This window comes from Agathobaculum sp. Marseille-P7918 (genome assembly GCF_964248325.1).
GTDB lineage: Bacteria > Bacillota > Clostridia > Oscillospirales > Butyricicoccaceae > Agathobaculum.
The window spans coordinates 114678-171490 of sequence record NZ_CAXTXI010000005.1; the positions used below are offsets into that span (position 1 = coordinate 114678).

At 52.5% G+C, this 56813-nt stretch carries 57 protein-coding genes, 1 tRNA gene, 1 other RNA gene and 1 pseudogene (2 of these 60 cut by a window edge); 35 read left to right on the forward strand and 25 right to left on the reverse strand.

Going from position 1 to position 56813, the window contains the following annotated elements; translation table 11 throughout:
* The 18 genes from ACESSO_RS09040 to ACESSO_RS09125 form a co-directional block, all read left to right on the forward strand.
* A protein-coding gene (locus ACESSO_RS09040; RefSeq protein ID WP_373164731.1) for an endonuclease MutS2 crosses the window boundary here: on the forward strand, positions 1-1125 show its end. 1269 nt of this gene lie to the left of the window's left edge; only the last 1125 of its 2394 coding nucleotides appear in the window; the start codon falls outside the window, past its left edge; the stop codon is at positions 1123-1125.
* Between the two features lie 205 nt (positions 1126-1330).
* Complete coding sequence (locus tag ACESSO_RS09045; RefSeq protein WP_107632189.1) at positions 1331-1594, forward strand: HPr family phosphocarrier protein; 264 nt, start codon at positions 1331-1333, stop codon at positions 1592-1594.
* An 86-nt stretch (positions 1595-1680) separates the two neighbouring features.
* Complete coding sequence (gene uvrC, locus ACESSO_RS09050; RefSeq protein WP_373164732.1) at positions 1681-3504, forward strand: excinuclease ABC subunit UvrC; 1824 nt, start codon at positions 1681-1683, stop codon at positions 3502-3504.
* Between the two features lie 3 nt (positions 3505-3507).
* On the forward strand, positions 3508-4062 hold the full coding sequence (gene rsmD, locus ACESSO_RS09055; protein ID WP_373164733.1) for a 16S rRNA (guanine(966)-N(2))-methyltransferase RsmD: 555 nt from the start codon (positions 3508-3510) through the stop codon (positions 4060-4062).
* Position 4063: 1 nt separating this feature from the next.
* Entirely contained in the window at positions 4064-4549 is a 486-nt protein-coding gene (coaD, locus tag ACESSO_RS09060; protein WP_373164734.1) for a pantetheine-phosphate adenylyltransferase, read from the forward strand.
* Between the two features lie 3 nt (positions 4550-4552).
* On the forward strand, positions 4553-5008 hold the full coding sequence (locus ACESSO_RS09065; RefSeq protein WP_297274869.1) for a hypothetical protein: 456 nt from the start codon (positions 4553-4555) through the stop codon (positions 5006-5008).
* Between the two features lie 398 nt (positions 5009-5406).
* Positions 5407-5835 carry a division/cell wall cluster transcriptional repressor MraZ gene (mraZ, locus tag ACESSO_RS09070; protein ID WP_297274871.1) on the forward strand — a complete coding sequence of 143 codons (429 nt, stop codon included), beginning with the start codon at positions 5407-5409 and terminating at the stop codon, positions 5833-5835.
* Between the two features lie 21 nt (positions 5836-5856).
* Positions 5857-6792 carry a 16S rRNA (cytosine(1402)-N(4))-methyltransferase RsmH gene (rsmH, locus tag ACESSO_RS09075; protein WP_373164736.1) on the forward strand — a complete coding sequence of 312 codons (936 nt, stop codon included), beginning with the start codon at positions 5857-5859 and terminating at the stop codon, positions 6790-6792.
* A 28-nt stretch (positions 6793-6820) separates the two neighbouring features.
* Positions 6821-7306 carry a hypothetical protein gene (locus tag ACESSO_RS09080; RefSeq protein ID WP_373164737.1) on the forward strand — a complete coding sequence of 162 codons (486 nt, stop codon included), beginning with the start codon at positions 6821-6823 and terminating at the stop codon, positions 7304-7306.
* A 93-nt stretch (positions 7307-7399) separates the two neighbouring features.
* Positions 7400-9805, forward strand: a complete 2406-nt coding sequence (locus tag ACESSO_RS09085) for a penicillin-binding transpeptidase domain-containing protein (protein WP_373164739.1) — start codon at positions 7400-7402, stop codon at positions 9803-9805.
* Between the two features lie 10 nt (positions 9806-9815).
* The gene (locus tag ACESSO_RS09090) at positions 9816-11258 is read left to right on the forward strand and encodes a UDP-N-acetylmuramoyl-L-alanyl-D-glutamate--2,6-diaminopimelate ligase (RefSeq protein WP_373164741.1); all 1443 of its coding nucleotides are present in this window, start codon (positions 9816-9818) and stop codon (positions 11256-11258) included.
* A 50-nt stretch (positions 11259-11308) separates the two neighbouring features.
* Positions 11309-12691, forward strand: a complete 1383-nt coding sequence (murF, locus tag ACESSO_RS09095) for a UDP-N-acetylmuramoyl-tripeptide--D-alanyl-D-alanine ligase (RefSeq protein ID WP_373164743.1) — start codon at positions 11309-11311, stop codon at positions 12689-12691.
* A complete protein-coding gene (gene mraY / locus ACESSO_RS09100) occupies positions 12688-13689 on the forward strand; it encodes a phospho-N-acetylmuramoyl-pentapeptide-transferase (RefSeq protein WP_373164744.1) in 1002 nt (333 codons plus the stop codon). The genes murF and mraY overlap by 4 nt, the downstream gene beginning before the upstream one ends.
* A 36-nt stretch (positions 13690-13725) precedes the next feature.
* Positions 13726-14991 (forward strand): FtsW/RodA/SpoVE family cell cycle protein, encoded by a 1266-nt coding sequence (locus ACESSO_RS09105; protein ID WP_373164745.1) that lies wholly within the window; start codon positions 13726-13728, stop codon positions 14989-14991.
* Between the two features lie 55 nt (positions 14992-15046).
* The gene (gene murG / locus ACESSO_RS09110; protein WP_373164747.1) at positions 15047-16183 is read left to right on the forward strand and encodes an undecaprenyldiphospho-muramoylpentapeptide beta-N-acetylglucosaminyltransferase; all 1137 of its coding nucleotides are present in this window, start codon (positions 15047-15049) and stop codon (positions 16181-16183) included.
* 113 nt (positions 16184-16296) lie between these two features.
* Positions 16297-17193 carry a cell division protein FtsQ/DivIB gene (locus ACESSO_RS09115; protein WP_373164748.1) on the forward strand — a complete coding sequence of 299 codons (897 nt, stop codon included), beginning with the start codon at positions 16297-16299 and terminating at the stop codon, positions 17191-17193.
* A 269-nt stretch (positions 17194-17462) separates the two neighbouring features.
* Positions 17463-18611 (forward strand): cell division protein FtsZ, encoded by a 1149-nt coding sequence (gene ftsZ / locus ACESSO_RS09120; RefSeq protein WP_373164749.1) that lies wholly within the window; start codon positions 17463-17465, stop codon positions 18609-18611.
* Between the two features lie 179 nt (positions 18612-18790).
* The gene (locus ACESSO_RS09125; protein WP_373164750.1) at positions 18791-19732 is read left to right on the forward strand and encodes a magnesium transporter CorA family protein; all 942 of its coding nucleotides are present in this window, start codon (positions 18791-18793) and stop codon (positions 19730-19732) included.
* Positions 19733-19812: 80 nt separating this feature from the next.
* Here the strand turns inward: ACESSO_RS09125 and ACESSO_RS09130 are convergent, their stop codons facing one another.
* Both ACESSO_RS09130 and ACESSO_RS09135 read right to left on the reverse strand, forming a co-directional pair.
* Positions 19813-20865 (reverse strand): DUF4179 domain-containing protein, encoded by a 1053-nt coding sequence (locus tag ACESSO_RS09130; protein WP_373164752.1) that lies wholly within the window; start codon positions 20863-20865, stop codon positions 19813-19815.
* Complete coding sequence (locus tag ACESSO_RS09135) at positions 20852-21352, reverse strand: RNA polymerase sigma factor (RefSeq protein WP_373164754.1); 501 nt, start codon at positions 21350-21352, stop codon at positions 20852-20854. Before ACESSO_RS09135 ends, ACESSO_RS09130 begins: the two co-directional genes overlap by 14 nt.
* 328 nt (positions 21353-21680) lie before the next feature.
* On the opposite strand from ACESSO_RS09135, the gene ACESSO_RS09140 reads away from it, so the two are divergent.
* Entirely contained in the window at positions 21681-22964 is a 1284-nt protein-coding gene (locus ACESSO_RS09140; RefSeq protein WP_373164756.1) for a glycosyltransferase family 2 protein, read from the forward strand.
* 57 nt (positions 22965-23021) lie between these two features.
* Here the strand turns inward: ACESSO_RS09140 and ACESSO_RS09145 are convergent, their stop codons facing one another.
* From ACESSO_RS09145 to ACESSO_RS09160, 4 genes are read right to left on the reverse strand one after another with little or no spacing between them, the layout of a single operon-like run.
* On the reverse strand, positions 23022-23459 hold the full coding sequence (locus ACESSO_RS09145; protein ID WP_373164758.1) for a HEPN domain-containing protein: 438 nt from the start codon (positions 23457-23459) through the stop codon (positions 23022-23024).
* Positions 23443-23754, reverse strand: coding sequence for a hypothetical protein (locus ACESSO_RS09150; RefSeq protein ID WP_373164760.1), 312 nt, complete (start codon positions 23752-23754; stop codon positions 23443-23445). Before ACESSO_RS09150 ends, ACESSO_RS09145 begins: the two co-directional genes overlap by 17 nt.
* Positions 23755-23758: 4 nt before the next feature.
* Positions 23759-24490, reverse strand: coding sequence for an acyl-[acyl-carrier-protein] thioesterase (locus ACESSO_RS09155; RefSeq protein ID WP_373164762.1), 732 nt, complete (start codon positions 24488-24490; stop codon positions 23759-23761).
* The gene (locus ACESSO_RS09160; protein WP_373164764.1) at positions 24462-25778 is read right to left on the reverse strand and encodes a glycoside hydrolase family 10 protein; all 1317 of its coding nucleotides are present in this window, start codon (positions 25776-25778) and stop codon (positions 24462-24464) included. Before ACESSO_RS09160 ends, ACESSO_RS09155 begins: the two co-directional genes overlap by 29 nt.
* A 136-nt stretch (positions 25779-25914) precedes the next feature.
* On the opposite strand from ACESSO_RS09160, the gene ACESSO_RS09165 reads away from it, so the two are divergent.
* Complete coding sequence (locus tag ACESSO_RS09165) at positions 25915-26781, forward strand: pyridoxamine kinase (protein WP_373164766.1); 867 nt, start codon at positions 25915-25917, stop codon at positions 26779-26781.
* 75 nt (positions 26782-26856) lie between these two features.
* Here ACESSO_RS09165 and ACESSO_RS09170 read toward each other — a convergent pair.
* The 4 genes from ACESSO_RS09170 to malQ all read right to left on the reverse strand — a co-directional run bounded on the left by ACESSO_RS09170 (position 26857) and on the right by malQ (position 30590).
* Positions 26857-26932 (reverse strand) — tRNA-Gly (locus tag ACESSO_RS09170).
* A gap of 92 nt (positions 26933-27024) precedes the next feature.
* Complete coding sequence (locus ACESSO_RS09175; RefSeq protein ID WP_373164768.1) at positions 27025-27666, reverse strand: helix-turn-helix domain-containing protein; 642 nt, start codon at positions 27664-27666, stop codon at positions 27025-27027.
* A 160-nt stretch (positions 27667-27826) separates the two neighbouring features.
* Positions 27827-29065: an HAD-IA family hydrolase gene (locus ACESSO_RS09180; RefSeq protein ID WP_373164770.1), complete on the reverse strand. Its 1239-nt coding sequence runs from the start codon at positions 29063-29065 to the stop codon at positions 27827-27829.
* Positions 29066-29096: 31 nt separating this feature from the next.
* Complete coding sequence (gene malQ / locus ACESSO_RS09185) at positions 29097-30590, reverse strand: 4-alpha-glucanotransferase (protein ID WP_373164772.1); 1494 nt, start codon at positions 30588-30590, stop codon at positions 29097-29099.
* Positions 30591-30726: 136 nt separating this feature from the next.
* Here malQ and trmB point away from each other — a divergent pair, with 136 nt between their 5' ends.
* From trmB to ACESSO_RS09200, 3 genes and pseudogenes are all read left to right on the forward strand, one after another.
* Positions 30727-31386, forward strand: a complete 660-nt coding sequence (trmB, locus tag ACESSO_RS09190; protein WP_373164774.1) for a tRNA (guanosine(46)-N7)-methyltransferase TrmB — start codon at positions 30727-30729, stop codon at positions 31384-31386.
* Positions 31387-31500: 114 nt separating this feature from the next.
* Positions 31501-31905, forward strand: a pseudogene (locus ACESSO_RS09195) (NifB/NifX family molybdenum-iron cluster-binding protein); the annotation flags it as partial.
* 3 nt (positions 31906-31908) lie between these two features.
* Positions 31909-32271 carry a DUF134 domain-containing protein gene (locus tag ACESSO_RS09200; RefSeq protein ID WP_373164776.1) on the forward strand — a complete coding sequence of 121 codons (363 nt, stop codon included), beginning with the start codon at positions 31909-31911 and terminating at the stop codon, positions 32269-32271.
* 18 nt (positions 32272-32289) lie between these two features.
* Here the strand turns inward: ACESSO_RS09200 and ACESSO_RS09205 are convergent, their stop codons facing one another.
* The 4 genes from ACESSO_RS09205 to infC form a co-directional block, all read right to left on the reverse strand.
* On the reverse strand, positions 32290-32928 hold the full coding sequence (locus ACESSO_RS09205; RefSeq protein WP_373164778.1) for an orotate phosphoribosyltransferase: 639 nt from the start codon (positions 32926-32928) through the stop codon (positions 32290-32292).
* A 150-nt stretch (positions 32929-33078) separates the two neighbouring features.
* Positions 33079-33432: a 50S ribosomal protein L20 gene (rplT, locus tag ACESSO_RS09210; protein ID WP_373164780.1), complete on the reverse strand. Its 354-nt coding sequence runs from the start codon at positions 33430-33432 to the stop codon at positions 33079-33081.
* A 33-nt stretch (positions 33433-33465) separates the two neighbouring features.
* Positions 33466-33669, reverse strand: coding sequence for a 50S ribosomal protein L35 (gene rpmI, locus ACESSO_RS09215; protein ID WP_054327617.1), 204 nt, complete (start codon positions 33667-33669; stop codon positions 33466-33468).
* 44 nt (positions 33670-33713) lie between these two features.
* Complete coding sequence (gene infC, locus ACESSO_RS09220) at positions 33714-34223, reverse strand: translation initiation factor IF-3 (protein ID WP_297284107.1); 510 nt, start codon at positions 34221-34223, stop codon at positions 33714-33716.
* A 388-nt stretch (positions 34224-34611) separates the two neighbouring features.
* On the opposite strand from infC, the gene ACESSO_RS09225 reads away from it, so the two are divergent.
* Together ACESSO_RS09225 and ssrS are read left to right on the forward strand one after the other, a co-directional pair.
* A complete protein-coding gene (locus ACESSO_RS09225; protein WP_373164783.1) occupies positions 34612-34887 on the forward strand; it encodes a DUF1292 domain-containing protein in 276 nt (91 codons plus the stop codon).
* Positions 34888-34917: 30 nt separating this feature from the next.
* A non-coding RNA gene (gene ssrS, locus ACESSO_RS09230) (6S RNA) lies at positions 34918-35112 on the forward strand.
* A gap of 521 nt (positions 35113-35633) precedes the next feature.
* Here the strand turns inward: ssrS and ACESSO_RS09235 are convergent.
* The 6 genes from ACESSO_RS09235 to ACESSO_RS09260 form a co-directional block, all read right to left on the reverse strand.
* Positions 35634-36449, reverse strand: a complete 816-nt coding sequence (locus ACESSO_RS09235; RefSeq protein WP_373164784.1) for a hypothetical protein — start codon at positions 36447-36449, stop codon at positions 35634-35636.
* Positions 36450-36534: 85 nt separating this feature from the next.
* Positions 36535-38112 carry a DUF4368 domain-containing protein gene (locus ACESSO_RS09240; RefSeq protein ID WP_373164851.1) on the reverse strand — a complete coding sequence of 526 codons (1578 nt, stop codon included), beginning with the start codon at positions 38110-38112 and terminating at the stop codon, positions 36535-36537.
* Positions 38113-38252: 140 nt separating this feature from the next.
* Positions 38253-38450 (reverse strand): hypothetical protein, encoded by a 198-nt coding sequence (locus ACESSO_RS09245; protein ID WP_373164786.1) that lies wholly within the window; start codon positions 38448-38450, stop codon positions 38253-38255.
* Positions 38451-38508: 58 nt separating this feature from the next.
* Positions 38509-39447 carry a MobV family relaxase gene (gene mobV / locus ACESSO_RS09250; protein ID WP_373164788.1) on the reverse strand — a complete coding sequence of 313 codons (939 nt, stop codon included), beginning with the start codon at positions 39445-39447 and terminating at the stop codon, positions 38509-38511.
* A 182-nt stretch (positions 39448-39629) separates the two neighbouring features.
* Positions 39630-40025, reverse strand: a complete 396-nt coding sequence (locus ACESSO_RS09255; RefSeq protein WP_373164790.1) for a replication initiator protein A — start codon at positions 40023-40025, stop codon at positions 39630-39632.
* A gap of 111 nt (positions 40026-40136) precedes the next feature.
* On the reverse strand, positions 40137-40550 hold the full coding sequence (locus tag ACESSO_RS09260) for a cysteine-rich VLP domain-containing protein (RefSeq protein WP_040012746.1): 414 nt from the start codon (positions 40548-40550) through the stop codon (positions 40137-40139).
* Between the two features lie 378 nt (positions 40551-40928).
* Here ACESSO_RS09260 and ACESSO_RS09265 point away from each other — a divergent pair, with 378 nt between their 5' ends.
* The 4 genes from ACESSO_RS09265 (at position 40929) to ACESSO_RS09280 (ending at position 43462) form a co-directional block, all read left to right on the forward strand.
* Positions 40929-41372: a GNAT family N-acetyltransferase gene (locus ACESSO_RS09265; RefSeq protein ID WP_373164792.1), complete on the forward strand. Its 444-nt coding sequence runs from the start codon at positions 40929-40931 to the stop codon at positions 41370-41372.
* A 34-nt stretch (positions 41373-41406) separates the two neighbouring features.
* Positions 41407-42207 carry a helix-turn-helix domain-containing protein gene (locus ACESSO_RS09270; RefSeq protein WP_373164793.1) on the forward strand — a complete coding sequence of 267 codons (801 nt, stop codon included), beginning with the start codon at positions 41407-41409 and terminating at the stop codon, positions 42205-42207.
* 25 nt (positions 42208-42232) lie between these two features.
* Positions 42233-42691, forward strand: coding sequence for a GNAT family N-acetyltransferase (locus ACESSO_RS09275; protein WP_373164794.1), 459 nt, complete (start codon positions 42233-42235; stop codon positions 42689-42691).
* Between the two features lie 78 nt (positions 42692-42769).
* Complete coding sequence (locus ACESSO_RS09280) at positions 42770-43462, forward strand: aspartate/glutamate racemase family protein (protein WP_257465777.1); 693 nt, start codon at positions 42770-42772, stop codon at positions 43460-43462.
* A 695-nt stretch (positions 43463-44157) separates the two neighbouring features.
* On the opposite strand, the gene ACESSO_RS09285 is transcribed toward ACESSO_RS09280, so the two are convergent.
* Positions 44158-44292, reverse strand: coding sequence for a helix-turn-helix transcriptional regulator (locus ACESSO_RS09285; protein WP_373164796.1), 135 nt, complete (start codon positions 44290-44292; stop codon positions 44158-44160).
* A gap of 198 nt (positions 44293-44490) precedes the next feature.
* Between ACESSO_RS09285 and ACESSO_RS09290 the strand changes: the two genes are divergently transcribed.
* Positions 44491-45834: an MATE family efflux transporter gene (locus tag ACESSO_RS09290; protein ID WP_373164797.1), complete on the forward strand. Its 1344-nt coding sequence runs from the start codon at positions 44491-44493 to the stop codon at positions 45832-45834.
* 37 nt (positions 45835-45871) lie between these two features.
* Here the strand turns inward: ACESSO_RS09290 and ACESSO_RS09295 are convergent, their stop codons facing one another.
* Both ACESSO_RS09295 and ACESSO_RS09300 read right to left on the reverse strand, forming a co-directional pair.
* On the reverse strand, positions 45872-47068 hold the full coding sequence (locus ACESSO_RS09295; protein ID WP_373164799.1) for a M15 family metallopeptidase: 1197 nt from the start codon (positions 47066-47068) through the stop codon (positions 45872-45874).
* 138 nt (positions 47069-47206) lie between these two features.
* Positions 47207-48730, reverse strand: coding sequence for a YifB family Mg chelatase-like AAA ATPase (locus ACESSO_RS09300; RefSeq protein ID WP_373164801.1), 1524 nt, complete (start codon positions 48728-48730; stop codon positions 47207-47209).
* A gap of 313 nt (positions 48731-49043) precedes the next feature.
* Between ACESSO_RS09300 and nifJ the strand changes: the two genes are divergently transcribed.
* The 5 genes from nifJ to ACESSO_RS09325 all read left to right on the forward strand — a co-directional run bounded on the left by nifJ (position 49044) and on the right by ACESSO_RS09325 (position 55899).
* A complete protein-coding gene (nifJ, locus tag ACESSO_RS09305) occupies positions 49044-52604 on the forward strand; it encodes a pyruvate:ferredoxin (flavodoxin) oxidoreductase (RefSeq protein ID WP_373164803.1) in 3561 nt (1186 codons plus the stop codon).
* 221 nt (positions 52605-52825) lie between these two features.
* A complete protein-coding gene (locus ACESSO_RS09310; RefSeq protein WP_373164805.1) occupies positions 52826-53527 on the forward strand; it encodes a DUF2461 domain-containing protein in 702 nt (233 codons plus the stop codon).
* Complete coding sequence (locus ACESSO_RS09315; RefSeq protein WP_373164807.1) at positions 53524-54165, forward strand: 3'-5' exonuclease; 642 nt, start codon at positions 53524-53526, stop codon at positions 54163-54165. The genes ACESSO_RS09310 and ACESSO_RS09315 overlap by 4 nt, the downstream gene beginning before the upstream one ends.
* A gap of 14 nt (positions 54166-54179) precedes the next feature.
* Positions 54180-54485: a hypothetical protein gene (locus ACESSO_RS09320; protein WP_373164809.1), complete on the forward strand. Its 306-nt coding sequence runs from the start codon at positions 54180-54182 to the stop codon at positions 54483-54485.
* A 46-nt stretch (positions 54486-54531) separates the two neighbouring features.
* On the forward strand, positions 54532-55899 hold the full coding sequence (locus ACESSO_RS09325) for an AI-2E family transporter (RefSeq protein WP_373164811.1): 1368 nt from the start codon (positions 54532-54534) through the stop codon (positions 55897-55899).
* Between the two features lie 18 nt (positions 55900-55917).
* Here the strand turns inward: ACESSO_RS09325 and ACESSO_RS09330 are convergent, their stop codons facing one another.
* Together ACESSO_RS09330 and pta are read right to left on the reverse strand one after the other, a co-directional pair.
* Positions 55918-56334, reverse strand: a complete 417-nt coding sequence (locus ACESSO_RS09330) for a hypothetical protein (protein WP_373164813.1) — start codon at positions 56332-56334, stop codon at positions 55918-55920.
* 108 nt (positions 56335-56442) lie between these two features.
* Positions 56443-56813 carry the 3' portion of a phosphate acetyltransferase gene (pta, locus tag ACESSO_RS09335; RefSeq protein ID WP_373164815.1) on the reverse strand. It continues 604 nt past the right edge of the window, so 371 of the gene's 975 nt are visible here — the last part of the coding sequence; its start codon lies off the right edge, out of view; it ends in the stop codon at positions 56443-56445.

Sequence of the window (56813 nt, forward strand, 5' to 3'; positions counted from 1 at the left end):
GAGGGTGCGGCGCTTGCGGTTGCGGTCATTGGCTATGCGCGCCAGATGGGTGCGTGTGTTGCGGCGACGACGCACTATGCGGAGCTGAAGACCTTTGCGCTTACAACCGACGGTGTGGAAAACGCCTCGTGCGAATTTAATGTGCAGTCCCTGCAGCCGACTTATCGTTTGCTGACCGGTATTCCGGGCAAATCCAATGCGTTTGCCATTGCCGCACGGCTGGGGCTTCAGCCGACCATTATCGAGCGGGCGAAGGAGCAGGTTTCGACCGAGGATGCGCGTTTTGAGGATGTACTGGCAGAACTGGAGCGAGAGCGTCGTCGGGTGGAACAGATGCGGGATGAAGCCGCCAAAATGCGTTCGATGGCACAGTCCGAACGCGATAAGATGCGCGCCGAGCGTGACGCGGCCGAGCAGCGTGCGGATAAGCTGCTGGAAAGCGCGCGCAGTCAGGCCGACCGCATTCTCAAGGATGCGCGCATGACGGCAGAAACCGTATTTGACGAGCTGGAAGACTTGAAAAAGAAGTCGCAGAAGAAAAACGCAGACCAGAATCTTGCTGCTGCCAAAGCTGCGCTGCGCGGTGTCATCACACAAACCGAAAATGAGCAGCGCCGCGGTGTACAGAAGCGTGTGGTCGAGGCTAATGAGCAGCGTCCGGTCAAAAAGGGCGACCGGGTGCGACTGCTGAATGTCGGCGGTGTGTTGGCGGATGTGCTGGCACCTGCGGACAAGAGCGGCAATGTGCAGGTGCAGGCCGGACCGATGAAAATGACGGTCAAGGAAAATGAGCTGCGGCTGGTGGAGGAAAATAAGCCGGCGAAAAAGGCCGCGCCGCAGCCGCGCCGCAGTACACCTGCGCGAGAGCTGAACCTGCGTTCGGCAGCCGGCGAGGTCGATGTGCGTGGGATGAGTGCGGAAGAAGCGCTGTTCGAGGTCGATAATTTCCTATCCCGTGCAATCATGGCGGGTCTGCCTTCGGTGACGGTTATTCATGGTAAGGGAACGGGCGTATTGCGAAACGCCGTACAGCAGCATCTGCGGAGCAATAAGCGGGTCAAAAGTGTGCGCAGCGGTGTATACGGCGAAGGCGAGCAGGGTGTGACCATCGTGGAGCTTCGGTGAAATCGGTTTCGGCAGATGCATAAAAAATTGAACATCCTTTCGCGTAAAACCGTCATACAGGGCAAAATGCCATATATTTTGACGGAATGCAAGAAAAATTTCATCAAAAACGCAAATGACGCAAGGGGAAAAGGGCCTTGACGAAATCGACAAAAGAGGATAGACTATATATATCGGATTTGAAGAAATAGGAGCGATGCAGATTATGTATTCGAAAGAGGTACAGGTTACCAATCAGGTAGGCTTATATGCCCGTCCCGCAACTTTTTTTATTCAGAAGGCAAATGAGTTCAAGTCGACGATTCTGGTAGAGAAGGAAGAGCGCCGCGTCAATGCGAAGAGCTTGCTCGGCATTCTGTCCCTGGGCATCACCAAGGGCACTACCATCAACCTGATCGCGGACGGCCCGGATGAGGAAGAGGCTGTTTCTGCTTTGGTTGAGCTGATTACGTCCAATTTTACCGACTAAGTTATCGCATCCTGAGAAAAAGCGCCGAATTGCTCGGCGCTTTTTTTATCGGAGGAGTTGGCAGCGAAAAAAGGAGGCGGTTTACCGTGACAAGAGAACAACTCAAGGAGCGTGTGCGCCGTCTGCCGATGCAGCCGGGCGTGTATCTGCACAAGGATAAAACCGGCAAGGTGATTTATGTCGGCAAGGCCAAGCTGCTTCGCAATCGCGTATCCAATTACTTTCAGCCGCCCGAGCGGCTCAACGCCAAAACCAGGCAGTTGGTCAGTCACATTGATGATTTCGATATCATCGTGACCGAAAGCGAGTTTGAAGCGCTGGTTTTGGAAAACTCGATGATTAAAAAGTACAAGCCCAAGTATAACATCCTTTTGAAGGACGACAAGGGCTATCCTTATATCCGGCTCAATACGGATGCGCCCTATCCGGCGTTTACCGTTGTTTCTCGACCGGGACATGACGGGGCGCGCTATTTCGGCCCCTATCCGGGCCGTGTAGCTGCACGTCGCGCGATTGACACGATCAGCGAAGCACTGCTGCTTAAAACCTGTTCGCGGGTATTTCCGCGCGATATCGGCAAAGACCGTCCGTGCCTCAATCAGCATTTAGGGCGTTGCTGTGCTCCTTGCACGGGAAAAGTCAGCCCGGAGGAATACCATGCGCTAATCCAGCAGGCGATTGCATTGTTTGAAGGCAATGCAAAGCAGTTGGAAAAAGATTTAACCGAAAAAATGAACGAAGCGGCGGAGGAACTGCAGTTTGAGCGTGCGGCCATGTTGCGCGATCGGCTGCGTGCGGTGCAAAAGCTGGGTACACGGCAGCATGTTGTCGCAGGCGCGTTCGCTGAATTGGATGTGATTGCATTTGTGCAGGGACAGACGCGTGCATGTGTGTGCGTGCTGCACTATGCAGGCGGCGCTTTACAGGATAAGGAATATACGCTGTTCCACTTGACCGGAAGCGATCCGGCTGAAGTGTTGTCCTCTTTTGTCAAGCAATACTACGCGCAGCGCGGTGCTGTGCCAAAAACCGTACTGCTTTCGCATGAAATCGAGGAGCAGGACGCGGTGGGGGAATACTTGTCCTCGATCGCGGAGCGTAAGGTCGAACTTGCTGTGCCGCAGCGCGGCGAACGCCGTGTACTGACGAGGATGGCGGAAAAAAATGCGCGCGAGGAGATTGAACGGCGTGAAAAACAGTCGGAAAGGCGGCATAAATCACTGGAATTGCTGCAAAATGTGACCGGCATGCTTGCGCTGCCGCTGCGTCTGGAAGCGTATGATATATCCAACTTTGCCGGACAGGATACCGTCGGTTCGATGGTTGTATTCGTGGAAGGACAACCGAAAAAGAGCGCCTATCGCAAGTTTAAGATTGCCTGCGCTGCCAATGGACAGGATGACTATGCCTCCATGCGGGAAATGCTCACGCGCCGCGTGCAGCGGTATGTGGACGGGGATGAGAAATTCACACCTCTGCCGAATGCTTTCCTGATTGATGGCGGTCTGGGGCATGTTCGCATATGCAAAGAGGTGCTTGATTCGTTTGGTCTGCAAACACCGTGTTTCGGCATGGTCAAGGATGACAAGCATCGTACACGTGCGCTGGTTGCGCCGGATGGGCGTGAATTCGGCATTTCAGCTACGCCTGCACTGTTTGCGCTGATCGGGCGGATACAGGAGGAGGTGCACCGGTTTGCCATCGAGTATAACCGTAAGCTGGGTGGCAAAAAGGTGCGTGGATCGACGCTGGATAAAATCCCGGGCGTGGGTGATAAGCGCCGTGCAGAGTTATTGCGGCATTTCGGCAGTATTGATAATATCCGCAAGGCAGGCGAACAGGAGCTGGCGCGGATTTTGCCGCGCAATGCTGCGCAGGCGGTGTTTGATTATTTCCACAAGGAGGACTGAGCGATGCGTGTGGTATCCGGTACGGCGCGGGGGTGTAAGTTGCAGCCCGTCCCCGGGATGAATACCCGGCCGACAACTGATCGCGTCAAGGAAAATGTGTTTAATCTGATTCAGGATTATGTGCGCGGTGCATGTGTGCTGGATTTATTTGCCGGCACGGGTCAGCTCGGCATCGAGGCGCTTTCACGCGGCGCGCAGCACTGTGATTTTGTGGAGCATAACAAAACAGCATACAATATCGTGTGTAAAAATACAGAAGCAGCGCGTGTGTCTGAACGAGCCGGTTTATATCGAATGGAGTCGGATGCGTTCCTTTCGCATGCGGCAAAGCAAGGGTATGACCTGATTTTTCTCGATCCTCCGTACGGTGGTAAGGTTTTGGAAAATGCCTTATTGCAGATAGAAACGTTTGACATTCTCTCTGCGGATGGTATAATAATATGCGAAAGTGCAGCAGAGGATCGGTTCGCGCACGGGTTTGAGACCGTTCGTGAGCGTCGTTATGGTGCAACAATGATTACCGTTCTGCGTCAGCGGGACGGCGGAACGGATGAATAACATGAGAACTGCGATCTATCCGGGCAGCTTTGACCCGGTCACATTGGGCCATCTGGATATTATACGCCGTGCGTCGGTCATGTTTGACCGCTTGGTTGTTGCGGTAATGCACAATCAGAACAAAAAGCCGATGTTTTCGGTGGAGGAACGGATGGAATTCCTCCGGCGGACGACGGATGAGCTGTCGAATGTGGAGATTGCGTCCTTTGGCGGTCTGCTTGCGGATTATGCCAGACAGCAGGAAGCCTGCGCGGTGGTCAAGGGCTTGCGCGCGGTTTCGGATTTTGAATATGAATTTCAGATGGCGCTGGCGAATCGGAAGCTGAATCCGGAACTGGATACGGTGTTCCTGATGACGAGCGCGGAATATATGTACCTGTCATCCTCCGTGGTGAAGGACATTGCAGTACACGGCGGCAGTGTCGTCGGCTTTGTCCCTGACAGGATCATGCAGGATATTGTGCGCCGCACAAGAAAGGAAGGCTAAACGATGGCAACTTTGGACGAACTGATCAACAGCATGTACGATATGGTGCAGGACGCAAAGGGAATTCCTCTGGCGGGCGAAAAGTGCATCATCGAACGTGACCATCTGCTCGATCTGCTCGATGAGCTGCGCGCGACGCTGCCGAATGATTTACAGGCCGCGCAGGATATCGTAGCCAAGCGCAGCGAGATGCTGGCTTCCGGAAAACGTGAGGCAGAGGCAATCCGCCGTCAGGCAGAGGAAGATGCCCGCCAGATGGTTTCGGAAACTGAAATTGTGGTTGCGGCCCGCCGTAAGGCAAAAGAAGTGCAGGGCAATGCGGAAATTCAAGCGCGTGAGCTGCGCCGTGTGGCCAATGAGTATTGTGAGGATACCCTGAAGCGCACAGAGGAAGCGGTGGCGCTTTCGCTGGAAGAAGTGCGCAAGGCGCGCCAGCGCTTTAAGAGTATTGCCAAGTGATAAAATAGGATAAAACAGCTGCCAAATGGGCAGCTGTTTTTTTATGCTGTGAAAAAAGATTGGGGGGAAGGTATGGCTGTAACTGCCTTTCCCACTTTGACCCACATGGGATGGATGCTGCATTGCTCTTTTCCGCAGAGACGTAAGAATTCTGCTGGAAGAGTGGGGAGATGGTGGGATTTTCCCCCACTGGGGGGCTTTGGAAGGGAAGAAGCAAAACTATCGAACAAGTGTTTGAAAATTGCAAAAATCGTCGAAACAACGAATTTCTGGCCATAATCTTCTGCAAAATAATACGAAAAAAACCTTGCAATCTATTGGGCGTACCGCTATAATGGAAACAAGGTGGTGAGAAGTGGGGTAAAGTGTCACACATTCCACCAAAGCGAAAGTGTGGTGTGAATCCGGTGAAGGGCGAATACAAACATTCCGTTGACGCAAAAGGGCGGCTGGCAATGCCGGCCAAACTGCGCGAGGAGTTGGGCGAGCACTTCACCGTCACCAAGGGTCTGGATGGATGCCTTGCGGTTTATCCGGAAAAGGAATGGGAAGCCTTGGAGGACCGCATTCGCAGTTTGGGCAATGGTGAAAAGGCACGCCGTGTTAAACGGTACTACTTTGCTAATGCGTTTGACGCACAGCTCGACGCACAGGGCCGCATTCTCATCCCCGCAAATTTGCGTGAGTTTGCCGATCTGCAAAAGGATGTAGTTGTCATCGGTCAGCTGGATCACGCGGAAATTTGGAACAGTGAAAAGTGGCGCGTTTACAACGAAGCAATTGATGCGGAGAGCGTTGCCGCTGACGTGGAAGATATGGATTTTTAACCGGACAGGCAGGAGGGAAGTATGGAATTTCATCACGTATCCATTCTGCTTGAACCATGCCTCGAAGCGCTTCAGATTAAACCGGACGGTGTGTACGTCGATGCGACGACCGGCGGTGCAGGACATTCGCTCCGCATTGCGGAGCGTTTGCATGATACCGGTCGTTTGATTTGTATTGACCGAGATGATGAGGCACTGGAAAATGCCAAAACGCGGCTGCATGACGTGTGGCAGCGTGTGACAACGGTCAAAAGTGATTTTCGTGAAATTGACCATGTGTTGGAATCGCTTGGTTTGCCGGGAGCAGACGGTATCCTGTTTGATTTGGGCGTTTCCTCTCCGCAGCTTGATCATGCGGAGCGCGGCTTTTCCTATATGCAGGATGCGCCGCTGGATATGCGCATGGATCGGTCACAGAAGCTGACCGCCTACGAGGTGGTCAACGGCTGGAGCCGGGAGGAGATTCGGCGGATTTTGTTCGAGTATGGTGAGGAGCGGTATGCGCCGCTGATTGCCGCGGCGATTGAACGCGAACGGGCGAAAAAGCCGATTGAAACCACGTTGGAGCTGGTCGATGTGATTAAAGGCGCGATGCCGGGCAAGGCAAAGCGCGAAAAGCAGCATCCGGCAAAACGCAGCTTTCAGGCGATTCGTATTGCGGTAAACGATGAGCTGGGTGCGGTACGGGAAGCGATGGACAAAGCGATTGATTGCCTCAATCCGGGCGGACGGCTTGCGGTGATTACGTTCCATAGCTTGGAGGATCGTATCGTAAAGGCGGCGTTTCAACAGGCGGCGCAGGGATGTACCTGTCCGAAGGAGTTTCCAGTTTGTGTGTGCGGGAAAAAACCGAAGGTACGGCTGACTCCGCGTAAGCCGATTCTTCCGGATGAAAAAGAGATCGGAGAAAATCCCAGAGCACGCAGCGCCAAGCTGCGCGTCTGCGAAAAGATATGAATAGCAACCGCAGGAGAAAGGAAATGCAATGATGACTGCCAGCAGGGAAAGCGTGGCCTATAAACAATACGAAGAACGTTTTCCGGTGCCTCAGGAGCAGAGACGCAATTTGCGCGTAGCGCCCACACCGCGTCGGCGCAGAAAAGCGCGTGTAAGACCCGGTTTGGTGGGCTGCTTTACTGTTGTGGCGATTGCCGCGGTGTACATCTTGTTTTGCCAGATGCAGCTGACGCAGCTGAGCGCCGAGGTTGGCGAGCAGAACGATATGTTGAATGAACTGACGGCGGAAAACGTATCGTTGACGACCAAGCAGATCAATAGCGTCAATATGGACGAGGTAGAGGAATACGCGGTAAATAATATGGGAATGGTCAAGATGGATAACTCCCAGATCGAATATGTGGAGTTGACCAATCCGGATACTGTGACGGTAGCGGATAGCGGCGTATCGCTTGGATCGCTTTTTGCGGGTTTGGCGCGCAGCTTTTCTGCAATTGTGGAATATATTCGGTAAGTAAATGAATAGGATGCGTACAGGGGAGTGAGAGGTGGAAACTTCTGACTCCTTACGCTTTTTATAACGAGATTACGGAGGAAAGGAAATACCATGGCAGCAAAGGGACCGAACAATCAAATGCGCGCACGAATCGGTGTTATGACCTTGGCGTTTGTGGTGTTTGGATTTGGATTGGTGGGAATACGTCTGCTGTATATGCAGGTATTCAACCATGATTTTTATGTACAGCAGGCGGCTTCGCTGCAGACGCGTGATACGTTTATTACACCGAACCGCGGTAAAATCTATGACGCGAACATGCAGGTTTTGGCGGAATCGGCCGAGGTAGAGCGCATCGTTATTTCGCCGAAGGGCGTGGTAGATGAGGCAAAGGTGAGCGATGGCGTTTCTGCCCAGACACAGCAGCAGACGTTGGCACAGATTTTGGCGGATGAACTTAGTTTGGATTACAATACGGTGCTGCAGAAAATTCAGAAAACCGATTCTGAGTATGAGATTATTGCTCAAAAGGTGGATAAAGACGTTTCCAAAGAATTATATGAGAAGCTGCAACAGGCGGGCTGCACAGGTGTGTATTCCGAGCCAGATACCAAACGGTATTACCAGCAAGGTGCGTTCCTTTCTGCTGTGCTTGGCTATGTCAGCAGCGATAACAATGGCGCATATGGTTTGGAATCCCAATATAACGACGTGCTTTCCGGTACGGCTGGACGTATTGTGCGTGTACAAAATGCGCAGAATAAAGATATGACGCCCGATACCGAGCAATATATTCCGGCGCAGGACGGCGACTCCCTTGTGCTGACCATTGACAGCGACATCCAGAACTTTCTGGAAAAGCATTTGGAAACCGCGCTGGCGGATAATCCGCAGGCGCGCGACGGCGTATCCGGTATCGTGATGAATGTCAAGACCGGCGAGGTGCTGGCAATGGCTTCGCTGCCGGATTATGATCCCAATAGCGCCTACACAATTACAGATGAGCGTTACATTGAGGAACTGAAAACCAATGTGCAGGCTGCCTTGGCGGAGGCTGGCGTTACAGCGGAAATCAGTGATAAATATTATCAGGAAGGCGGACTGGCGAACCTGCCGGCAAGTATACAGGAAAATGATGAACTGGTCGACGAATTAACCAGTATTCGCTCACAGCAGCTCTACAAAATGTGGTATAATCCGGTAGTGACGGATAACTACGAGCCGGGTTCTACCTTCAAACTGATGAATGTGGCAACGGCCTATGAGTTGGGGTTGGCGCATGAAGAGGATACCTACTACTGCGGCGGCTCAATGATGGTAGGCGACTGGTCCAAGCCGATTCAGTGTTCCAATACCAGCGGCCACGGCACACAGACGCTGACCGAAGCATTGATGAATTCGTGCAACGTGGCAATGATGCAAATTGTCGCCAAGACCGGTAAAGACCGCTTTTACGAATTTTACAAGGCGTTCGGTCTGACCGAGCCGACCGGTATTGACTTGCCCAGCGAAAGCAAGGGCCAGTTCCATGATATCAATGTGACCAGCGAGTGGAACGAGGTATCGCTTGCGGTTGCATCGTTCGGTCAGCGCTTTACCGTTACCCCGCTTCAGATGATCAACATGGTATGTGCGATTGTGGATGACGGAAAGCTCAAGCAGCCGTATGTGGTCAAGGAGATTCTCGGTTCGGATGGCTCGGTCAAGTCCACGACCGAGACGACGGTTGTGCGTCAGGTCATCTCGGAGGAAACCTCCGCTTATATGCGAGAAGCGATGGAGGCGGTTGTATCGGGCGGTACCGGCAAAAACGCTTATGTGCCGGGTTACCGTGTTGGTGGTAAGACGGCAACCTCGGAAATTGAAAAGCTGCGCGATAGCGAGGGTAAGGAAATTGATACTGAGAATCGCTATACCGCGTCTTTCATCGGCGTAGCGCCGATGGAAGATCCGCAGATCGCGGTGCTGGTTGCCATCAACGACCTGCCCGAGTCTGTGCCGCATGGCGGCGGCGCGATTGCCGCACCGGTGGTTGGCCGTATTATGGAAGATGTACTGCCGTACGTCGGCGTAACGCCGGTTTACTCGGATGAAGAAAACGACCGCCGTGAGCTGACTGTACCCAGCGTAATCGGTTCGACGGAAGAAGCGGCCGCAAGCGCGTTGCAGCAGGCAGGCTTTGAATATCGTGTGGTGGGCGACGGCGATACGGTCACCGATCAGGTGCCGTCGGGCGGCGTGCGCATCCCGGCAAGCGGCAAGGTGATTCTGTATATGGGCGAGAGCAAACCGACCGAACAAATCACTGTACCCAACCTGACAGGCTTGACACCGGATGAATGTCGTAGTACATTGGAAGAATATGGGCTGTACCTGAAACAGAAGGGTGTTGCCTCTTCACAGGTTACGGGCAACACAACGGCAAGCAAGCAAAGCCCGGCATCTGGTACAAAGGTGAATATCGGCGCAGTGGTAACGGTAGAATTCTCGGATACCACGAACGTCAACGACCGATAGGAGGAGAAATATGAAATTACAGGAACTGCTCCGTGGTGTTGCAGTGAAAAGCAGCACAGCGGCGGACGATCTGGAAATCCGCGAAGTGCGGTATGATTCGCGTGCCGTGCAGGCGGGTGACCTGTTTGTCGCTATCCGCGGTTTTGCAACAGATGGACATCAATATATCGGTAAAGCAATCGAGCAGGGCGCAGTTGCGGTAGTGTGTGAAGAAGCGCCAGCAGGCGTGCCGGCGGTTGTGGTGGAAAATGCGCGGCAGGCGCTTGCGGAGATTGCCGCGAACCGCTTCGGACATCCGGCAGACAGCATGGTTATGATGGGCGTGACCGGTACCAACGGCAAAACCACAACCACTTATCTGGTTAAGCATATGCTGGAGGATGCGGGTCACAAGGTTGGCCTTATCGGTACCAACCAGAATCTGATTGGCGACGAAGTGATTGAAACCGAACGCACCACACCGGAAAGCTATGAGCTGCATGCGCTGTTTGCGCGCATGCGCGACGCAGGCTGCACCCATGTCATTATGGAGGTTTCTTCGCATTCGCTTGTACTCGACCGGGTACACGGCATTCGCTTTGCGGTCGGCGCATTTACCAACCTAACGCAAGATCATCTGGATTTTCATAAGACAATGGAGGAGTATCGTAAAGCAAAGGCGATGCTGTTTGCCATCAGTGACAAGGGCGTCATCAATCTGGATGATGATGCGGCGCAGGCAATGCTGGCGGATGCGAAATGCCCGTGCCTGACCTTCTCGTGCGAAAAGGATGCGGCTGATCTAACGGCAAAAAATATTCGGCTGCATGCAGATGGCGTGGAATTTGTTGCAGCGACGAAAGGTGAGATTGCACGTGTCAAGCTGCCGATTCCCGGACACTTTTCGGTGGAAAATGCGCTTGCTGCACTGGGCATGGTGCTGCAAACCGGTATGCCGCTGAGTGATGCGGCGCATTCGCTGGCAACGGCGACAGGCGTCAAGGGCCGTGTGGAGGTTGTGCCTACCAATACGGACTACACGGTGTTGATTGACTATGCGCATACACCGGACGGCGTGGAAAATGTGCTGCGAGCGGTGCGCGGTTTTGCCAAGGGCCGTGTGGTTGCGCTGTTTGGCTGCGGCGGTGACCGTGACCGCACCAAACGCCCGAAGATGGGGAAGATTGCAGCGGAACTGGCGGATTTCTGTGTCGTGACGAGCGATAACCCGCGCACCGAGGACCCGAAGGCGATTATTGACGACATTCTGGAAGGCATGAAGGGGACCAAAACCCCAATGCAGGTGATTGTGGACCGGCCGGAGGCCATCCACTGGGCGATGGCACATGCAAAAAAGGATGACGTGATTGTGTTAATGGGGAAGGGACATGAGACCTATCAGGAGGTCAATCACGTCAAGCATCACATGGATGAGCGCGAGATTGTTGCGGCGTTTTTTGACAATAAAGGATGAGGAAAAGCGCGAGATTCGCGCAAAATCACAAACAATGGGGGAACGAGTGCATGGAACAATTTACGCTGGCGCAGGCGGCGGAGTGGACCGGAGGGAAAACAACCGGTGAGGCAGTTTTAGCGGCTGTTTCGACCGACTCCCGACAGATTCCGTCTGATGCGCTGTTCCTGCCGATCAAAGGTGAGCGGTTTGACGCGCACGATTTTATTGATAAGGCGATCGGAAACGGAGCGGCTGCGGTGGTGTCCCACCGGCAAAACGAAGAATATCCGGTGCCGACGCTGTATGTGGAAAATACCTCGCAGGCACTGCTGGATTTGGCAGGTGGCTACCGGCGCTTGTGCGGTGGTCAGGTGGTTGGCGTGACCGGATCGGTTGGAAAGACTACGACCAAAGAGCTGCTGTATGCGGTGTTGTCGCAGGGATTGAGTGCACAAAAGACCGAGGGCAACCTGAATAACGAGATCGGTCTGCCGTTGACCTTGTTCCGTATGACGCGGGACACCGAGGTGATGGTGGCCGAGATGGGTATGAACCACTTTGGAGAATTGTCACGCATGACGGCGGCAGCGCAGCCGAATATCGCGGTTATCACCAACATCGGCACTTCGCACATCGAGTTTCTTGGCTCGCGTGAGGGCATCTGCAAGGCAAAACTCGAAATTCTGGAAGGACTTCAGCCGGGCGGCTGTGCCGTACTGTGCGGTGATGAGCCGCTGTTGTGGGAGAAACGTGAGCGCCTGGGTTGCCGGGTGGTTACCTATGGTATCGAAAATTCCGCATGTGATTTGACCGCATGCTTGCATAAAGACGGTACATTTGATATCATAAACAACAAACTGTCCGAGGTGGCGCTGCCGTGCGGTGAGCACTTTACCGCTAAGCTCGCTATTCCGGGCGCGCATAATGTGCTCAATGCTTTGGCGGCGGCAGCGGTTGGTTTGCTGCTGGGCGAGACACCTGCGCAGATTGCACAGGGCCTCGCTTGCTATGAAGCCAGCGGCATGCGGCAGAACATTTATGAACAGGGCGGCTACCATATTTATTCCGACTGCTACAATGCCAGCCCGGATGCCATGGAAGCGACGCTGGCAGTGCTGGGTACGATGGCGCCGGAGGGTCGCCGTTTTGCTGTGCTTGGTTCGATGCTCGAGCTGGGCGATTATGCGGAGGAAGGGCATCGCAGAGCGGGTCGTGCGGCGGCTCGGTATGCAGATGCACTGTATGCCTACGGACCGGATGCGAAAGCGATGGTTGCGGGGGCTGAAGAAAACGGAATGAAACGGGCGTTTGCGTTTGACGACCAGACGGAATTGGTCGCAGCGCTGCGGCAGGACGCAGCAAAGGGAGACGCCTTACTATTTAAGGGCAGCCGCGGCATGCAGATGGAGCGCGCGCTTGCGATGTTCTTAGGGGAGGACGTGGAAGAATGACACCAGCAAATCTTTACACGGCACTGATTGCCTGTGCGGTTGCGTTCGTTTTGACAGCGGCGATCGGGCCAGCCGTGATCCGTTATCTGCGCAAGATGAAATTCGGCCAGAAAATCCTTGAGATCGGGCCGAAATGGCATATGAATAAACAGAATATCCCGACGATGGGCGGCTTCATGTTCATTATCGGAATTGCTGTTGCGGTTGCAGCGGGCAATAGCTTCGCAGGGCAGATTTGCATGTCCTCGCTCGCAGTGCTCGGCCTTGCTGTGGCATACGGCGCGGTCGGCATGGTGGATGACTACGCCAAGATTCGCAAGAAGGAAAATGCAGGTCTGACGCCAAAACAGAAGCTTGTGCTTCAGATTCTCGTGGCGGGTGCGTTTATTCTGGTGCTTTTCCTCGGGGCGGACAGCGCGCCGCGTCTGTGGATTCCGTTTACCGATATTGTTTTCATCTGGCCGTGGCCGCTGTACATCATTTTTGCGGCGTTTGTCATTGTGGGTGCGGATAACGCAGTTAATCTGACCGACGGCATCGATGGTCTTGCGGCGGGCGTAACGCTGCCGGTCGCGCTGTTCTTTGTCTTTGTGGGCATTGCGCGCGACGACGCGGGCGTTGTGATTTTCGCAGCCGCGCTGGCAGGCGGTCTGGCGGCATTCCTGATTTATAACTTTAATCCGGCGAAAGTATTTATGGGCGACACGGGTTCTCTGTTCCTCGGCGGTGCGGTGGCAGGTCTGGCATTCGCATGTGATATGCCGCTGATTTTGCTGATTGTCGGTTTGATTTACATCATTGAAACCCTGTCTGTTATTCTTCAGGTAACCTATTTTAAGGCAACGCACGGTAAACGCCTGTTTAAAATGGCGCCGATTCACCATCATTTTGAAATGTGCGGCTGGGGCGAGAAAAAAATCGTGCTGACCTTTTCAGGCATCACGGTGCTGCTCTGCCTGCTGGCATATTTTGTAGCGCTGGCTCCGGTGCTGCCCTAATCAACTTTTAAACCTAAACCCTTCGGAGGTGTCCTCATGGCCTCAACAACCAGACAGGCGCGTTCGCCGCGCCGACCGGAACCACGGCGGCGGATCGCTTCGACCCGTTCGACGCTTCGGCCGGATCGCGCGATCGTACCGCGTGATGCAGCTATGATGCAAACGCATGCAAATCCGCCTGCGCGGACACACAGACGGGCGCGGGTGCGCGCTCATGCATGGGATGTGGGTGTGTTTGGGTCGGTGCTGCTGTTGCTGGTGATCGGTCTTATCGCACTGTTTTCCGCAAGCTATTCCAATGCGCTGTTTTATCAGGGCAGCGCTACATATTTTATTTCCCGTCAGGGTGTGAATGCGGCAGCGGGCGTCGTTGCAATGATCGTGATTTCCAAAATCAGCTATAAGTTGTATGCACGATTTCACAAGGAATTGATGATTTTATCGCTTATCCTTCTGGTTCTGGTCATTACGCCGCTTGGCACGGCTTCCAAGGGAGCACAGCGCTGGCTGTTTGGCTTTCAGCCGTCCGAGCTGGCCAAAATTACGGTTATCATCTGCTTTTCCTATTGGATTGCACGCGATACGCAGGGAATACGAACCTTTAAGGGCTTGATTAAGCCATATGGTTTTCTTTTGGCGGCTTATATTGTGCTGCTGTTTTTTGAACCGCATACCTCGGCCATGATGATTATTTGTGGTCTTGGCGTTGTCATTTTGGTGGCGGGCGGTATGCGCCTGTGGTATTTCGGGCCTATCTTCGCGGCGGCTGCAGGCATTTTGACCGGATTCTATTTTGCATTTGAGCACGTGCGGGAACGCTTTTCCGTCTGGCTGAATCCGTTTGCCAACATGCAGGGCGAGGGATGGCAGGGTGCAATGAGCCAGATTGCCATCGGCTCGGGCGGCTTGCTTGGTCGCGGTCTGGGCAAGGGAATGCAAAAGCACCTGTATCTGCCCGAACCGCAGAACGACTTTATTTTCTCCTCCTGGTGTGAGGAAATGGGACTTATCGGCGCTTTGCTGGTGCTGCTGCTGTTTGCTTATCTGATATTCCGCGGTTTCCGTATTGCACGGGCAGCGCCGGATAAATTCAGCTGTCTACTTGCGACCGGCATTACGGCAAAGCTGGCGATTCAAACGCTGATGAACCTGTTTGTTATCACGGGCATTATTCCGGTTACCGGTGCAAGTCTGCCGTTTTTCAGCTACGGCGGTACAGCATTATTGATGCAGATGGGGGAAATGGGCATACTACTGAATATTTCCCGTTATGCACGTGTGGAAACCCGCGCGGATGAATGAGGAAAGATGGACCTATTCAATAAGGCAGAGGGCTTTCGGAAAAGGGGGAACTCAATTGAGACTGTATATCACCGGCGGCGGTACGGGCGGCCATGTGACACCCGGGCTGGCGATTGCACGTTACTTTGAACACAAGCACCCGGACACTGTGGTTCGTTTTGCGGGTTCGGCGCGCGGAATTGAGAACAAACTGGTGCCGCGCGAAGGGTATCCGCTGGATGCAATTGAAATTATCGGTATGTCGCGTTCACTCAGTCCGAAAGGCGTGGCACATAATATAAAGGCAGCAAAGCTGGCGGTATCGGCTATCAGTAAAGCAAAAAAACTGCTGCGTCAGGCGCGACCGGATTGTGTCATCGGCTGCGGCGGTTATGCGTCATTTGCGGTGGTGCGGGCCGCGCAGCAAATGGGAATTCCCACGGTGCTGCTGGAGGTGAACGCGCTGCCGGGCAAGGTGACAAAGATGCTCTCCAAAAAGGCAGACCGTGTGCTGGTTTGCTTTGAGCAGGCCAAGGAAATTCTGGGCGGCGGAGATAAGGTCGTGCTGACCGGTGCTCCTGTGCGCGGGGAAATTCTCTCTGCGGATCGCGAAAAAGCACGCGCGCGTTTTGGGCTGACCGATCAGGACCAGATGGTGGTTTCCTTCTGGGGGTCGATGGGCGCAAAATATATGAATGAGCATATGGCGGGTACGATTGCGCTGGAGTGCAAAAATGACGTGCCGTATCATCATGTACACGCAACAGGAGCGGCGGCACGTGAATGGCTGCCGCGTATGGCGAAAGAGCAGGGTGCGGATTTGGAACAGCACCCCAACATTGAAGTGACGGAATATATTTACGATATGGCCGATCGACTGGCTGCAGCTGATCTGGTTGTCTGTCGCGCGGGTGCGGCGACGCTGGGTGAGCTGTGCATGCTGGGACGGCCTGCGCTTCTGGTGCCGTCTCCGTTTGTGGCGGAAAATCATCAGGAGAAGAATGCCCGTGCGCTGGAAAAGGCGGGCGGCTGCCGTGTGCTGCTGGAAAAGGATGCGTCGCCGCAAAAGCTGTATGACGAGATACAGCTGATGCTTGCAGATCGCGACCGGCTGCAGCAGATGGGACGTGCCGCAACCAGTCTGGCTGCACATGACGCAAGTGAAAAGATTTATCGTGAGATCCTGTGGGCAATTGAGCATTACGGGAAATAAAAAAACGAAGGGGCGCCATCATGAGACGCAGAAGGCGAAGACATAACACGCCCGAGAAGATGCGTCGGCGTGTCAGCCGGCGACAACGCTTTTTTCATACGATTGGGCGCATATTGTTTCTCGGAATTTTGCTGGCGGCGGCGATATTGGCGCTGACGGTTTTTTTTAAGGTTGATACTATAACGGTGGAAGGTGCGCAGAAATACCGGGCGGAAGAAATCGTTGCAGGCATGGATGTCAAGCAAGGGGACAACCTCTACCTATGGAATAAAGTTAAAGTCTGTGATGCGATGTTGGAAAAGTTCCCGTATCTCCAAAGCGTGCAGATTCGCAGGCATTTACCCAATGCGTTGGTGGTTACCGTGACGGAATGCTCCGCGTCGGTAGCCATCGCATCGAATGGAGGCTATCTGCTGCTCAGTAAAGAGGGCAAGGCACTGGAACAGAGTGCGACCAGTAATGGTTTGCCTGTTGTCACGGGTATGACTTTGTCTGATGTGCCGCTCGGAAAGATCCTGACGGAAGACTCCAGTAAGTCAGCAGAGGAGTTGTTGACCATCCTGCAGACGCTGGATGCCGCCGATATGCTCGGTGATCTCAATTTTATCAATCTGTCCGACCTGCGTGATATTCACATCGGGTATCAAAAACGGTTTGATATTCGAGTCAATTCGGTGGATAATCTGGCGTATTATTTGCGTTTTGCGCAAACGGTCATTGAGGATCGTCTGTCGCCGTCCGATATCGGTCAGTTGTACTGGGATGCGCAGAACCGCCTGCATTATGTGCCGGATACGGCGGAAAATATAGAAAAAGCCGGTATGGGCTTGGCAGCATCTTCCACGGTGACGGATGTTTCGACACAAGATACTGCGCAGCAAACAGATACAGAGGCATCTCAGATGCCGGATTTGTCCGAGGGCAGCGTCGATGAGACACAGCGTTCGAACGAAGAAGCCGGGGAAGACGTGAGCACGGCAGATGAAGCGGATACTGATGGGGATGTGTGAGGAAAAGGGAGGAAAAAGGGACAAAAGAAGGCCGGAATACCGTGTGCAGCACGGATTCGCAAGGGCATTTGGCATAAATTTGGTGGAAAGATACAGAAAACTTTCAGTTTTTTTTGAGTAATTCACTAATTTCTGTTGCAAAATGGAACAATTAGAGGTAAAATTAAAACAATAGGGACAGCTCGCTTGCGATAGACAGCAGCGTCCACACAGAAGAACGTATAAGATAATCTGAACGATTCTTTATCATAAAACGGAGGATGGCAATAATGGGTTTCGAGTTTGAACAGAGCTTGGATAGTGTAGTTAACATTAAAGTAATCGGCGTAGGCGGCGGCGGCGGCAACGCAGTCAACCGTATGGTCGAAAGCGGTGTGCAGGGTGTTGAGTTTGTTTCGATCAACACGGATATGCAGGCACTGAACTATTCTCAGGCCGGTACCAAGATCCAGATTGGCGAGAAGCTGACGAAAGGACAGGGTGCAGGCGCAAACCCGGAGATCGGCCGTAAGGCGGCGGAAGAAAGCAAGGATCAGATCGCTGCGGCACTTGCGAATACACATATGGTCTTTATTACTGCCGGCATGGGCGGCGGTACCGGCACCGGCGCGGCACCGGTGGTTGCGCAGATTGCCCGTGAAATGGGTATTCTGACGGTTGGTGTTGTTACCCGTCCGTTTGCATTTGAAGGCAAGAAGCGTTTGGAACAGGCGTTGGGTGGCATTGATGAACTGAACAAAAATGTTGACTCGCTGGTTATTATTCCGAACGAGCGCCTCAAGTACGTATCCGAGCAGAAGATCACCTTTAAGAACGCATTTGAAATTGCGGACGGTGTACTCCGCCAGGCGGTAGCGAATATCTCCGAATTAATTACCGTTCCGGGATTCATCAATCTGGACTTCGCCGATGTTACTTCGGTTATGAAGGACGCAGGTTATGCACATATCGGCACCGGCCGTGCTGCTGGGAAAGATAAAGCCGCCGAAGCGGCCCGTATGGCGATTTCCAGCCCGCTGCTGGAAACCTCGATTGATATGGCACACGGTGTCATCGTTTCTGTTATCGGTTCGGACGATATTGGTCTGGATGAGGTTGAGACGGCGGCTACCATGGTACAGCAGGCGGCACATCCGGATGCGCATATCATTTTCGGTGCGTTTATCGATGATACTATGGATGATGAGATTCGCGTGGTAGTCATCGCAACCGGGTTTGACAGCATCCCGAACTCTGCAAAAATGAATATGGATGGCAAGCAGCCCGAACAGGCTTCCGGCTCCGGTTTGTTTACTGAGGCATCCACTGCGGCAGCAGAGGAGAAGCCTGCTTCGTCCCAGTCGAAATCCAGTGATCTGGGTTCGGATGATGCAGCGTTTGATGTGCTGATGCGTATCTTTGATAAGGACCATCGCTGAGTTCAGTTGAAAATAGCGCCTTGAAAACAGCCCTGTTCAGGGCTGTTTTGGTCTGATAAGACCTTGTAAAATTCTTGTAAAAGGGAGCGTGATTACCGTGAGTGCAGACCCTCGAAGTAAAAAGATAAATCAAACTCGCGGTGACACAGCGATGTGAAGCCGCGGAAAGGCGGTAAGGTATGGTAGAATTTTACAAGACAATTGACGGAAGAATTACGGAGATCAGCGGATTTGCTGAAGGCTGCTGGGTGAATATGGTGCATCCCAGCTCGGATGAGCTGGAGGAAATCGCTCGTGCAGCGCATGTGGAAGAGGAATTTATCCGCGCGGCACTCGACCCGGAGGAAAGTTCGCGTGTTGAAACTGAGGACGATCAGCTGTTGATGATTGTCGACATTCCAATGGTGGAAAAAAGCTCGGTTGAAGATGGCGGTCAGATGTTCAGCACTTTGCCTATGGGTATTGTTGTGGCACAGAACGCGGTCATCACGGTCTGCCTGGAGGACAGCATCATCCTGCGTTCAATTGCGGAGGGTGCGGTGAAAGGCGTGCATACAGCGCTGCGTACGCGATTTGTTTTTCAGATTTTGCTGCGCGTGGCAGGACGCTTTTTGAAAAACCTCCGTATGATTGAGCGTGACTTTACCCGCATCGAAAAGCGATTATATGATTCGCTCAAAAACGAAGAGCTGATTCAGTTGCTCGGACTTTCTAAATCATTGGTTTACTTTTCTGCATCGCTCAAGGGCAACGAAGTAACGATGGAAAAAGTACTGCGCGGGCGCGTGCTTAAGCTGTACGAGGATGACCGTGATATTCTGGAGGATGCACTGATTGAGATTCGACAGGCTATCGAGATGGCCGGTATCTATTCGAGCATTTTGTCCGGTACGATGGATGCATATGCATCGGTTGTGTCCAACAACCTAAACATCATCATGAAGGTGCTCACGGTTCTGACCATCATCATGACCATTCCCAATATCATCTTTGGTTTTTACGGCATGAATATTGAAGGTGGCGGCTTGCCGGGAGACTTTGTCTGGTGGATTCCACTGCTGATTTCGGTCGCTGCATGCTTTTTTGCGTGGTTTATGCTCAAAAAGAAGAATTTGGATTGATTTCCGGCGCCGCGTTTGCGGCGCTTTTTATTTTTCGGGAAAAGGGAAGGGCGCGCAGCTGCGCGCCCTTTTCTGTTGTATTATTCGTTTTGCCATACGAGGGGAATGGTCTGACCGAAAATTGTGATGGATTCCATCTCCTCCAGTGGGATGATTTCCGGGAGCAGGCCAGTGTTGGAGTGGCCAACCTGCCATAGATCATAGGTTGTGCCGTCTTTAAGCGTTAGAATGGGGGAACTGCCCTCTGTGTAATACTGATTGTCGTATTCATCCGGCACGCCATCCAAGTACAGGTTCATGTCATCGTCAAAGGTCATCTCTTTGTCGAAGTGCCATTCCAGATGATAGTAGGCCGGTGTGAATGCGATGCTGTCGATCGTGACGTTCAGATTGCCATAGGGGATGACCTGACCGGCCTGCGCATAAACTGCGGTATCAGTGCTTTCAAGCGGCACCTCGATGCTCCAGTTGCCGGATACAAGGGTTTGATCCGGTCCGCAATAGCTGCCTTCTCTCATATAGCTGATGATGTCGGAGAAGGTGAAGCGCACGGTTTTACCTTGCCACCGGTCGATGTTGCTCATATCCATTTCAATCTGGAAGAAAAACTGTGTCAGGTCGGTTGCCGCGCTTGGACTTCCGCTGCCAAAGCTCCATTCTCCGTCGGTGCGGACATCGTAGTCTTTAAAGGTGAGGAAGTCGGTGTTTGGGTGTTCCTGTATATCGACAAACGGTGTACCATCATCCTTGACGGCGGAGAAAATTGCGTATACGGTCTGATCATCAGCGTAGATGCCGTCAAGCGAAATAGTCACACCGTGAGCGGTATCGCTGGCGCCGCTGGCAACAAAACCTGTGTCTGTTTCGACATCGCCGTCAGACATCTGGAAAAATTTCGCAAGTTGTGTGCGTCCAGATTCCGGGTCGGCAAAAAAGCCGACAACTGCGCCTGCCGCTGCGGTGAAAGCCAGCACGCATGCGGCTACGGCCGCGATGAGAATAATTCTGCGCGGGTGCCGCCGCTTGTGCGGTGTTGGGGCAGTCTGTGCCGCCTGATTGAGTCGTTGAATCAACATATCCTGTTCCTCCTCGGTAAAGCGCAGCGCATCGAGCGCATCCTTATATTGTCTCATATTCGCTGCCCTCCAGTTCTTGTTTGAGTTTGGCACGGGCGCGGGCGAGTCGCTGCCGAATGGCGGCGGGTTTCGCCCCGACCATCGCTGCAATTTCTTCGGCATTGTAGCCTTCGCAATAATACAGGTAGATGACCTCGCGGTATTTTACCGGCAGACGCTGTACCGTGGCCAGTACGCCGGTATCTTCCGCAGGCAGAAAGGGAATCTCGCGCTCAAGCAATTCGTCCAGTGGGACAGAGCGGCGGCGCCAGCCGCTCTTGAGAATGTCTTTGCACTCGTTGATCGCCATGCGGACAATAAAAGCGCGGGTTTCGCCCTCTGTGTCAAACTTTCGGTCAATTTGCAGCAGTTTCAGGAATACATTCTGGCACACGTCCTGCGCGTCCGCCCGGCCGAGCGAATACGTAAAGCATACGCGAAGGATCATGCCGGAGTATAAACGCACGAAGGTTGCTGCATCGGCTGCATCTTGCCAGACCGGCATAAGGCTTCATCCCCTTTCACTACGATAACGATTGAGTGCTGTGTTGTGTGACAAAATAGCAGAATATTTTTTATCTTCATAATTTCTTGCGGAAATGGGTAGAAGTATTGTGCTATAATGTGATTAGCATAACGACAAAATGTGACAGAAAACAGTGATGAAATTTGCAGAAAAAATCACTGGATTTTTGTGCGAACAGAGAAAAATGCGGGCAAGCAGGTGAAAAAGCGCAAAAAGCTGTTGCATTAAACGGGAATAGTGCTATGATATTACAAGGAAAAACGGGATGAAAATAATCGGACAAAGATGAAGGAGACGAAGGATTTTTATGCTTCGGTTTTTAGAGAGTCTGCAATTCGTTTTATTTGTATTTTTTACAGCAGCATATGCTTATCAGATCGTGTATCTGGTGGTTGGCTTGCTTGGCAAAGGCCGTCAGGGCAAGCAGGACGCAGAGCTGCACCGGTATGCCGCGATCATTGCAGCGCGCAATGAAGAGGGCGTTATTGGAGATTTGATTCAAACGCTAAAACGACAGGATTATCCAGAGGAATTATTGGACATCTTTGTCATTGCGGATAACTGCACGGACAGTACAGCGGATGTCTCCCGCAAGGCGGGTGCAATCGTGTATGAGCGTTTTAACAAGGTGCAGGTTGGCAAAGGATATGCGCTGGATTATTTGTTCCATCATATTTTTGAGGATTACGGCGAAAAAACGTATGATGGATTTTTCGTATTCGATGCGGATAATCTGGTGGACTCGCAATTTGTGCGCGAGATGAATAAGATGTTTGACACCGGTGAGTATACTGCGCTGACCAGCTATCGTAATTCGAAAAACTTTTGTGACAACTGGATTTCCGCAGGCTATGCACTTTGGTTCTTGCGTGAGGCGCGTTTTCTTAATCGTCCGCGCACACAACTTGGTGTCAACTGCGCTGTTTCCGGTACAGGCTTTTTGGTTGCGGCGGATGTCATCCGCGAGGAGGGCGGCTGGCCCTATCATCTGCTGACAGAGGATATTGAGTTCTCTATTGCCTGTGCGGCGCGCGGCCGGAAGATTGGCTATTGCGGTACAGCAATCATCTATGATGAGCAGCCCATTCAGTTCCGTCAGTCCTGGGATCAGCGTCTGCGTTGGAGCAAAGGCTTTTACCAGGTGGATGCGAAGTATACGGCGCCGTTGCTGCGCGGTTGTTTGCGCGGCGGCAGAAAAGGCGTATCCTGCTATGATATGCTTATGACGGTAGCGCCTTGCAATTTGGTGACGATTGGCGTGTTGGGACTTGCCCTGTTTGCCTGCCTGAGCAGCCTGTCACAGCCGGCGTTTATTACATACCGTGTACTGCGTATGCTGGGACGAATTGTTTTGGCCACAGTTAAGGGAATTTCGTTCAGTCTGTTTATGTTCGGTGCTTTCACGATGGCGACCGAATGGAAGAAAATCAAGGGCAGCGCTTGGAAAAAGATTTTATATGTATTTACTTTCCCGCTGTTTATGCTGACATATATTCCGATTTCTTTGGTCGCGCTGGTTGGAAAAGTCGAGTGGAAGCCCATTCGTCATGGCCTTACTGCAAAAGCACAGAATGAGAATGAGCGCGCTTAACATCTAAGATACAAACGTAAAGCTGCTGCAACGCAAAGTTGCAGCAGCTTTTTTCTGCTATTCAACGCAATGTGGTCGGCCGCTGGCATATAGTTCGCGCCGAATAGCTGCGAACATGCGTTCCGCCATATCCAAATACCGCCGGATTTCGATTTCATCAATTTCAAACGGAAGGTCGGTCGGATATCGTGTTTCAATATATAGATCATTGAGTGCGGCGCTCTCGTCAAGATATTCCGAGAAAGCATCGGCATCCTGTTGAATAGCCTGACGACACAGATAAGTCAAGTTGTGACCATCGTAATGCCGACCGGTACGAAACAGCAGATATCCCTTGAGCGCTTTTTCAATTGCCTGCTGGCAGTGAAACGCGATATTATAGTGGTCACCGCCATATGTCAACAGTAGGCGTGCACATTGCAGGTCACATAACGCTTTATCCAGCCATTTATAGTAAAAGTGGCTGTCGGATGCGCCTTTACGTCTTCTGCTCATAAATCACCTGGCCTTTCCGGGCGATCCATGCGGCATAAGAGGTTTCATCCTCCAGCAGCTCGTCCCACTCCTCGGCGGTGTACACACTTAAATTGACTGGAATATCAGCGGAAAGCGCCAGATGCAGCTGGGTGCGCAGATGACGGCAATCCGTGCCGTCCGGTACGATGACACACAGGCTGAGGGACTTGAGCTTGCCAGTGGCCATGGTTCGCTTTTCTGCAAACAAAATAATTCGGTGCGGTTGACATACGCGGAGAATATCCGCCGTGGCTTGTTGAATCAGTTCGGTCATGTGGTCATGCCTCCTGCATTTCAAATGGCGATAGGGTCGCAAGCGCCTCAAAATGCGCCTTACCATCTGTTTCGCCGCGTACATAGCGCGCGCCGTCTACCGTGCCGCAGAGCAGCGCAAGCTGTTCGCCGAAAGCGGTTTCGGCAGTATAGTTGACCTGAAGGGAAGAGACAAAGCCCGGCTGGCGTTGCAGGTCGAGCGCGTCCGAAATCAGCTCTACGATGCGCACATTGTTAACATGATTATTGACATCCAAATCCGAATACTGCACGGTATGGATATGATGCGGCCGTACAGTATCGCAGGACAGCTTGGGCAGCGGTTCAAACAGTTCTCCGCGCGCGGTGTGCAAATAGCTTTCTGCAGCTGGGAAAGAACTGGGACGCAGAATACGGTGAGATACCGGATCGAGCGTGACCCACATGGATTGTGCGTCGCCAATTTGCTGTTCATCCGCAAAGAATGCAAAACAGCGATACCAGCTTGCTCCGCGGATACCGGGACACCATGTTTCGCAGCGGATACGCTCATACGGGCGCAGAGGGCGCGTCAGATGCGCTTTCATACGTGAGAGTACCCACAGGATATTCAGTTCATCTTGAGCAAGATGCAGCGATTCTGCGTGCACAGTGGCGGCATCCTGCATGACCAGCCAGAGAAAGGATGGTTTTGCAATACCGCGGTTGTCGATGTGGCCGTAATTGACCTCATATTCGCGGGAGAGAAGATCTGCCAAAGGAAAACGCCTCCTTGTTATGAAACAGGCTGACAATAAACCGGGAAACCAGTTCAAGCAGCGAGGACTGCTGCACCGAAGTATCCGGTGTGGCATCCGGTGTTTTTTCATTGGATGCATAGTGCTCGGAAAGCATTGCCGCGCAGCCGTCTACGTTTTGCAGGGAAGAGTAGCTGAAAAATACCTCGCCCTGAATATCAATGCTGTCATCTAGCAGAGTGAGCTGACGCTGCAGCTCATCCGTGCCATACCAGACATCGCCCGGCTGGGCTTCGGCCGCACGATAGGCGCCGATGCCGATGTACAAAGCCACATCGCTGGTGGAGACTATCTGCTGCCACCAGTCCACCAATACCTGAAAATCGGCGATTTCATAGCCGATAGACCAGTAAAGCTGCGGACAGATATAGTCGACCGTTCCCTTTCTAATCCATTCGACGGAATCGCAATAGATTTCTCGATAGGAGGAGCGGCCGTTGGTTTCGCTGCCTTTGGGATTGTTGGTTTTGTTGTCCCAGATACCGGCAGGGCTGACGCCAAACGATAAGGTTGGATCGATTTCGTGCAGCGTTTTGTCGAGTGTGGCGATCAGGGTGTTAACGTTATCACGGCGCCAATCACCGATGTCGCTGAAATCCTGTCCATAGCGGGCATAGGTGGAAGAATCATCAAAATCTGTGCCCGGATAGAAATAATCATCCAGATGGATGCCGTCTACATCATAGTTTTTCACAATTTCAGATGCGCCATCCACCACAAGCTGCTGTACGGCAGGCAAACCGGGATTGAAGTAGTAATTGTCCTCATATTTTACAACCCATTCCGGATGCTGCTTGGCGGGGCTGTTCTCGGGCAAGGACTCCCACTCGCTTTCGCCGTCTTTCGTGATGCGATAGGGATTGATCCAAGCATGCAGCTGTAAGCCGCGGCTGTGGGCGCCTTCAACCCAGTAGGCGAGAACGTCGAAATCGCCGTCCGGCGCCTGTCCAACAGTACCGCTGATATACCGGCTCCACGGGAAAATCTCCGATGGGTAAAGTGCGTCGGCGGAAGGACGAACCTGCAGGAATACCGTATTCAGTCCCATCGCCGCAATATTATCGAGAGTGGCATCCGCTTCGCTTTTAAGCGCATCTGCCGACAGCCCCTGTGCAGAGGGATAATCAATGTTATATATGGTGGAAACCCATACGCCGCGCATGCCGTCTTGCGCTGTTTGGACAGCGCCGGCACTGGAAAAAATCAGAGTAAATACCAGAACAATGGAAAAAATGCGTTGCTTGAGCATGGAAAGACTCCTTTGACAGTTAACGTAAATAATATAATTATTTTACCATTATGGCCAGGAGAAAGCAAGAATGATTGACAGGGGCACGGATTCATCGTATGATGGAACACGGACAGAAAAAAGGATGTGAATGGCCATGCAAAAAAAGGTTCTGGCGCTGCATGATTTATCGGGCTTTGGGCGGTCGTCGCTGGTGCCGATCATTGCGGTGATTTCTGCGGGAGGGCATCAGTGTGTGCCGTTGCCGACGGCAGTATTTTCCACGCATACTGCGATTCCCGGCTGGATTACCACGGACCTGACTGGTGCAATGCCGGGAACTATCGACCAATATGATGCGCTGGAGTTACGCTTTGAGGCGATCTACGCTGGCTTTTTGGGTTCGGCAGATCAGATTGACTGCGTCGGGGAGGCGGCCAGACGGCTGAAAAAGGCGGATGGCATGACCTTGATCGATCCGGTCATGGGAGATAACGGGAAGGTGTATGATACCTATACATCGGAAATGTGCACCCGTATGCGTGAGCTGTGTGCGATTGCGGATATCATTACGCCCAACACAACCGAGGCGGCGATTTTACTCGACCGTGATCCGAACAGCAAGCCGCGCGATGCAGACGAGGCGTGGGAGTGGCTGCGGGCGCTGCGCACACGCTATGGTGCGCAGGTTGTGCTGACCGGATTGGATTTCGAGAAAGGAAAGGTCGGTTCGGGCTGCCTGTCGGAGAGCGATGGCGCGCTTAGCCTGCATCGGCGTATTGACCGGTATTATCCCGGTACGGGGGATTTGTTTGCATCGGTCATGCTGTCAGCGCTGCTCAACGGTGAACGGCTGACAGAAGCCTGTGAACAAGCAGGAGAATATGTCAAGGATTGCATTGCTTATACGTTAGAGCAGAAAACCGATCCGATGCATGGGGTACAGTTTGAAAAGCTGCTGCATCGCCTGATAGACGGTTCTTATCAAATTAAGAATATGGAAAGCAACAGCCCTGTCAATTGACAGGGCTGGTGCTTTTTACATGAATCAGTTTGGAATAAAGAAAAAGCACTGTCATTTAGACAGTGCTTTCGTTTCTGGAGCGGCTGACGAGGCTCGAACTCGCTACCTCCACCTTGGCAAGGTGGCGCTCTACCAGATGAGCTACAGCCGCATTTTGTATCGCGCCGAACTCCTCAGCGCGATATTGATTATAGCAAAGGCATGCTGTTCTGTCAAGCAGAAATGTAAAAAAAACAAAAAAAATTATCGAACCCCACGGGTGACGAAATGCATCCGCGCGCATACCAGAACATAGATCACTGTTGTCATTGGCAGCAGGAGAAGTGTGGACACAGGAAAACACTGTGCCAGTATGTTGAGCGTGATACTGGCCGCCCAGAAGCTGGGCATGAGTGCAAGCGCATAAATATTGCACCGCCAGTATCTCTGCTGCCAATGTCGTTCGGTACTGTTGTCCTGCGTTTGAATGGAACTACACAGTCCAAGAAAAAGGGTGCACATGCCGATCTGTATGAATAGACCGACAATGGTCGGGATATGATAATACGTTTGTTGCCACAGGTCGTAAATCATCAAGGCAGCGCCAAAGACATTGCCGCCAATGGTCAGGTTCAGCAACATAGGGGCCCCACGGAGCATTTCTGCAACGGATGCGATGGAATTGGTTTTGCTTTCCGGGGCAGACAGCTCGATATCCCGCAGCAGCCAGTCGGTTGTCACATCGAAATACTCTGCCAACGCAACGATTTTCTCTGTGTCCGGCGTTGCGTCGCCAAGCTCCCACTTGCTGACTGCCTGCCGTGATACGCCCAGCGTGATGGCCAGTTCCTCCTGCGACAGACCGCGCTTTTTTCGAAGAACGGTGATTTTCTCTCCCAGTGTCATGTTTGGTTACCTCCTTGGTTGGTGAGGTCATTATATCGAAAAACACGGTTGCATGCCACCGTGTTTGGCTTGAAATCACGCAACTACGGGTTGCATTTGAAAAAATCCGCGTGTTTTGAAAGAAAACACGCGGATTTAGTGTCAGAATGGCAAGAGCAGGTCAATAGCCAAGCGGCTGGCCGATTAAGACAATTTCACAGCGTTCCATGCTTTGCGGCGGTCCCATATGAATGGTCATGGCACGGCAGATGCGCTCGGGGCTTTGGCAGTCGTGGCATTTGCCATCCACAGCGCAGGGGGTTTTCTTCTCCAAACGCTGGGCATTAAGCGGCGCGGCAATATTACGCGCTCGGTTGACAGCGCTCTCCAGATCGGGACACAGCTTATTGATACCGCAGACAAAGATGCAGCGTTTCGGACCAAACAGCGTACCGGCGATACGATTGCATGTGCCGTCGATATTGACAACCTCACCGTTTTCGCTCAGTGCGTTAGCCGAGCTGAGGTAAATATCCGGCGTCTGGAAAAACTCCCCGGCACGTACCCAGTGCCAATGTACGGCGGTACTGTTAGAGAAGGCTTCGGGAAAGCCAAGTTCCTTGAGTGTCATGGAGCCGCCAAGAGAAACGGATTTGCCCGCGCAGGCATCGATGAGATACGGCAGGGCGTCCGCTGCGGTCGGAAAGTAAGTAAAGCCAAAGCCGCGCTTTGTAAACGCCTGACAAATGGCGTCCACGGCCAGCAGGCCGCGCTCGAACAACGGCAGCAGATCGGCAGGGCTGCTGACAAGGGCGTCTGCGCCGGCATCTGTCAATTCTTCGGCCGAGCGAAAGCCCCATGTTACGCCAACAGCCAGCAGACCGGCATTTTTAGCCGTCTGCATATCGGTTGCGCTGTCCCCGATGTAAAGCGTTGTGGCTGCGTCACCGCCCAGTTCGCGCAGCAGCTGCAATACGCTGGTGGGGTCGGGCTTGCGCGGAATATCCGGCCGTTCGCCGTAGGTGATCTGCACCAGATCGCCGAAAAAGTGGCGAATCAGGCTCTTAGCCGCTAAATCGTATTTGTTGGATAATACGCCGACCGAGACGCCGGCCTTTTTCAGCTGCCGCAGCAGCGGCAGGATGCCGTCATACGGTTGGGTACGGTTCATCATACGCTGGTTGTAAGCCGTGCGAAATTCGTCCAGACACGTGTCAATCATCGCTTCTGTACGTTTGTTTTCCGGGATGCAGCGTTCAATCAGTTTGCGTACACCATTGCCAACGCGCACACGGGTTTCCTCTTCGGTCACAGCGGCAAAGCCGCGGCGCACGATGGCGCAGTTGACGCTGTCAGTCAGGTCGCCCAGCGTGTTGAGCAGGGTGCCGTCCAAATCAAAAATTGCGGTCGTAATTTTCATGCTATCTTATCCTTTTTGACGTAGCGCAGTCTCATCCGCGCATGTAAGTCTGTGTGATTTCGCCAAGCATGGCGGAGACCGTGGGGTTCAATGCTTCTTTACGCACGCGCCAGCGCCAGTTTTTGCCGCCGATGGTGGCAGGGGTATTCATGCGCGCATCTGCACCCAAAGAAAGCAGATCCTGTAACGTGGTCATGGTGATGTGTGCAGGGGATGCCCACACGCTCTTGATTGCGCTCCATCCCATGGCTTCGCTGTGCGAGGTGCGCAGATAGCGATAGGCAAATTGCTTTTCCGGTTCGGTGCAGATATCCATAATCTGTTCACATACGGTTTGAGAGTCGTGCGTGGAGGTGTATACAATGCTGTTGGGCACGAAGTTATGCGGCAGATGTTCGTTGTCGCAGTCAGGCGTGAAGCCGAAAATCAGCACTTTCATGCCCGGGAAACCGCTTTCTGCCAGCAACTCACGAACCTCATCGGTCATTTCGCCCAAATCCTCTGCAATCAGCGGCAGAGGGCCGAGTGCTTTTTCCATGGCATGGAACAGCTCCATGCCCGGCCCCTTGCGCCAGTGTCCTTTGATAGCGGTTTCCTCGGTTGCGCGTACTTCCCAGTAGGCGGCAAACCCACGAAAGTGGTCGAGCCGTACTACGTCGAACAGCGCCATATTGCTCTTCATGCGCCAAATCCACCAAGCAAAGTCCTCTGCGCGGTGTGCATCCCAATCGTAGACCGGATTGCCCCACAGCTGGCCGGTGGCGGAATAGTAGTCAGGCGGCACGCCTGCGACCAGCTTTGGGCTGAGGTCGGCTTTGAGCTTGAACAGCTTGGGGTGCGTCCATACGTCCACGGAGTCAGCAGAGACATAGATCGGAATGTCGCCGATAATTTGAATGCCGTGCTCGTTGGCATATTCGCGCAGTGCTTTCCATTGGGTGAAGAAAATATATTGCAGGAAAATGCGGAAGTCAATTTCGTCCCGCAGTTCTTCGGTCACTTTTTTCAGAGCCTCCGGTTTGCGGTCGCGCACCGCTTTTTCCGGCCACATGTAGACCGGCATGTGATGGTATTTCTCTTCCTTGAGTGCCATGAACAACGCATAATCCGGCAGCCATTCGGCGTGTTCCTCAGTGAACGCGTCGATTTTTTCGCGCAAAGCATCATCGATACGCGAATAGGCCTTGCGGAACAGCGGCCAGCGGGTATCAGCCAGCTGTTCAAAATCCGCAGTGTCCGGCGAGGCTTCAAAGTCGCCCGCTTTGACCTCCGCTTCGGTCAGCAGTCCATCCTCAACCAGTAAGTCGAGGTCAATCAGATACGGGTTGCCCGCCGCAGCGGAAAAACACTGATAAGGCGAATCGCCGAAACCGGTGTGGCCGAGAGGCAACACCTGCCAGTAAGTCTGATGCGCTGCTGCGAGGAAATCAACAAATTCATAGGCGGTCTTGCCCATGGTGCCTACACCGTGCGGTGAGGGCAGGGAAGTGACGTGCGCAAGCACGCCGCTGGAACGGTGAAACATAAATACATCCCCCAATTGAATATAGTTGTATTATAGCGTGTTTTATGGAAATTTGTCAATTTTACTTGCCAAGTGTGCAGGGGCAGGATATAATGAAAAGGCTGAAAATTACACAGGAAAAAGGGGAATTTGACGCATGAGAATGCGCAAAAAGAAAAATCTTGATATTCGCTTTGCGGCCTGCGCGGACGTGATGGCGTTTGAGCCGAAGGAAAAGCGCGGCAAATGGCGTGCGCTGTTCGGAAACGACCATCCGCTGCACGTTGAAATCGGCTGCGGTAAGGGACGTTTTACTATTGGCATGGCGGAGCAGCATCCGGACGTGAATTTTATTGCGGTTGAGCGGGAGGAGGGGGCGCTTATCATGGCGGCTGAGCGCTGCCAGCAGCATCCGCTGCCCAACCTGCGGTTTGTATCCTTTGATGCAGCCGAGCTGCGCGAGGTATTTGCACCCGGTGAGGTAGACCGTATTTATCTCAATTTTTCCGACCCGTGGCCGCCCAATCGGCAGCGCAAGCGCCGTTTGACGTGGCGCGCATATCTTGAGGTGTACGACGAGATATTAAAGCAGCAGGGGGATATCTGCTTTAAGACCGATAATCAGCGGTTCTTTGAGTGGACGTTGGCGGAGATTTGCCAGTTTGGCTGGCTGCTGCAGAATATTTCACTCGACTTGCATCACTCGGATTTTGAGGGTAATGTGATGACAGAATATGAGGAAAAATTCTCGTCCGAGGGCGCGCGCATCTATCGGTTGGAGGCACGCCGCCGTCTGCCGGAATTCCTGCGCAAGTGAAGAAAAGGAAAGCAGCCTGCGGGCTGCTTTTTTATTCTTGACATATGTCGGAAATATAGTACAATAGATTTATAACCGGCATATGCCGGAAACAAAATATGGAGGCGTATTTCCATGAAAATCGCAGTCACTTATGAGGATGGGCAGGTATTCCAGCATTTCGGCCATACCGCTCAGTTCAAAGTATATGAAGCCAAGGATGGAAAAATCCTTTCTTCGCAGGTTGTGGATACTAACGGCAGTGGACATGGTGCGCTGGCGGGTTTCCTTGCATCGCAGGGCGTAGATACGTTGATTTGCGGCGGTATCGGCGGAGGCGCGCAGGCCGCGCTCGCAGAAGCGAATATCCGTCTGCTTGGCGGCGTTCATGGCAGTGCGGATGCGGCGGTTGAGGCGTTTCTGTCCGGTTCTCTTGCGTATAATCCGGATGTTCAATGCAGCCACCATGGGCATCATGGGGAAGGGCATGACTGCGCTTCGCACGGTGACCATGCCTGCGGCGGTCACTGTCACGGTTAAGCAATGCCCAGACCGAAAAAATGCCGTCGTGTGTGCGGCTTGCCGGTTTGCCGTGAGTTTGGCCCGCGTGGAATTGGCTGCATGGGTGAACCGGTTATGTTGGGGCTGGATGAGTACGAGGTCATCCGGCTGATTGATCTGGCGGGTATGCAGCAGGAACAGGCAGCGGCGCAGATGGGCGTAGCGCGCACGACGGTGCAATCAATCTACAACACGGCGCGGCACAAGCTGGCGGAGGCGTTGGTTAATGGACGTACTTTGCGCATCGAGGGCGGCGACGTTGAAGTGTGCGAAAAACGTGCGCATTGCATGCGTGGCGGTTGCTGTGGACATCACGGCTGCGGAAAACAAAGACCGGAAGGCTGAGCCTTCCGGTCTTTTCCGTTATAATTTGGTGTAACCGCGCGGGGTGACGATGGCGTCCAACGGTACGCCGGCTGCGCAGGCGGGACAGTTTTTGCCGCGTACAAAGTTATGATAATGCGGGAAATCCTCTCCGGAAAACAGGCTGACAACCGGTTTGCCGTCCAACTCGGAAATGTTGGAGAACAGCGCGGAATAACCGGCTACGCGGCCGCCGTAGTATTCAATGCACTCGCGTGTCTGCGAAAGTGTCTGACCGGTGGATGCAGTATTGACCAGCACCAGCACATTGCGATGCTCAATCATGGGACGTAGGTTGTCCGCAAACATAAACTGACCGTTGACGTTGCTGTCCGGCTCGACAAGGTAAATGACTTTGTTGCTGTTCAGGCTGCCAATGCCCGAGCTGGCAAGTTCTTTGGCAATATATGCGCCGATGTACTCCGTGCCCTCCAGGCAGAGCAAGGTGTCCACGCTGACGGAGGAAAAGCGAAATGCGATGCTGTGTGCGGCCTCTAGAGCCATGGTCATGTTGTGCTTGATTTCGGACATGTCGATATAATAATTGATGTGGGAATGATTGGTTGCAAAATGACCCGGAATCGCATCTGCATACAGACGCTTGTTGGAACGGGAAATAATACGGATCGGCTGCTGCATAAATGACCACCTTTCTTTGTCTGTTAGAAAATCACAAGCTTATTATAGCGCAATTTTATCAGCAGAGCAAGAAAAAGCGAAGCAAGGTTTGTGAATTATGCCGATAAAAAAACCCTGCCGCAATGTGCAGCAGGGTTAGAAAACAAAGGATTAAAGCGCAGCCTTAGCCTTCTCAGCAAGTGCTGCGAAAGCAGCCTTGTCGTTAACAGCCAGTTCCGCAAGCATTTTGCGGTTCAGGTCGATACCGGCCTTCTTTAGACCGTTCATGAAGCGGCTGTAGTTCATGTCGCAGGACTTGGCAGCAGCCGAAATACGGGTGATCCACAGACGGCGGAAGTCGCGCTTCTTGTGCTTACGGCCAATATACGCGTACTTCAGGCTCTTCATGACCGCCTGATTGGCTACACGATAGTGGGTAGACTTGGCACCCCAGTAGCCCTTTGCACGCTTGAGGATCTTCTTTCTTCTTTTGCGCGTCATCATTGCGCCCTTAACTCTTGCCATTGTAATTGCCTCCTATATGAAAGATGTTGTTACTTACTTATACGGCAGCAGACGCTTGAGCTGCGCTACGTTCGTGGAATCCGCGAAGCCTTCCTTGCGGAGGTGGCGCTTCAGCTTGGTCGTCTTACCATGGCCGTTGAGCAGGTGACGCTTGCCGACATGGCCGCGCTTAAACTTGCCGTTCTTGGTAACGGAGAATCTCTTCTTTGCACCGCTGTGCGTTTTGATCTTAGGCATAAGGTTTGCTCCTCTCTGAATTTGCGCGCAAGGCGCGTTTTGGTTTACTTGTCCTTAGCGGGCGCCAGAAACATCAGCATCTGACGTCCTTCGAGCTTGGGCTGCTTTTCTACCGTGCTGCATTCCGAGCACAGTTCCGCGAAGCGATGGAGCAGATCCTGACCGAGCGACGCATGCGTGACCTCGCGGCCGCGGAAACGAACCGAAACCTTGACCTTGTCGCCGTCCTTAAGGAAACGGCAGGCGTTTTTTACCTTGGTGTTCAGGTCACCGACGTCGATATTGGGGGTCAGGCGAATCTCTTTGATCTCCACGACGCGCTGGTTCTTGCGCGCTTCTTTTTCACGCTTGGCCTGTTCAAAACGGAACTTGCCGTAGTCCATGATTTTGCAGACCGGCGGCTTCGCCTGCGGGGCAATTTTCACCAGATCCATACCCTTTTCCACGGCGGCATCCTGTGCCTGCTGGATGGGAACAATGCCGAGCTGCTGGCCGTCATCGCCGATCAGACGGACTTCTTTGTCGCGGATCTCTTCATTGATTTGATGTTCCATGCTGCTGATTGGTAAGCACCTCCAAACGATAAATGGGTTAAGACAAAAAGAAAAAGGACCGATCGAAAGCGACCGTCCTCCATGCATAAAACGCAAACCCGTACCGAAACAGATTTTTGCTTTATTAACCCGTTTGCTCAAACGCTGCGGGTGAGGACATTGCCTTCTTCCTTGTTACTTAAAACACTATATCAGAAATGAAAGAGAAAGTCAAGGCTTTATTTCGGCTATTTTAACTGGTATGATATTTCGCACAGGCAGCATACTATGACAGTACGGCGCGCGATAATAGGGCTTTACAAAAGCGACTCGATTTGTTATGCTAAAGGCAGAGGGAGGAATTCTCTCTGCATATACCGAATTTGAATCATTAAGGAGGTGCCGGATCGTGAGCGAGGAATACGGCAACGATTTTGTCACGTTGATTGATGAGGACGGCAACGAAGTTGAGTTTGAGCACATCGACACCGTGGAATATCAGGGAACAACCTATCTGGCGTTTATCCCGGCGGAGCTTTCCGTTGAGGAGGATGCGGAAGTTGTTATCATGCAAATCGTAGAGGAAGACGGCGAGGAAATGCTGGAGGCGGTCGAGGATGACGAGATCGCAGATGCGGTGTTTGACATCGTAATGGAACGCGCCGAGGCGGAAGAGGAAGAATAATTCATAATTCGCACGCGGCATGGATGAGTCGAATCCCTGCCCTGTACGACAGCAGCCCTTTTTTAACCCACATTTTTAGTACGGGATTTCGGAAAGTTTTGGCATTGAGCAGCAGGCCTCCCGGGTATACACGGACGTTGGAAGCGCAGACATGCCAAACAGAAAACCCACCTGCATGAGTCGTGCAGGTTACTAATTGGGCTGCATCGGCAGGGCGGGGTATTTTAATGCCCAACGGTCTGACGGTGATGATGGGCAATCGCTCGGTTGGTTAAAAATTTGTTACATTTGTGTAACTTTACAGGAATTTTATTTGCTTTTTTTGCATAAGATGATATAATGAACAAAGAGAATATAAAAAGGAGGTGCAAAGACACATGAGAAATCTTAAGATTCCCCAGCAGCCCGACCGTCCGGATATCGATGATTTGATTTTCGGTGAGGAACATGAGACGCATAGCGATAAGTAAAACGCTTACGGATATGTCCACGCAGGGAGCGCATGCTGGAAAAGGATGCGGCCGCGTGGTTTTTTTATATTTATTTCCCGGATAATAAAAAGGGAGTTCCATTCTGAATATGAAAAAATGTCTCAATAAAGGGTGATGCCCGAAACGGAAAACCGTTTCGGGCGTTTTTTTATGCTTCCGAAGAAATGATGGAACGAAGCCGGTCAAGCGCGGCTTGAAAGCGGGGTTCCCCTCGCATCTGTTCGTACTGTGGATCCTCTTCCAGAGAGCGCAGGGTCAGGCGGTGGGTCTCGATGATTTCATTTTTGGTCGGTACATGGGTCTGTACACCGGGGAAAAATGGGTTTTCCGATAATCCAGTGTGTAGGACAGTCGTGCGTCGATATACGCATCAAGCAGGTCAAATGTACGAGCAGTGTCGCCTTCATCCTGTGCCAGCATGAGTTCGAGCAGCAGGCCGTTGGAACGGTCCAGATCGAACAGCTCGTCTAGCGCGCGGTAGGCATTCAGGTAACGGTGTGCAGCGGGGAACTCTTTTTTCCGCCGCGCAACCGTGGTTAAGTTCATCAGTGCACCCAGCGTTTCGTGGACGTGGGTTAACAGCCGCTTTCGGGCAAGCTGTTCGGCTTCACCCAATCGGTTTTGTGCCAGCCGTAGGTTGAGACGCAGCACGTCCGCATCTGCCAGCGGCCGCGTGGGCAGGCTGTCAATCAGTGCCTCTGCTTCGTCGTAGCGCCCGAGCATGGTCAGCGCGTTGATGCGCAGCAGTTTGGCGCCCAGCTTCTCGCCCGGTTCCTCGCTTTGCTGCTCACCCTGCTCGAACAGCGCGAGACAGCGGGCGATGAGCGCCTCACCTCTTTGCTCTGGGTCGTCTGCATGAGCAAGAGCAGAGGCGAGATAATGGAAATACAGCCCGCCCGCTGAGATTTTGAGCGCACCGCAGGATGGATATTCATGCAGCGCTTCTTCCGTTGCCTGCTGTCCGGCATCAAAGCCCTGCTCATCAAATATGGCACGCAGGCGTTGGGTGATAGCAAACAGTTCCTCGGTAGAGGGGGCGGGGTGAAAGTTGAGCAGCGCATCGACTGTCATGCCAAGCGCACGGGCTAGCGGTGGCAGCAGGGTAATGTCAGGATAGCTTGCGCCGGTTTCACATAGTTAAAGATATTGGTGTCGTTCAATCAATTTTGCCGATGAAGCGGTAGAAGATTTCTACCTCCTGTTCCCGGCTCCCGTCCTCGTTCTTGACCGCCTCATGGACAAGGATTTTTTCAATCAGCGTGTTCAAGAGTTCGGCGGTGAGTTCCGTGGGATTGACGCACTCTTTCATCAAGGCAATCCATTTTTCTGCGTCTGCGGCGCTCTGGCTTTCAGCGGCAATGACAGATTGAAGCTGTTCAATCTTTTCTTCCAGTTCCGCCTGTTCGCTTTGGTACTTCCCGGACAGCATATTGAAGTTGTATTCCGTGATACGCCCCGCCGCCCAGTCCTCATACATCCGGGCAAACAGGGTATCGACCTCTGCTTTCCGCTTCTCCGCTTTTTTCAGTTCAGCGGCCTGTTTTTTTCTTGCGGCGGCCTGTCCTTTGTCATTGGCGTTCAGCAGCCGTTTCAAAAGCTGTTCTTCATCGTGCTGTACCAGCCCCGACCAGTATTGCAGACGGGAGAGGACATAGGCGTAAAGCACATCATAGCGGATGTAGTGCATGGAGCATTGGCGTGTACCTTGCCCGTTCTTGCTGCAATGGTAGTAGCCATAGGGCTTGCTGTTCTGCCTGTTCTCCCCGTAGGCCAGCGACCAGCCGCAGTCCGCACACTTTATCAGCCCCGCAAAAATCTGTGTCGTGCCATTCTTGCGCTCCCTCCGGCGGCTTGCAATCTGCTCCTGTACCTGCCTGAAAACCTGTTCGCTGATAATCGGCTCCTGCGTGTTTTCCACCCGCACCCATTCGCTTTGTGGCTTGCGTATCCTCCGCTTGTTCTTAAAGGAAATATTGATCTCCCGGTAGTGGATGGTATGGCCGATGTAGGTTTCATCTTTCATAATGCTTTTGACCTGCGCTATCGTCCATGCGTAGCCTTTTTCCTCTGGTGCGCCAGCGTAGATATTGGCGAAAGTCCCGTCACGCTGGAAGTTGATAAATCCCGGCGTCGGTACTTTTTCCGCAATCAATATCCTTGTAATGCTGGCCGCCCCTTTGCCGTGAACGGCAAGGTCAAAAATCTTCTCCACGATCCAGCGGGTTTCCTCGTCGATCACCAGCTTGTTCTTGATTTCCGGGTGCTTCTTGTACCCGAGGGGAGCATAGGCGCTGATACGCTGTCCGGCGGCAAACTTTGCTTTGAAAGCGGTCTTTACCTTGCGGCTGGTGTCCTTTGCGAACCATTCGTTGAACAGGTTTTTGAACGGCACGAAATCAGACAGTCCCTTTTCTGTGTCCTCGTTTTCCGCAACGGCGATGTAGCGCACCCGTTTTTCCGGAAACAGAAATTCCAGATAGTAGTCCATCATCACATGCTCCCGCCCGAAACGGGACAGGTCTTTGGTGACAATGCAGTTTACTTTTCCGGCTTCCACATCATCCATCATGCGCTGGAAACTCGGACGCTCGAAGTTTGTCCCACTCCATCCATCGTCCACATATTCCCCGACCACATGAAGCCCCTGCTCCCTTGCGTACTGTTGCAGGATTGTCCGCTGCGTTTCAATGCTTACGCTGTCGCCATAGCTTTCATCGTCACGGCTTAACCGCATATAAAGAGCCGTGTTGTAAATGGTAGTATTGTAAGGTTGTTTCACCGTAAAAATCCTCCTTCTAAAGAAACAACCCACGCTTACAATACTTTTGCTCTATGGCAATTATATCATAAGCGTGGGCGTGTATCAACGATGGGTCACGAAGAAGCGGCCTTTGCCGCCGTGTGCCGGACGACATCCACAATCAGATCGCCAATCGGACGACCGCCAGCGGCGAAATGTTCGGAGATTTTGATACGGTTTTTCCCACATACAAAATACTGTGTGCCGTTCTCGTCAGTAATGACCTGCCCGGTGTGTGTTGTATCAATAATGTCGCTTTCGCTTTTTACCATCCAGTGTCCTCCGTATGATTATTTTTAATCATGTAGCTTGAATTTCTGTTCATAGCGTTTACCTCTCTCTTGTTCGCTGCTGCCGTTTCAGTTCCGCCAGCACTTCCGGCGGGATACGGTCAACCAGCCTTTGCATATTTTCCAGTTCGCTTTCCAGCTTTGCCCGTTCCATGCGGTCTTTCATCTTGCCGCTTTCGCTGGCCTTTGCCCTTGCTTCCAGCTTTTGATTTTCTTCCAAAAGGTCTTTGATCGTGACCTTGTACTTTTTCAGTTGCCCGGAGAAGTTCTCCATCTGCGGAAACCACTTTTTCAACAGGGAGAGGGCTTCCTCTTTCTTCTTCCCGGCGTTCAGCGGGTTCATGCCGTCAAGGGCGGCTTCGATAGCTCTGGCCTGTTTGGAGAGGGAAACCGCCTGTTTGAACAGCCGGGTGGGGATATGCTTCCGGCCTGTCTTGCTGGCGCTCTCCCCACGCTCCAAATCCGGGTATTTCTCCACCATGTAAGCGTGAAAATCATCCTGCCACTTCGTAAGGTTTGCCCGGTTGCCGAGGATTTCTTTGGCGCACAGGCGGTTGTCCTTTGTCAGCGGCACAAAGGTCAAATGCAGGTGGGGCGTTTTCTCGTCCATGTGTACCACCGCCGATACGATATTCTCCCGGCCTACCCGGTCAATGAGGAAATCCGCCGCCCGCTGGAAAAATGCCTGTATTTCCTTTGGGGATTTCCCCTTGAAAAACTCCGGGCTGGCAGTTATCAGGGTATCGACAAACCGGGTGCTGTCCTTGCGGGTACGGCATCCAGCCTGCTCAATACGGCTCTGAATGAAGTGGTAATAGCGCCCCTCCGGCTTGACAATATGGAAGTTGTACTTGCTTTTGGCTGTGTCAATGTCGGGGTTGCTGGCGTACTGTTCTTTCTGCCGTTCGTGATGGGCTTCCAGCGGCCTTGCCGGGTTGCCCTTGTGCTTCTCAAAACGCAAAATTGCGTGTTGTGCCATGAAACTCCTTTCCCCATTCCTTTCCCATCCGGGGTTTTCCACAGGGAAAATCCCGCCGGAAATAGCTCGGATAGGATTGGAATGGATAGAATATGAATCAATCTTTTTATCTTTGTATTTCTATATACCGTCCGGTTTCCGTACTTCTCAAAGGTGATTTCCGTACTTCATGGGTACGGTTTTCAGTCCTCCGGCGTACCAGAACGGGATTTCTTGAAGTCGGTGTTTGAAACCACTTCATAGGATTTTGGGTAAATGCGGTTGGGTTTCCCACAGCCCTGCTTCTGGATCTCTACCAGCCCGGCGTATTGCAGTTCCCGCAGGGTGTTCACCGCTTTCTGCCGCCCACAGCGGAGCAGGTCAACCACCTCGCAGATGGGATAATACAGGTAAATCCGCCCATACTCGTCCGCCCACCCATTTTTCCGGGATAACTCTGTCCGGCGCAGGATAAAGGCATACAGTAGCTTTGCCTCGTTGGACAGGGGCTGGAATGTAGGGGCTTCAAAGAGAAAATTGGGGAGCCGGGTGAAGCTGAACGCCTGTTCCGGCTGATGAATGTAAATCGTGTTTGTCATAGCGTGTTTTGTGGACGGTTAGAAGCCCGTTTTCCGGGGTGGGCGATAATTTATACTACCCGCCCCGGTTTGGGGCTTGCAAAGCCTGATAAATCAAGGCTTTTTTCACTCCTAACTGTCCACACAAGACCTCCTTTTCCGTTCACTTTCTGTTTTCTGCCGCCTGTGAACTTTGGCGGCACAGCCGGGGCAGTATTTAGCCCGGTTGGATTTGGGGACGAATACGCCGCCGCAGACTGCACAGCGTTTCAAGTCCTTATCCCGGAAAATCTCTGCTTCCAATGCCCCGTCCAGCGGCAAGACCGCCCAGCGGAACCACTTGCAGCAGACTGAGAAAGAAACCGTCTGCGGGCAGATGCAGGCGTCCCCATCGTCAAGGGCAATGCAGTTGCCGTCCTCACAGCAACAGCACTCCCGGCGTATCAGGGCGCTTGCCCGTTTCCGCTGCGCTGGTGTCATGCGGTAAAGGGAACCGTCTGGCCTGCGTTCCAGCGGCGGCAAATCTTTGTAGGGGTTATTTTTCATGCGTTCCCTCCATTTTGCTTTCCGCTGCCGTTCTCCCCGAAAAGGCTTCCTGCCCCATTCCTGCGGCGTGTTCCGGCGTTGGCACGCTCCCCATAACTTCGGGACAACTTGTCCCGAAGTGACCTCTGGACAAAGTGTCCAGAAGTACGGCTCCTTGCGGTGCTTCCCCAGCCGGGGTATTCCTTTTCGGACGGTCATTTGGTTTTCAAGGTGCTGTCCATCGATGAACTAATCTAAGTCTACACCTAAATGACCGCCAGTCCCGTATATCCGAAAGGTGGGAAATCGGCCTAAAAAACAGCCTGTTTCCACGCTCTCGGAATTGTGGTATAATGAAAAAGCAGAACAATAAACGATAATTTTGGAGTACATACCGATATGGAAATTATAGAAATCAAAGAGAATAAAAAACAATTTCTCCCCTTATTACTGTTAGCCGACGAACAAGAGAGCATGATAGACCGATATATTGATAGAGGAACGATGTATGTATTAGGCGATAATGGGGTTAAATGCGAGTGTGTAGTAACCGACGAAGGCAAAGGCATTCTTGAAATTAAAAATATTGCAACTGCGCCAGAATATCAGGGCAAAGGTTACGGCAAGGCACTAATTGACTTTGTTGCTGCGAAATATAAAGGGAAGTATTCGATACTACAAGTTGGTACAGGGGATAGCCTGTTGACCGTTTCTTTTTATGAAAAATGTGGTTTTGCCCGTTCACACAGCATTAAAAATTTTTTTATTGATAACTATGACCACCCTATTTTTGAAGGTGGGGTTCAACTAACAGATATGATTTATTTACAGAAAAAAATATAAATTCCCATTTATCGAGCAGACAAGGAGGGAGAGCATGGAACTATCTATACAGGAACGCCTAAAAGACTTGCGTGTGGAGCGTGGCCTGACGCTGGAGCAGCTTGCGGAGGAAACCCATCTCTCCAAGTCTGCGTTAGGCAGCTATGAGGGGGACAAGTTCAAGGACATCAGCCACTATGCCCTTATCCAGCTGGCGAAATTTTACGAAGTGTCCGTTGATTATCTGCTGTGCCGCGCTGAAACAAAAAATCACCCAAACGCCGATCTTGCAGACCTGCGTTTGAGTGATGATATGATTGAATTTTTGAAAAGCGGGCTGGTGGATAATGGCCTCCTGTGTGAACTGGCGACGCACCCGGATTTTCCCCGGCTCATGGCTGACCTTGAAATCTATGTGAACGGCATAGCGGCAAAGCAGGTACAGGGGGCAAACGCCATTGTGGACGCTGTGAGCGCAACCATTATGAAGCAGCACAATCCCGGTCTGACTGACCCGCAGTTAAGGCAGCTGATCGCCGCCCACATTGACGATGACAGCTTTTGCCGCCATGTGATACAGCAGGATATAAACAAGATAGCCCTTGACCTGCGGGAAGCCCACAAGGACGATTTTTTCAGCGTCCCGGAGGACAATCCTCTGGAAGATTTCTTGCAGACCGCCGAAGAAGCCGCCAGCCCAAACAGCGACCCGGAACAGGCTGCGATGGCCTTTATCTGCAAGCGACTCAAGCTGAATTATGGGAAGCTGTCAGACGAGGAAAAGAAATGGCTGAAAAGGATTGCACAGAAGTCGGACTTGCTGAAAAATCCAAACCCACAGCGAGGGAGAAAATGAGAAAGCGGATATACACAAAGGAAAAATGAAAATCATTGAAGTAGAACCCAAAAACAGGACACCGGATTTCATAAATCGGCTGCTGACGGTATGGGAAAGTTCTGTAAGAGCGACACACCTGTTTCTGTCAGACAGCGAAATCAAAAAGATAAAAGAATATGTGCCGCAGGCGCTCATTGGAATTGCTCATTTGATGATTGCCGAAGATGATATGGGCTGCCCCGTGGCTTTTATGGGGATAGAGGACGGCACATTGGAAATGCTGTTCATTTCCCCGGAAGAAAGAGGAAAGGGTCTCGGAAAGCGCCTGCTCCAATATGGGATTAAAACCTATGCCGTAGAGCGGGTGGCTGTGAATGAGCAGAATCCGCAGGCCAAGGGCTTTTATGAACACATGGGCTTTCAGGTTTACAAAAGGACAGATCTTGACGAACAGGGCAATCCTTATCCGCTTTTATACATGAGCCTTTCTGGTGTGGACTGAATAGCAAAGCCCTAAAATGGCTTGCCGCCCATTTCAATTTTGAGAACAAATGATTTATACAATGTTAGGGGTAACTAAATGAAGAAAATAGGACTTGTCGGAGGGATTGGCCCCGCTTCAACAGTAGAGTATTATTTGGGACTTATACAAAAAAGTTTGAATGAACAAAATAACAGCATATATCCAGAAATTGTGATTGATAGTGTGAATATGCTTAAACACGATGTGGCGCTCGAAAATAGTGACTATTCAGTTTTAGGAGAATATTTACTTTCCAGTCTCTCCAATTTGAAAGCCGCTGGCGCAGAGATTGCTGCTATTACCGCAAATACAGAACATATTGTGTGGGATAGAATATGCAATAATTTCCCGCTACCTGTAATTAGCATTGTCGAGGAAACCATTAAGGAACTTAAGCGGCTTCGTTTCAAAAAAGCACTTATTTTTGGAACAGAATCAACTTTGCGTAGCGGTCTTTATGAAAAAGCATTAACAGCAAACGGGATAAAAGCGGTTATCCCATCTAACGCAGAAATATCTCTATTAGGGAAACTGATATACCCCAATTTGGAGAATGGTATAGTAATTCCAAGCGATAAAGAGAAAATGATTGCACTGGCAAATAAATATATTGCAAAAGAAAATGTAGATGCACTCATTCTCGGCTGTACTGAGTTGCCACTTGCCATAAAATCCGAAGATGTTAATGTTCCAATTGTGAATACCACCCAAGTACATATCAACGCAATTTACCAATATGCGATTCAATAAAAATAGCAAAGCCAACCGAGCCAGTCAACGGTCAAGATGAACGGCGCATTTCATGCGCCGCCGTTGACATCCCCGCCCGTCTTTGCTAAAAGGTAATCAAGGCGGGAAAGCCACAAAATGGCTTCCCGCCCATTTCAATTTTGAAAGGGAGAACGCTCCTAAATTAAAAAGAGTGCGGCCAAGCACTTTGAGGGATTGGCCGCCTTGTCTGCCCGTTCAGCGGGACGGAGGGCGGCAGTCAAGGCCGGGTATAAACCCGTTCATTTCAGCCTTGACGGTTGCACGCTGTCCTGCTACTTTTCCGGGAGTGTGGCCACAACTTCGGGACATTTTGTCCACAAGTCGGAGCGTAGGACGAGGGACGGAGGCTTTCATATACCTGCCGCCGTTCTCTGAAAACAGCCCGATTTTTTGTTCATTCCCATTCACAAAAAGTCAGCCTGTTTTCCTGACGGAGCAAGCGGGGCGCAAAAAACACCGCACCCCGTTTCCCCCGTCAGCCAAGCCAGCAGGTATAACACACTACACTTTGCAAGCAAAGTCGTGTGCCAAATGGGGCGTTGCCCCCTTTGGAAACCCCCACAAGAAAAGGCGGTACGCTACCCCTCCACGGGGCGCATACCGCCTTTTCTTGTTATCCAGCCCTCCGGCTGTATCGGTTGAGCAAAAGTCAGCGTGGGATTGGTGTGGTATCTTTAACTATGTGAAACTCCGGTTTCCCATTTGCTGACCGCAGCCGCTGACACACCAACCAGCGCAGCCAGACTTTCCTGTGTCAGTCCTTTGGCGCGGCGTGCGGCAAGGATTGTGGTTCCGATGAAAAGTTCCATATCGTTCATCCTTATAATAGCAGATTCAAAAGGACCTTTTGTAATTTTATCTTATCATGCTGCTGTGACAGATACAATAGAGGCAAAGTTTAACCAGCGGTTGGATTTTTTAACTGGCAGTTGAGCAAAGCGGAGCATGGTTGACGCTGCTGCCGGATTCTGTTAGGATAGTCAAAGTGGGAAAGGGGGAGTTGTGCTGTGTCGCTTGATTTGACAGAAGGAAGCATCACTCGACGGCTTCTGTTGTTTGCGCTGCCGCTGATGGTTGGCAATCTGCTGCAACAATTATATAATGTAGCGGATACGCTGATTGTGGGGCGGTTTCTGGGAGCGGATGCATTGGCGGCGGTTGGCTCGGCCTACACGCTGATGGTGTTTCTGACATCGATTTTGCTGGGCCTGTGCATGGGCAGCAGTGCGTTTTTTGCTATGCAGTTCGGAAAACGGGATATGGAACGTCTGAAAAACAGTTTGTTTTTGTCCTTCCTGCTGATTGGTGTGATTGCGGTTGTGATGAATGTACTGGTTTTTGCAGGACTGGACTGGATTGTTCGGGTGTTGCATGCGCCGGATACCGTTGCGCCGCTCATGCGGCAATACTTGTTTTACATCTTTTTTGGAATATTGGCGACGTTTTTATATAACTTCTTCGCCAATCTGCTTCGTGCAGTGGGGAATTCACTGGTGCCGTTGGTGTTTCTTGCAGCATCGGCGGTGCTCAACATTGTTCTGGATTTGCTGTTTGTTTTGGTGTGCCGCTGGGGTGTGACAGGTGCGGCGGTCGCTACGGTGGTGGCGCAGTTTGTTTCCGGTATTGGCATCGCGGCATATTGTTTGCTGCGTTTTCCAGAGCTGCGTGTGCAGCGGCGCCATATGCGCTGGGACCGCCGGATTATCCGCGAGATCGCCGGTCTGTCTGTTTTGACGTGCGTGCAGCAGTCGGTTATGAATTTCGGCATCTTGATGGTGCAGGGATTGGTCAACAGCTTCGGAAAAACCGTCATGGCGGCGTTTGCCGCAGCGGTCAAGATTGATTCCTTTGCCTATATGCCGGTGCAGGATTTCGGCAATGCATTTTCGACCTTTATTGCGCAGAATTACGGGGCAAGGAACGAGGAACGCATCCGACGCGGAATCAAAAGCGCGGTGGGAACAGCGTTTGTGTTCTGTGTGGTTATCAGCACAGCGGTATGTATATTGGCGCGTCCGCTGATGGGTTTGTTTATCCAGCCGGAAGAGACAGAGATTATTGCAGTTGGTGTTGGTTATCTGCGAATTGAGGCGTCGTGCTATTTCGGAATCGGTCTGCTGTTCTTATTGTACGGCTTTTACCGGGCGGTCAAGCGGCCGGGCATGTCGGTGGTGCTGACGGTGATTTCGTTGGGTACGCGCGTAGCGCTTGCTTATTTGCTGTCTGCCATGCCCTCGGTAGGCGTGACCGGTATATGGGTTGCCGTGCCAATTGGCTGGGCGTTGGCTGATCTGGTGGGTGTGGCATATTATTGGAGCAATAAAACACGTTTGCTGCATGTAGAAGCGTGAAAAAAGGTCCTGCCTGATTGGCAGGACCTTTTGATTTTCAGGTGCCGAAATAGCTGAAGTGCATATAGTCGCGCTTACTGCGCCATGCATTGCCGCCCCACAGAAAGCCGTGGTTAATGAATGCGTTGTACACGTCGCCGCCTTCGGGGATAGAGTAGGGGTCTTCGCCCGGCAGCCAGTAGGAGCCGGTGGTTGGGGTCAGAGAACCATCTTCGTTGATGGTCGCCTCCATGTTCTCCTCCCAGTTGATGTCTACTGCAGTGCCCTGAGAGTGCTCGCCCGTGCGCCAGGAGTAGCAGCCGACATCCTTGATGGGGAATTGCTCATCTCCGTTGTAAATCTCTTCAAACACTGCTTCGTAGATGGAAGCAAGGTTGCGGTTTACCTGCAGATACGCTGTGCCGGAGGTCTTAGTGCCGTCCTCCTGTAAACGCCAGACCGGAACGGAAATTTCGACCATATTAGCCTCTGCCTCCTCGGCAGTCTGGTATTTCTGACCGCCCACACCATAGACCAGTTCCATTTTTTCTTCTTCTGTCTGCGGCAGCGTCAGGTCCGGTTCTTCCCACGTGCCGTCGGTAGTGTCAGAGCTGTTGTTTGAGGCGCCCTCGAAGGCGGAGCAAAAACGGGTTGCCATGATGAGGGCCTGTTCACGCGTGGCAGTTCCGCTGGGAGCGAGTACGGTGGTTTGTCCGGCAGCGGAAATACCGTTGACCACAGTATGATCCACCATGGTAATCATAGCGTCAACAGCATAGGAATTGATCTCAGGGACGTCAGGATAATCTTCCACGCAAGCGTCGCCTGCGATTGGGGCAGCGTCAATGCCGGCGGCGTCCAGAATGTTGTATAGCATGACGCAAAGGTCCTGCCGTTCAATCTCGGCATCCGGATCGAAGATGCCGTCGCCGCGGCCGTTGACCAGTCCGAGCTCGTAGGCAGCGACGACACTCGGATCGTCACAGTCGCGGAAGGGCTTTTTGCCCGAAGCAAAAACCGCTTTGCCGCTGACAGCTTTATACGCGTTGACGGCGATGCCGCAAAACTCGGCGCGGGTGATGGCGCCTGTTGCACTGCGCGTTTCCAGCGAACTTGGTATCAGTCCGGCTTCCTGCGCCGCGGCAACGCCTTCCTGCGCCCAGGCAGAAACGTCGGACAGCGCGCCGGCTTGCGGTGTGAGCAGCGCGGCGAGCAATGCAAGTGTGCCGGCGCGGCGAAAAAACGGATGTGGCATAAGTAAGGGGCCTCCTTGGAAATGGGTATTGAATTGCGTATTTTTTATGGATATGAGCGTGTCGGTTTATGTAAAAAATAAGAAAAACAGAAATTTATTCACAATATCCACAGCTTTTTCCACAAAAGTTGTGGATAATTACCTGCCGATGGTGCGGTCGAGCGCGCGATATTGTAACGCTTCGGCAAGGTGCTCTGAAGAAATAACCGGGCTGTTCGCCAAATCGGCAATGGTGCGCGCCATGCGCAGCACACGGTCATGAGCGCGCGCGGTCAGACCGAGTCTTTCGAAGGCTGCGTGAAACATCTGTGAAGCGTCCTCTGTCAGGGGACAGCATTCCGACAGGTGCGCAGGCAGAAGGTGTGCATTGCAGATATCCTCACCCTGTCGCCGGTACTGTATTTGACGTGCAGCCATAACACGGGTACGAATAAAGGCGGACGATTCTTCAACAGCTTGTCCGCGCGCCGCAAGCGCTGCATATTCGACAGGCTGAACGGCAATTTGCAGGTCAATCCGGTCAAGAAGCGGGCCGGACAGACGGCGCAGATATTGCTGCACGGATGCGTTGGAGCAGGTGCAGCGTTCGGTGCCGTACCAGCCGCAGCGGCAGGGGTTCATGGCGGCAATAAGCTGAAAACGAGCGGGATAGGTAACCTGTCCCGCAACACGGGAAATCGTGATTCGGCCATCCTCCAGCGGTTGGCGCAGCGCTTCGAGCACATCGCGGCGAAACTCCGGTAATTCGTCCAGGAACAGCACGCCGTGATGTGCAAGCGAAATCTCACCCGGTGTGGGTAAACGGTTGCTTGCACCTGCGCCGCCCGCCAGAGCGGCGGCAGAGGTGGTGTGGTGCGGTGCACGAAAGGGGCGGGAGGCGCGTCCGACAGCCTCCTGCCCGCGGCCGACAGCCGACCAGACACGGATAACTTCCAGCCGTTCACTGTCCGACAGCGGCGGTAAAATGGTGGAAAAGCGTTTTGCCATCATGCTTTTACCCGAACCGGGCGGTCCGGAAAGCAAAACGTTATGTCCACCGGCTGCGGCAATTTCCAGTGCACGCTTTGCGGCCTGCTGCCCCATCACATGGGAAAAATCCAATGTAGTATCCTCTGGGGGAGGGGGCTCGGGCGGCGGGCATGGAGCCAGCGGCGCGCGGCCTGACAGATGCGCAATGAGCGCGGGCAGGCTTTCGACGGGCAGAACCGTAATGCCGGTGGCATAGGAGGCTTCCTGTGCGTTCTGCGTCGGCACATAAACCGTGCGGAAACCGGCGTCCCGCGCGGCCAGCGCCATGGAAAGTGCGCCGCAGACCGGACGCAGCAAACCTGACAGCGAAAGCTCGCCAAGGAAAATAGCATCTTGCGGCAGCGAGTCGATTTGACCGGTGGCCGCAAGGATGGAAAGCAAAATAGGAAGATCGTATGCCGTACCTGCCTTGCGGGTATCCGCCGGGGCAAGATTCACTGTGATGCGAGAAACCGGCCAGTCAAACGAGCAGGACTTGACAGCAGCTCGTACACGTTCTCCGGCTTCTGCGACCGCACCGGTCGGCAAACCGACCACATCCAGACGGGGCAAGCCGTTCGAAGGCAGGCATTCGACGGTGACAATATAACCGTCGATTCCGCTCAGACCCGCGGAAAAAACACGCGCGACCATCGAACTCCCTCCTACGTTGCTCAAAGACTTACTTTATTAATATACTACAATTTTGTAGATTCCGCAATGCAAAACGACAACTGCAAAGGAAGTGTAACATTTTGGAACAGTATGAGATTGTTGTTTCATAATGCGAAATTATTATTGATAATCGGGGAATTGTTACGAATTTGTCATATTAAGTGTTTACATTTTTGGTGAGGAGTGATAGAATAAAAACGGCCGGTGGAGACGGTTTTTTCCCGTGTCAAAAAGCGGGCGAAAAGGCTTTTCACCCCTTCAGCATGTTATAACTGAATAGGAGGATATAAACATGGCAAGAAAGATGAAGTCCATGGACGGTAACACTGCTGCGGCACACGTGTCGTATGCGTTTACCGAGGTCGCGGGTATCTATCCGATTACCCCGTCCAGCCCCATGGCAGACAGCGTAGACCAGTGGGCAGCCGCAGGTCAGAAGAACATTTTCGGTACTACCGTTAAGGTAATCGAAATGCAGTCCGAGGCGGGTGCCGCAGGTACGGTTCACGGTTCTCTCGCGGCCGGCGCGCTGACCACGACCTATACCGCATCTCAGGGTCTGCTGCTGATGATCCCGAATATGTACAAGATCGCAGGCGAACTGCTTCCCTGCGTGTTCCATGTTTCCGCGCGTACGGTTGCATCCCATGCGCTGAACATCTTCGGTGATCATTCTGACGTTATGGCTTGCCGCCAGACCGGTTTCGCTATGCTGGCTGAAACCAATCCGCAGGAAGTAATGGATCTGGGTGCGGTTGCGCATCTGGCTACCCTGAAGTCCCGCGTTCCGTTTATCAACTTCTTCGATGGCTTCCGTACCTCCCACGAGATTCAGAAGATCGAGGTTTGGGATTACGAGGACCTGAAGGAAATGTGCGATATGGACGCTGTGGAAGCGTTCCGCAAGCGCGCTCTCAATCCGGAGCATGCAATGATGCGCGGCTCTCACGAGAATGGCGACGTATTCTTCCAGCATCGTGAGGCCTGCAACAAGTACTACGAGGCTGTTCCGGAAATCGTAGAAGAGTACATGGGCAAGGTTAACGCCAAGCTCGGTACCAACTATCAGCTGTTCAACTACTACGGCGCTGCCGATGCTGACCGCGTTATCATCGCGATGGGCTCGATTTGCGACGTAGCGGAAGAAGTTATCGACTACCTCAACGCACATGGCGAGAAGGTCGGCCTTGTCAAGGTTCGCCTGTACCGTCCGTGGCGTGCGGACAAGCTGCTTGCCGCTATCCCGGAGACTGCCAAGAAGATTGCGGTTCTCGACCGCACCAAGGAGCCGGGCGCACAGGGTGAGCCGCTTTATCTGGACGTTGTTACTGCGCTGGCCAATGCCGGCATCACCGACAAGACCGTCATCGGCGGCCGTTATGGTCTGGGTTCCAAGGATACCCCGCCGTCCTCTGTCTTTGCGGTATACGAGGAGCTGACCAAGGCAGAGCCCAAGCGTCAGTTCACCATCGGCATCACCGACGACGTAACCTACCTGTCTCTCGAAGAGAAGCCGGCGCCGAACACTGCGGCGGAAGGCACTACCGAGTGCAAGTTCTGGGGTCTCGGCGGCGACGGTACTGTCGGCGCGAACAAGAACTCCATCAAGATCATCGGCGACCACACCGATAAGTTCGTTCAGGCGTACTTCCAGTACGACTCTAAGAAGACCGGCGGCGTTACCGTTTCACACCTGCGCTTTGGCGACAAGCCGATCAAGAGCCCGTACTATATCAATAAGGCGGACTTCGTTGCCTGCCATAACCCGTCCTACATCACCAAGCACTTCCCGATCGTGCGTGACGTTAAGCCGGGCGGCGTGTTCCTGATTAACTGCCAGTGGACGCCGGAAGAGCTTGAGCATCATCTGGCGGCTTCTGAGAAGCGCTATATTGCTAAGAATAATATCCAGCTTTACACCATCAATGCGATTGACCTCGCCATTGAGATCGGTATGGGCAAGCGCACCAACACCATCCTCCAGTCCGCTTTCTTCACGCTGGCTAAGGTTATGCCGCAGGAAGAAGCCATCGGCTATATGAAGGATGCTGCGACCAAGTCCTACCTGAAGAAGGGCCAGGATGTCGTTGATATGAACCATAAGGCGATTGACGCCGGCGCTACCGCGTTCGTCAAGATTGACGTTCCGGCTGCTTGGGCTGACGCTGTTGATCCGGAAGATACCCGCGATCTGCAGGGCCGTCCGGAAGTCGTCAAGATGGTCAAGGACGTTATGGAGCCGATCGGCCGCATGGACGGCGACTCTTTGCCGGTATCCGCTTTTGCGGGCGAGCATGTTGACGGCACCTTCGAGCACGGCGCTGCCGCTTACGAGAAGCGTGGCGTAGCGGTTACCGTTCCGTCCTGGAATCAGGATACCTGTGTACAGTGTAACCAGTGTGCTTATGTCTGCCCGCACGCGACTATTCGTCCGTTCGCGCTGACCGAGGAAGAAGCAGCCGCGGCTCCGGCGTCGACCAAGATTGTCGACATCAAGGCCGGCAAGGGCAAGGGCGTTTACAAGTATGCACTGGCTGTTTCTCCGCTCGATTGCATGGGCTGCGGCGTATGTGTTGGCGTATGCCCGACCAAGTCCCTGACCATGATGCCGCAGGAGCAGGAAGCTGCCCAGCAGGATGCGTTCGACTACTGCGTAGCCAAGGTTTCCGAGAAGGCGGACATGTTCTCTGTCAACTCGGTCAAGGACAGCCAGTTCAAGAAGCCGCTGCTTGAGTTCTCCGGCTCCTGCGCAGGCTGCGCTGAAACCTCGTATGCCCGCCTGATTACACAGGTTTGCGGCGACCGTATGTATATCTCCAATGCGACCGGCTGTTCGTCCATCTGGGGCGGCCCGGCTGCTACCAGCCCGTACACCGTTGATGCGAACGGCCATGGCCCGGCATGGGCGAACAGCCTGTTCGAGGATAACGCGGAGCACGGTCTCGGCATGTACTATGGCCAGCTGGCTATCCGTGAGCGCCTGATCTCCAAGCTGGAAGAGATGGCTGCTGCAGAGCAGACCCCGGCTGCGACCAAGGATGCGATTGCCAAGTTCATGGAAACCAAGGACAATGGTGCTGACAATGCAGAGCCGGCCAAGGCTCTGGTTGCCGAACTCGAAAAGGGTGCGGCTGCTGGCTGCGACGCTTGCAAGGAAGTTCTTGCGCATAAGGAATACCTCGCTAAGAAGTCCATCTGGATCTTCGGCGGCGACGGCTGGGCTTATGATATCGGCTTTGGCGGTCTGGATCACGTCCTCGCTTCCGGTCAGGATGTAAACGTTATGGTATTCGACACCGAGGTTTACTCCAACACCGGCGGTCAGGCTTCCAAGGCTACCAACATCGGTGCTGTTGCTCAGTTCGCGGCTTCCGGTAAGACCACCAAGAAGAAGAGCCTCGCTGAGATCGCAATGAGCTACGGTTATGTATATGTTGCGCAGATCGCGATGGGTGCGAACATGAACCAGACTCTCAAGGCGATTGCGGAGGCAGAAGCTTACCACGGCCCGTCCCTCATCATCGGCTACGCTCCGTGTGAAATGCACTCCATCAAGGGCGGCATGACTAACTGCCAGGCTGAGATGAAGAAGGCTGTTGATTGCGGTTACTGGAACCTGTTCCGCTTCAATCCGGAGCTTGCTGAGGAAGGCAAGAATCCGTTCATCCTTGAATCCAAGGAGCCTAAGACTGAGGATTACCGCAAGTTCATGATGAACGAAGCGCGTTACTCGGCTCTGACCCGCTCGTTCCCGGATCGCGCTGAGAAGCTGTTCGCGGAATCTGAGGTTGAGTCTACCAAGCGTTATGCACATCTGCAGCGTCTGCAGGCTCTGTACGCTCCCGAGGCGTAAGACCGGTTAAGCGCGCAGAAGGCATTGGACTAAAACAAAATGAAGAACCGCCCGCGGAATGATACCGTGGGCGGTTTTTTGTATTTCGCTGGATATTTTCGGCAGATAGGACGGAAACCTCCACAATATTTTGCGTTTTCGCAGCGGCAAACAGCAAAATCCTGTTGCGCAAACAGGGAAAACGCGGTACAATGATAAACAGAAAGGTGGTGCCCGTTTTCATGGCATTCACAGGCTTTAACGCTGCGGGTATTGATTTGCTGCAGCTGAACCGCCTGCAAAACAGCAAGGATTTTTACGAAGAACACAAAGAAGAAATTAAGCAAAAGGTTATTTTGCCGTTTCATGAATTGATTGCACAGATGACGCCCGCGATGCTTGAAATTGATGCGCAGTTTGTGGTCACTCCATCGCGCATGGTGTCGCGTGTGCGGCGTGATACACGTTATACGAAGGACAAAACGCTATATCGTTCCAATATGTGGATGTTTTTTCGGCGGAAACGACAGGAGCACGAATCTGTACCGTGCTATTATTTTGAGATACATCCTGAGTTCTGGGGCTTTGGCTGCTGGGGCGCATGGGGCAGAGGGGAAATGGAATCCCTGCGAGAGATGATATTGCATGAGGATAAGCTGTTTCTTGAAGCCTATGACGCAGTGCAGGCCTGCCCGCAGATGCATCTTGACGGAGAAATGTACAAGCGACCGAAGTTTCCGGATGCAAAGCCGCTCTATCAGGATTGGCTCAACCGGAAGGAGATTGGTGTGGATTTCCGTGAGACCGAGGACTTTGCGCCGCTGCTGGACGGTTCGTTTGTACAGCCGATGGTGCAAACCATGCAGCGTTTGGCGCCGTTTTACCGTTTCCTGCTGGCAGCGAAAGAACGCGCGGAGGCCGCGCGTCGGGAGGCGGTCCAATGAGATATGTGGCGCTTGATTTTGAAACCGGCAATGCATCTCGACTCAGTGCATGTGCATTAGGTGTAAGCATTTTTGAAGATTCCGTGTTGGTGGCGGAACAAACGACGCTCATTAAACCGCCCGCCCAAGTCGGAAAATTCCACTGGGGAAATGTCCGTGTCAATCATATTAAGGAGTCTATGGTGGCGGATGCGCCTGCGTTTGACGTAGTTTGGAGGCAGGGCATAGGAGAATTGGCCGAGGGCAGCGTGCTGGTCTGTCATAACGCCATGTTCGATACGGCGGTGCTGTGCGCTTGTTTGTCGCATTATCATCTTCCCGTACCGGAATGCCGTTATGTGTGTACGGTGAAGGTGGCACAGCGGGTGTGGCCGCGGCTGCAAAATCATAAGCTCGATACGGTATCGCAAGCGCTTGGCATTCCCTTGAATCATCATGAGGCAGGATCGGATGCACGCGCAGCCGGTTTGATTTTGCAGGCTGCCCTGCGCGAGACGGCAAGTGCAGATGCAGATGAGCTGGCACAAAAAATCGGTATGCGTCTGGGACGGATTTCCTGTATGGGAACCGTGCCATGCAGCGTAGCGAAAGAACTTCGGGGCGGGAAAACCGTCCGTTCAACCCAAACCCATGTATAAAGGAGAGAGCAGCTATGAAAAACTATTTGGAAAACATTGATCGGGAAGCCCTTCGCGCACGTGCAGAGCAAATGCTGCGCTATGCGGATGATGCACGCAGTCAGGCAGGCCGCTGGACGGATTATGCGGTATCCAAGGCGCAGAATTTCTCTGTTTTTGATTTTGCGATTTTCAAGGTATGCCTACTGTCTCTGGGATTATGGCTGGGCACCTGCTTCTCACGCTTTTTCAAGAAATTCCGCGGTGTTCTGTTTGTTGCGTTTGCGGCAAGCTGGCTGTATCTGTTCTGGCGTATTTTCTTTGACTGCGAAGAAGAATAGGCTGCTGCATCATGACGTTGGGTGACAATCCTGGTAGGAGAGGAGTATGTCTGTGGAGGAGCCGACACAGCAAAATAAATCAAAATTTCGCGCGCATCCGCATTACTTTCAATGGGGATTGACAGCGTTTTGCGTCATTGTTTCCAGCGCGATAGTCGTGTTTTTATTGCAGTGGCTGCCGATTATCTGGACAATGTTTCAAAAACTGCTTGGCATTCTCAGTCCGTTTATCTACGGCTTCGTGATGGCATATTTGCTGATGCCTATCTTTAATGCACTGTATAAGAGAATTCAGCCGCCTTTGTCGCGACGTTTGAAAAACGGAACCCGTATTGCGAAAGGATTATGCAGCATTTTGACGCTGTTGATTGGCATTGCCGTGGTGGGAATTCTGCTTTGGATGGTGCTTCCGCAGCTGATAGTGAGTGTTTTCTCACTGCTCGAATCTATGGATACCTATCTCAATGAGATTTCCGGCTGGGTGGCATCCCTGCTTAAGGATAATCCGGTGATAGAGCGTAATTTCCTCCAGCTGTACGAGGAGTTTTCCCAACAGATTGTTAACTGGGTGCAGAATATTGCGTTGCCGCAGCTCGTTGCGTTGATGACCGGCGTTGTAACGACGGTTTCTGTATTGTTCGATATTCTGATCGGTATCATCATTGCACTGTATATTCTCAACAGCAAGGACACGTTTTGCGCACAGGCAAAAAAGATGACGTACAGTTTGTTTTCCATCAACCGTGCGAATCGTATTATGGGGCGCGTAGCGTATGTGCACCGTGTGTTCGGCGGTTTTATCACGGGCAAGCTCATCGATTCTTTGATTATCGGAGTGCTGTGCTTTATCGGCTTGCGTTTGCTGATCGGCTTCGGGCTGATGACAATGGATCAGTCGTATGCACTGCTGATTTCGGTTATCATTGGCGTGACCAATATTATCCCGTTTTTCGGACCGTTTATCGGCGCAATCCCAAGCACCATTCTGATTATGGTAATCAGTCCGGTGCAGGCAGTGTATTTTGTATTGTTTGTTCTGGCGTTGCAGCAGTTTGACGGCAATATCCTTGGCCCTAAGATTCTGGGTAATTCAACCGGTCTTTCGAGTTTTTGGGTCATGTTTGCCATTTTACTGTTTGGCGGTGTGTTTGGATTTGTCGGCATGGCGGTCGGTGTGCCGCTGTTTGCCGTGCTGTACAGTGCGGTAACTGAGGTGGTTTGCAGTTTGCTGAAAAAGCGCGGCTTGTCTATGGATACCAATGACTATCGCGGGCCGCGACGGCTTGATTCGGTTACCGGTGAGTTTGTTGTGATTAAGGAAGAGGAACGTCCGCCGGTTTCGGCGAAGGAGCGTCGTCGTGCGGCGGAAAAAGCACGTGCGCAGAAACAACAAGAGGAACAAAAAAAGGACTGACTTTCGTCAGTCCTTTTTTTATGCTGCGGTGCTTGTCGGCAGCATGGTGTCCAGCGCGTCAATCAGTGCCTGTGCATCGCGCAGATGGTGGTTCCACGGTGCGCTTTCGTAGGCGAAGCTGTTCTTGCCCAGCACAAAATTCAGCGGTTTTCCTTTGTAGTGTGCGTAGATTTCGTATTGCACGGTATCGAGCGAGTAGCTTTGTTGATAAAACGGCAGGCGGGACGCTTTGCAGGATGTGAGCAATTCTGACAGCTGCGTGAAATTGACTTGCGAGGTGAGATCTTCAAATTCTGCATTGCCGATCATGCGCTGCACACGCCAAACCTCTAGCTGTTCAGCCTGCGGTGCGACAGAATAGGGTGTCAGAACAAAGGCCAGTGCACCGCACAGCGCAAGAACACATAACAAAACAATCATCGGTTTCTGTTTCATGATAGGCACGCTCCTTTGTCTGTTACTGTCCCGTAGAGCAAACAAGGGCCGAACCAAATGGTTTCGGCCCTTGAAAGTTTAGTGTTCTGAGAATACGCAGGGGAGAAATTACTTCAGGCCCGCGGTAATAATCGCCATCTGATAAACCTCATCCGCGTTGCAGCCGCGGGACAGGTCGTTGATCGGCGCGTTCAGACCCTGCAGGATCGGGCCATATGCTTCGAAGCCGCCCAGACGCTGCGCAATCTTATAGCCGATGTTGCCGGCATTGATATCCGGGAAGATGAAGGTGTTGGCCTGACCGGCTACCGGGGAACCCTTGCACTTGGTTGCAGCAACGACCGGGGAGAAGGCTGCGTCGAACTGCAGCTCGCCATCAACAGCAAGCTCCGGTGCAGCGGCCTTGGTCTTTTCGGTCGCATTACGCATCATATCAACCGTATCGCCCTTACCGGAGCCCTTGGTCGAGTAAGACAGCA

Coding starts and splice junctions, on each gene's coding strand:
- ACESSO_RS09045 (WP_107632189.1), top strand. CDS start 1,331: ATGTATTCGAAAGAGGTACAGGTTACCAATCAGGTAGGCTTATATGCC.
- rsmD (WP_373164733.1), top strand. CDS start 3,508: ATGCGTGTGGTATCCGGTACGGCGCGGGGGTGTAAGTTGCAGCCCGTC.
- coaD (WP_373164734.1), top strand. CDS start 4,064: ATGAGAACTGCGATCTATCCGGGCAGCTTTGACCCGGTCACATTGGGC.
- ACESSO_RS09065 (WP_297274869.1), top strand. CDS start 4,553: ATGGCAACTTTGGACGAACTGATCAACAGCATGTACGATATGGTGCAG.
- rsmH (WP_373164736.1), top strand. CDS start 5,857: ATGGAATTTCATCACGTATCCATTCTGCTTGAACCATGCCTCGAAGCG.
- ACESSO_RS09080 (WP_373164737.1), top strand. CDS start 6,821: ATGATGACTGCCAGCAGGGAAAGCGTGGCCTATAAACAATACGAAGAA.
- ACESSO_RS09085 (WP_373164739.1), top strand. CDS start 7,400: ATGGCAGCAAAGGGACCGAACAATCAAATGCGCGCACGAATCGGTGTT.
- ACESSO_RS09090 (WP_373164741.1), top strand. CDS start 9,816: ATGAAATTACAGGAACTGCTCCGTGGTGTTGCAGTGAAAAGCAGCACA.
- murF (WP_373164743.1), top strand. CDS start 11,309: ATGGAACAATTTACGCTGGCGCAGGCGGCGGAGTGGACCGGAGGGAAA.
- mraY (WP_373164744.1), top strand. CDS start 12,688: ATGACACCAGCAAATCTTTACACGGCACTGATTGCCTGTGCGGTTGCG.
- ACESSO_RS09105 (WP_373164745.1), top strand. CDS start 13,726: ATGGCCTCAACAACCAGACAGGCGCGTTCGCCGCGCCGACCGGAACCA.
- ftsZ (WP_373164749.1), top strand. CDS start 17,463: ATGGGTTTCGAGTTTGAACAGAGCTTGGATAGTGTAGTTAACATTAAA.
- ACESSO_RS09125 (WP_373164750.1), top strand. CDS start 18,791: ATGGTAGAATTTTACAAGACAATTGACGGAAGAATTACGGAGATCAGC.
- ACESSO_RS09130 (WP_373164752.1), bottom strand. CDS start 20,865: ATGAGACAATATAAGGATGCGCTCGATGCGCTGCGCTTTACCGAGGAG.
- ACESSO_RS09135 (WP_373164754.1), bottom strand. CDS start 21,352: ATGCCGGTCTGGCAAGATGCAGCCGATGCAGCAACCTTCGTGCGTTTA.
- ACESSO_RS09140 (WP_373164756.1), top strand. CDS start 21,681: ATGCTTCGGTTTTTAGAGAGTCTGCAATTCGTTTTATTTGTATTTTTT.
- ACESSO_RS09145 (WP_373164758.1), bottom strand. CDS start 23,459: ATGAGCAGAAGACGTAAAGGCGCATCCGACAGCCACTTTTACTATAAA.
- ACESSO_RS09150 (WP_373164760.1), bottom strand. CDS start 23,754: ATGACCGAACTGATTCAACAAGCCACGGCGGATATTCTCCGCGTATGT.
- ACESSO_RS09160 (WP_373164764.1), bottom strand. CDS start 25,778: ATGCTCAAGCAACGCATTTTTTCCATTGTTCTGGTATTTACTCTGATT.
- ACESSO_RS09165 (WP_373164766.1), top strand. CDS start 25,915: ATGCAAAAAAAGGTTCTGGCGCTGCATGATTTATCGGGCTTTGGGCGG.
- ACESSO_RS09175 (WP_373164768.1), bottom strand. CDS start 27,666: ATGACACTGGGAGAGAAAATCACCGTTCTTCGAAAAAAGCGCGGTCTG.
- ACESSO_RS09180 (WP_373164770.1), bottom strand. CDS start 29,065: ATGAAAATTACGACCGCAATTTTTGATTTGGACGGCACCCTGCTCAAC.
- malQ (WP_373164772.1), bottom strand. CDS start 30,590: ATGTTTCACCGTTCCAGCGGCGTGCTTGCGCACGTCACTTCCCTGCCC.
- trmB (WP_373164774.1), top strand. CDS start 30,727: ATGAGAATGCGCAAAAAGAAAAATCTTGATATTCGCTTTGCGGCCTGC.
- ACESSO_RS09200 (WP_373164776.1), top strand. CDS start 31,909: ATGCCCAGACCGAAAAAATGCCGTCGTGTGTGCGGCTTGCCGGTTTGC.
- ACESSO_RS09205 (WP_373164778.1), bottom strand. CDS start 32,928: ATGCAGCAGCCGATCCGTATTATTTCCCGTTCCAACAAGCGTCTGTAT.
- rplT (WP_373164780.1), bottom strand. CDS start 33,432: ATGGCAAGAGTTAAGGGCGCAATGATGACGCGCAAAAGAAGAAAGAAG.
- rpmI (WP_054327617.1), bottom strand. CDS start 33,669: ATGCCTAAGATCAAAACGCACAGCGGTGCAAAGAAGAGATTCTCCGTT.
- infC (WP_297284107.1), bottom strand. CDS start 34,223: ATGGAACATCAAATCAATGAAGAGATCCGCGACAAAGAAGTCCGTCTG.
- ACESSO_RS09235 (WP_373164784.1), bottom strand. CDS start 36,449: ATGACAGTCGATGCGCTGCTCAACTTTCACCCCGCCCCCTCTACCGAG.
- ACESSO_RS09240 (WP_373164851.1), bottom strand. CDS start 38,112: ATGCGGTTAAGCCGTGACGATGAAAGCTATGGCGACAGCGTAAGCATT.
- ACESSO_RS09245 (WP_373164786.1), bottom strand. CDS start 38,450: ATGGTAAAAAGCGAAAGCGACATTATTGATACAACACACACCGGGCAG.
- mobV (WP_373164788.1), bottom strand. CDS start 39,447: ATGGCACAACACGCAATTTTGCGTTTTGAGAAGCACAAGGGCAACCCG.
- ACESSO_RS09255 (WP_373164790.1), bottom strand. CDS start 40,025: ATGACAAACACGATTTACATTCATCAGCCGGAACAGGCGTTCAGCTTC.
- ACESSO_RS09260 (WP_040012746.1), bottom strand. CDS start 40,550: ATGAAAAATAACCCCTACAAAGATTTGCCGCCGCTGGAACGCAGGCCA.
- ACESSO_RS09265 (WP_373164792.1), top strand. CDS start 40,929: ATGGAAATTATAGAAATCAAAGAGAATAAAAAACAATTTCTCCCCTTA.
- ACESSO_RS09270 (WP_373164793.1), top strand. CDS start 41,407: ATGGAACTATCTATACAGGAACGCCTAAAAGACTTGCGTGTGGAGCGT.
- ACESSO_RS09275 (WP_373164794.1), top strand. CDS start 42,233: ATGAAAATCATTGAAGTAGAACCCAAAAACAGGACACCGGATTTCATA.
- ACESSO_RS09280 (WP_257465777.1), top strand. CDS start 42,770: ATGAAGAAAATAGGACTTGTCGGAGGGATTGGCCCCGCTTCAACAGTA.
- ACESSO_RS09285 (WP_373164796.1), bottom strand. CDS start 44,292: ATGGAACTTTTCATCGGAACCACAATCCTTGCCGCACGCCGCGCCAAA.
- ACESSO_RS09295 (WP_373164799.1), bottom strand. CDS start 47,068: ATGCCACATCCGTTTTTTCGCCGCGCCGGCACACTTGCATTGCTCGCC.
- ACESSO_RS09300 (WP_373164801.1), bottom strand. CDS start 48,730: ATGGTCGCGCGTGTTTTTTCCGCGGGTCTGAGCGGAATCGACGGTTAT.
- nifJ (WP_373164803.1), top strand. CDS start 49,044: ATGGCAAGAAAGATGAAGTCCATGGACGGTAACACTGCTGCGGCACAC.
- ACESSO_RS09310 (WP_373164805.1), top strand. CDS start 52,826: ATGGCATTCACAGGCTTTAACGCTGCGGGTATTGATTTGCTGCAGCTG.
- ACESSO_RS09315 (WP_373164807.1), top strand. CDS start 53,524: ATGAGATATGTGGCGCTTGATTTTGAAACCGGCAATGCATCTCGACTC.
- ACESSO_RS09320 (WP_373164809.1), top strand. CDS start 54,180: ATGAAAAACTATTTGGAAAACATTGATCGGGAAGCCCTTCGCGCACGT.
- ACESSO_RS09325 (WP_373164811.1), top strand. CDS start 54,532: ATGTCTGTGGAGGAGCCGACACAGCAAAATAAATCAAAATTTCGCGCG.
- ACESSO_RS09330 (WP_373164813.1), bottom strand. CDS start 56,334: ATGAAACAGAAACCGATGATTGTTTTGTTATGTGTTCTTGCGCTGTGC.